General features: G+C 35.9%; 60 protein-coding genes (2 of these 60 only partly in view). 10 read left to right on the top strand and 50 right to left on the bottom strand.

The annotated features are described in order from the left end of the window. Positions 1–151 carry the 5' end (the start) of a flippase gene (locus QZ136_RS12935; RefSeq protein ID WP_291404273.1) on the bottom strand. 1,175 nt of this gene lie to the left of the window's left edge, so only the first 151 of its 1,326 coding nucleotides appear in the window; it begins with the start codon at positions 149–151; its stop codon lies beyond the left edge, outside the window. Between the two features lie 117 nt (positions 152–268). Then, a complete protein-coding gene (gene typA, locus QZ136_RS12930; RefSeq protein WP_291404271.1) occupies positions 269–2,080 on the bottom strand; it encodes a translational GTPase TypA in 1,812 nt (603 codons plus the stop codon). A 216-nt stretch (positions 2,081–2,296) separates the two neighbouring features. Between typA and QZ136_RS12925 the strand changes: the two genes are divergently transcribed. Beyond that, entirely contained in the window at positions 2,297–2,461 is a 165-nt protein-coding gene (locus tag QZ136_RS12925; protein WP_291404268.1) for a FeoB-associated Cys-rich membrane protein, read from the top strand. 3 nt (positions 2,462–2,464) lie between these two features. On the opposite strand, the gene ispF is transcribed toward QZ136_RS12925, so the two are convergent. Next, complete coding sequence (ispF, locus tag QZ136_RS12920; protein WP_291404266.1) at positions 2,465–2,947, bottom strand: 2-C-methyl-D-erythritol 2,4-cyclodiphosphate synthase; 483 nt, start codon at positions 2,945–2,947, stop codon at positions 2,465–2,467. 3 nt (positions 2,948–2,950) lie between these two features. Further along, on the bottom strand, positions 2,951–4,105 hold the full coding sequence (porV, locus tag QZ136_RS12915; RefSeq protein ID WP_291404263.1) for a type IX secretion system outer membrane channel protein PorV: 1,155 nt from the start codon (positions 4,103–4,105) through the stop codon (positions 2,951–2,953). Positions 4,106–4,519: 414 nt separating this feature from the next. On the opposite strand from porV, the gene QZ136_RS12910 reads away from it, so the two are divergent. Then, positions 4,520–6,118 (top strand): SUMF1/EgtB/PvdO family nonheme iron enzyme, encoded by a 1,599-nt coding sequence (locus QZ136_RS12910; protein WP_291404261.1) that lies wholly within the window; start codon positions 4,520–4,522, stop codon positions 6,116–6,118. A 79-nt stretch (positions 6,119–6,197) separates the two neighbouring features. Here QZ136_RS12910 and QZ136_RS12905 read toward each other — a convergent pair whose 3' ends face one another. The 32 genes from QZ136_RS12905 to QZ136_RS12750 form a co-directional block, all read right to left on the bottom strand. Continuing rightward, positions 6,198–6,875 carry a gluconate 2-dehydrogenase subunit 3 family protein gene (locus QZ136_RS12905; RefSeq protein ID WP_291404259.1) on the bottom strand — a complete coding sequence of 226 codons (678 nt, stop codon included), beginning with the start codon at positions 6,873–6,875 and terminating at the stop codon, positions 6,198–6,200. Positions 6,876–6,879: 4 nt separating this feature from the next. After that, the gene (locus tag QZ136_RS12900) at positions 6,880–8,619 is read right to left on the bottom strand and encodes a GMC family oxidoreductase (protein ID WP_291404257.1); all 1,740 of its coding nucleotides are present in this window, start codon (positions 8,617–8,619) and stop codon (positions 6,880–6,882) included. Positions 8,620–8,730: 111 nt separating this feature from the next. Beyond that, on the bottom strand, positions 8,731–9,231 hold the full coding sequence (locus QZ136_RS12895; RefSeq protein ID WP_291404255.1) for an acetyl-CoA carboxylase biotin carboxyl carrier protein subunit: 501 nt from the start codon (positions 9,229–9,231) through the stop codon (positions 8,731–8,733). 3 nt (positions 9,232–9,234) lie between these two features. Further along, complete coding sequence (locus QZ136_RS12890) at positions 9,235–9,900, bottom strand: DUF4159 domain-containing protein (protein WP_291404253.1); 666 nt, start codon at positions 9,898–9,900, stop codon at positions 9,235–9,237. Then, positions 9,897–10,598, bottom strand: a complete 702-nt coding sequence (locus tag QZ136_RS12885; protein WP_291404251.1) for a 16S rRNA (uracil(1498)-N(3))-methyltransferase — start codon at positions 10,596–10,598, stop codon at positions 9,897–9,899. Before QZ136_RS12885 ends, QZ136_RS12890 begins: the two co-directional genes overlap by 4 nt. A gap of 17 nt (positions 10,599–10,615) precedes the next feature. After that, positions 10,616–11,935, bottom strand: coding sequence for a hemolysin family protein (locus QZ136_RS12880; RefSeq protein WP_291404249.1), 1,320 nt, complete (start codon positions 11,933–11,935; stop codon positions 10,616–10,618). Between the two features lie 4 nt (positions 11,936–11,939). Continuing rightward, positions 11,940–12,482: an inorganic diphosphatase gene (locus QZ136_RS12875; protein WP_291404247.1), complete on the bottom strand. Its 543-nt coding sequence runs from the start codon at positions 12,480–12,482 to the stop codon at positions 11,940–11,942. 4 nt (positions 12,483–12,486) lie between these two features. Beyond that, positions 12,487–13,146, bottom strand: coding sequence for a DedA family protein (locus QZ136_RS12870; RefSeq protein WP_291404245.1), 660 nt, complete (start codon positions 13,144–13,146; stop codon positions 12,487–12,489). A 45-nt stretch (positions 13,147–13,191) separates the two neighbouring features. Then, positions 13,192–14,571: an NADH-quinone oxidoreductase subunit N gene (locus QZ136_RS12865; RefSeq protein WP_291404243.1), complete on the bottom strand. Its 1,380-nt coding sequence runs from the start codon at positions 14,569–14,571 to the stop codon at positions 13,192–13,194. 4 nt (positions 14,572–14,575) lie between these two features. Beyond that, positions 14,576–16,039, bottom strand: coding sequence for an NADH-quinone oxidoreductase subunit M (locus QZ136_RS12860; protein WP_291404241.1), 1,464 nt, complete (start codon positions 16,037–16,039; stop codon positions 14,576–14,578). A gap of 23 nt (positions 16,040–16,062) precedes the next feature. Then, positions 16,063–17,970: an NADH-quinone oxidoreductase subunit L gene (gene nuoL / locus QZ136_RS12855; RefSeq protein ID WP_291404239.1), complete on the bottom strand. Its 1,908-nt coding sequence runs from the start codon at positions 17,968–17,970 to the stop codon at positions 16,063–16,065. 46 nt (positions 17,971–18,016) lie between these two features. Further along, positions 18,017–18,346 carry an NADH-quinone oxidoreductase subunit NuoK gene (nuoK, locus tag QZ136_RS12850; RefSeq protein ID WP_291404237.1) on the bottom strand — a complete coding sequence of 110 codons (330 nt, stop codon included), beginning with the start codon at positions 18,344–18,346 and terminating at the stop codon, positions 18,017–18,019. A 2-nt stretch (positions 18,347–18,348) separates the two neighbouring features. Then, positions 18,349–18,852 carry an NADH-quinone oxidoreductase subunit J gene (locus QZ136_RS12845; RefSeq protein ID WP_291404235.1) on the bottom strand — a complete coding sequence of 168 codons (504 nt, stop codon included), beginning with the start codon at positions 18,850–18,852 and terminating at the stop codon, positions 18,349–18,351. 102 nt (positions 18,853–18,954) lie between these two features. After that, the gene (locus QZ136_RS12840) at positions 18,955–19,452 is read right to left on the bottom strand and encodes an NADH-quinone oxidoreductase subunit I (protein ID WP_291404233.1); all 498 of its coding nucleotides are present in this window, start codon (positions 19,450–19,452) and stop codon (positions 18,955–18,957) included. A 68-nt stretch (positions 19,453–19,520) separates the two neighbouring features. Beyond that, positions 19,521–20,558, bottom strand: coding sequence for an NADH-quinone oxidoreductase subunit NuoH (gene nuoH, locus QZ136_RS12835; protein WP_291404231.1), 1,038 nt, complete (start codon positions 20,556–20,558; stop codon positions 19,521–19,523). Beyond that, the gene (locus QZ136_RS12830) at positions 20,558–21,559 is read right to left on the bottom strand and encodes a 2Fe-2S iron-sulfur cluster-binding protein (RefSeq protein WP_291404229.1); all 1,002 of its coding nucleotides are present in this window, start codon (positions 21,557–21,559) and stop codon (positions 20,558–20,560) included. Before QZ136_RS12830 ends, nuoH begins: the two co-directional genes overlap by 1 nt. Before the next feature lie 14 nt (positions 21,560–21,573). Continuing rightward, the gene (nuoF, locus tag QZ136_RS12825) at positions 21,574–22,941 is read right to left on the bottom strand and encodes an NADH-quinone oxidoreductase subunit NuoF (RefSeq protein ID WP_291404226.1); all 1,368 of its coding nucleotides are present in this window, start codon (positions 22,939–22,941) and stop codon (positions 21,574–21,576) included. A gap of 83 nt (positions 22,942–23,024) precedes the next feature. Then, complete coding sequence (locus QZ136_RS12820) at positions 23,025–23,540, bottom strand: NAD(P)H-dependent oxidoreductase subunit E (RefSeq protein WP_291404224.1); 516 nt, start codon at positions 23,538–23,540, stop codon at positions 23,025–23,027. Next, positions 23,533–24,744 (bottom strand): NADH-quinone oxidoreductase subunit D, encoded by a 1,212-nt coding sequence (locus QZ136_RS12815; RefSeq protein WP_291404222.1) that lies wholly within the window; start codon positions 24,742–24,744, stop codon positions 23,533–23,535. The genes QZ136_RS12820 and QZ136_RS12815 overlap by 8 nt, the downstream gene beginning before the upstream one ends. After that, a complete protein-coding gene (locus tag QZ136_RS12810) occupies positions 24,741–25,244 on the bottom strand; it encodes an NADH-quinone oxidoreductase subunit C (RefSeq protein WP_291404220.1) in 504 nt (167 codons plus the stop codon). Before QZ136_RS12810 ends, QZ136_RS12815 begins: the two co-directional genes overlap by 4 nt. Continuing rightward, the gene (locus QZ136_RS12805; RefSeq protein WP_291404218.1) at positions 25,244–25,786 is read right to left on the bottom strand and encodes an NADH-quinone oxidoreductase subunit B; all 543 of its coding nucleotides are present in this window, start codon (positions 25,784–25,786) and stop codon (positions 25,244–25,246) included. The genes QZ136_RS12810 and QZ136_RS12805 overlap by 1 nt, the downstream gene beginning before the upstream one ends. 108 nt (positions 25,787–25,894) lie before the next feature. Continuing rightward, on the bottom strand, positions 25,895–26,266 hold the full coding sequence (locus tag QZ136_RS12800) for an NADH-quinone oxidoreductase subunit A (protein WP_291404216.1): 372 nt from the start codon (positions 26,264–26,266) through the stop codon (positions 25,895–25,897). Positions 26,267–26,347: 81 nt separating this feature from the next. Beyond that, the gene (locus tag QZ136_RS12795; RefSeq protein ID WP_291404214.1) at positions 26,348–28,027 is read right to left on the bottom strand and encodes a hypothetical protein; all 1,680 of its coding nucleotides are present in this window, start codon (positions 28,025–28,027) and stop codon (positions 26,348–26,350) included. Between the two features lie 11 nt (positions 28,028–28,038). Continuing rightward, positions 28,039–28,938 carry a substrate-binding domain-containing protein gene (locus QZ136_RS12790; RefSeq protein WP_291404212.1) on the bottom strand — a complete coding sequence of 300 codons (900 nt, stop codon included), beginning with the start codon at positions 28,936–28,938 and terminating at the stop codon, positions 28,039–28,041. Positions 28,939–28,949: 11 nt separating this feature from the next. Beyond that, the gene (locus tag QZ136_RS12785; RefSeq protein ID WP_291404211.1) at positions 28,950–29,171 is read right to left on the bottom strand and encodes a hypothetical protein; all 222 of its coding nucleotides are present in this window, start codon (positions 29,169–29,171) and stop codon (positions 28,950–28,952) included. A 6-nt stretch (positions 29,172–29,177) separates the two neighbouring features. After that, entirely contained in the window at positions 29,178–30,002 is an 825-nt protein-coding gene (locus QZ136_RS12780) for an energy transducer TonB (protein ID WP_291404209.1), read from the bottom strand. 39 nt (positions 30,003–30,041) lie between these two features. After that, positions 30,042–30,593, bottom strand: a complete 552-nt coding sequence (locus QZ136_RS12775; RefSeq protein WP_291404207.1) for a biopolymer transporter ExbD — start codon at positions 30,591–30,593, stop codon at positions 30,042–30,044. A gap of 23 nt (positions 30,594–30,616) precedes the next feature. Continuing rightward, positions 30,617–31,240, bottom strand: coding sequence for a biopolymer transporter ExbD (locus QZ136_RS12770; RefSeq protein ID WP_291404205.1), 624 nt, complete (start codon positions 31,238–31,240; stop codon positions 30,617–30,619). Positions 31,241–31,324: 84 nt separating this feature from the next. Beyond that, positions 31,325–32,152, bottom strand: coding sequence for a MotA/TolQ/ExbB proton channel family protein (locus tag QZ136_RS12765; protein WP_291404203.1), 828 nt, complete (start codon positions 32,150–32,152; stop codon positions 31,325–31,327). A gap of 378 nt (positions 32,153–32,530) precedes the next feature. Further along, positions 32,531–34,078 (bottom strand): phosphoenolpyruvate carboxykinase (ATP), encoded by a 1,548-nt coding sequence (gene pckA / locus QZ136_RS12760; protein ID WP_291404200.1) that lies wholly within the window; start codon positions 34,076–34,078, stop codon positions 32,531–32,533. A gap of 155 nt (positions 34,079–34,233) precedes the next feature. Beyond that, entirely contained in the window at positions 34,234–34,578 is a 345-nt protein-coding gene (locus tag QZ136_RS12755) for a translation initiation factor (RefSeq protein WP_291404198.1), read from the bottom strand. A gap of 4 nt (positions 34,579–34,582) precedes the next feature. After that, positions 34,583–35,455 carry a diacylglycerol kinase family protein gene (locus tag QZ136_RS12750; protein WP_291404196.1) on the bottom strand — a complete coding sequence of 291 codons (873 nt, stop codon included), beginning with the start codon at positions 35,453–35,455 and terminating at the stop codon, positions 34,583–34,585. A gap of 211 nt (positions 35,456–35,666) precedes the next feature. On the opposite strand from QZ136_RS12750, the gene metK reads away from it, so the two are divergent. The 3 genes from metK (at position 35,667) to QZ136_RS12735 (ending at position 38,322) form a co-directional block, all read left to right on the top strand. After that, a complete protein-coding gene (metK, locus tag QZ136_RS12745; protein WP_291404194.1) occupies positions 35,667–36,923 on the top strand; it encodes a methionine adenosyltransferase in 1,257 nt (418 codons plus the stop codon). Positions 36,924–36,989: 66 nt separating this feature from the next. Continuing rightward, positions 36,990–37,544 (top strand): NUDIX hydrolase, encoded by a 555-nt coding sequence (locus tag QZ136_RS12740; RefSeq protein ID WP_291404192.1) that lies wholly within the window; start codon positions 36,990–36,992, stop codon positions 37,542–37,544. A gap of 43 nt (positions 37,545–37,587) precedes the next feature. After that, on the top strand, positions 37,588–38,322 hold the full coding sequence (locus tag QZ136_RS12735) for a lysophospholipid acyltransferase family protein (protein ID WP_291404190.1): 735 nt from the start codon (positions 37,588–37,590) through the stop codon (positions 38,320–38,322). A gap of 2 nt (positions 38,323–38,324) precedes the next feature. Here QZ136_RS12735 and QZ136_RS12730 read toward each other — a convergent pair whose 3' ends face one another. Continuing rightward, complete coding sequence (locus QZ136_RS12730) at positions 38,325–39,044, bottom strand: LytTR family DNA-binding domain-containing protein (RefSeq protein ID WP_291404187.1); 720 nt, start codon at positions 39,042–39,044, stop codon at positions 38,325–38,327. A gap of 1 nt (position 39,045) precedes the next feature. Further along, a complete protein-coding gene (locus QZ136_RS12725) occupies positions 39,046–40,056 on the bottom strand; it encodes a sensor histidine kinase (protein WP_291404185.1) in 1,011 nt (336 codons plus the stop codon). Positions 40,057–40,255: 199 nt separating this feature from the next. Between QZ136_RS12725 and QZ136_RS12720 the strand changes: the two genes are divergently transcribed. The 3 genes from QZ136_RS12720 to QZ136_RS12710 are packed head-to-tail and all read left to right on the top strand — an operon-like array spanning position 40,256 to position 42,145. Next, positions 40,256–40,432, top strand: a complete 177-nt coding sequence (locus QZ136_RS12720) for a hypothetical protein (protein ID WP_291404183.1) — start codon at positions 40,256–40,258, stop codon at positions 40,430–40,432. Between the two features lie 6 nt (positions 40,433–40,438). Further along, positions 40,439–41,338 carry an ATP-binding cassette domain-containing protein gene (locus QZ136_RS12715; protein WP_291404180.1) on the top strand — a complete coding sequence of 300 codons (900 nt, stop codon included), beginning with the start codon at positions 40,439–40,441 and terminating at the stop codon, positions 41,336–41,338. 6 nt (positions 41,339–41,344) lie between these two features. Then, positions 41,345–42,145, top strand: a complete 801-nt coding sequence (locus tag QZ136_RS12710) for an ABC transporter permease (RefSeq protein ID WP_291404178.1) — start codon at positions 41,345–41,347, stop codon at positions 42,143–42,145. Here the strand turns inward: QZ136_RS12710 and QZ136_RS12705 are convergent, their stop codons facing one another. The 6 genes from QZ136_RS12705 to QZ136_RS12680 all read right to left on the bottom strand — a co-directional run bounded on the left by QZ136_RS12705 (position 42,146) and on the right by QZ136_RS12680 (position 50,447). Beyond that, complete coding sequence (locus QZ136_RS12705) at positions 42,146–43,495, bottom strand: M20/M25/M40 family metallo-hydrolase (RefSeq protein ID WP_291404176.1); 1,350 nt, start codon at positions 43,493–43,495, stop codon at positions 42,146–42,148. 52 nt (positions 43,496–43,547) lie between these two features. Then, a complete protein-coding gene (locus tag QZ136_RS12700) occupies positions 43,548–44,951 on the bottom strand; it encodes an MBL fold metallo-hydrolase (protein ID WP_291404174.1) in 1,404 nt (467 codons plus the stop codon). A 120-nt stretch (positions 44,952–45,071) separates the two neighbouring features. Then, positions 45,072–45,836 carry a succinate dehydrogenase/fumarate reductase iron-sulfur subunit gene (locus QZ136_RS12695; RefSeq protein ID WP_291404172.1) on the bottom strand — a complete coding sequence of 255 codons (765 nt, stop codon included), beginning with the start codon at positions 45,834–45,836 and terminating at the stop codon, positions 45,072–45,074. 94 nt (positions 45,837–45,930) lie between these two features. Then, positions 45,931–47,865, bottom strand: coding sequence for a fumarate reductase/succinate dehydrogenase flavoprotein subunit (locus tag QZ136_RS12690; protein ID WP_291404170.1), 1,935 nt, complete (start codon positions 47,863–47,865; stop codon positions 45,931–45,933). A 45-nt stretch (positions 47,866–47,910) separates the two neighbouring features. After that, a complete protein-coding gene (locus QZ136_RS12685) occupies positions 47,911–48,693 on the bottom strand; it encodes a succinate dehydrogenase cytochrome b subunit (RefSeq protein ID WP_291404168.1) in 783 nt (260 codons plus the stop codon). A 248-nt stretch (positions 48,694–48,941) separates the two neighbouring features. Next, positions 48,942–50,447, bottom strand: coding sequence for a Do family serine endopeptidase (locus tag QZ136_RS12680; RefSeq protein ID WP_291404166.1), 1,506 nt, complete (start codon positions 50,445–50,447; stop codon positions 48,942–48,944). A gap of 223 nt (positions 50,448–50,670) precedes the next feature. On the opposite strand from QZ136_RS12680, the gene dapF reads away from it, so the two are divergent. Next, the gene (gene dapF, locus QZ136_RS12675) at positions 50,671–51,459 is read left to right on the top strand and encodes a diaminopimelate epimerase (protein WP_291404164.1); all 789 of its coding nucleotides are present in this window, start codon (positions 50,671–50,673) and stop codon (positions 51,457–51,459) included. Between the two features lie 199 nt (positions 51,460–51,658). Then, positions 51,659–54,553 (top strand): DEAD/DEAH box helicase, encoded by a 2,895-nt coding sequence (locus QZ136_RS12670; protein WP_291404162.1) that lies wholly within the window; start codon positions 51,659–51,661, stop codon positions 54,551–54,553. A gap of 3 nt (positions 54,554–54,556) precedes the next feature. On the opposite strand, the gene QZ136_RS12665 is transcribed toward QZ136_RS12670, so the two are convergent. The 6 genes in view from QZ136_RS12665 to hflX are tightly spaced (at most 54 nt apart) and all read right to left on the bottom strand, a layout consistent with a single transcriptional unit that may run on beyond the window. Continuing rightward, positions 54,557–55,165, bottom strand: a complete 609-nt coding sequence (locus tag QZ136_RS12665; RefSeq protein ID WP_291404160.1) for a trimeric intracellular cation channel family protein — start codon at positions 55,163–55,165, stop codon at positions 54,557–54,559. 38 nt (positions 55,166–55,203) lie between these two features. Continuing rightward, entirely contained in the window at positions 55,204–55,851 is a 648-nt protein-coding gene (gene aat / locus QZ136_RS12660) for a leucyl/phenylalanyl-tRNA--protein transferase (RefSeq protein WP_291404158.1), read from the bottom strand. A gap of 54 nt (positions 55,852–55,905) precedes the next feature. Beyond that, positions 55,906–56,565: a TonB family protein gene (locus QZ136_RS12655; protein ID WP_291404156.1), complete on the bottom strand. Its 660-nt coding sequence runs from the start codon at positions 56,563–56,565 to the stop codon at positions 55,906–55,908. 33 nt (positions 56,566–56,598) lie between these two features. Then, complete coding sequence (locus QZ136_RS12650; RefSeq protein WP_291404154.1) at positions 56,599–57,234, bottom strand: hemolysin III family protein; 636 nt, start codon at positions 57,232–57,234, stop codon at positions 56,599–56,601. Then, on the bottom strand, positions 57,234–57,617 hold the full coding sequence (gene rbfA / locus QZ136_RS12645; RefSeq protein WP_291404152.1) for a 30S ribosome-binding factor RbfA: 384 nt from the start codon (positions 57,615–57,617) through the stop codon (positions 57,234–57,236). Before rbfA ends, QZ136_RS12650 begins: the two co-directional genes overlap by 1 nt. A 33-nt stretch (positions 57,618–57,650) precedes the next feature. Beyond that, positions 57,651–57,671 carry the end of a GTPase HflX gene (hflX, locus tag QZ136_RS12640; protein ID WP_291404150.1) on the bottom strand. Its footprint extends 1,176 nt past the window's final position, so 21 of the gene's 1,197 nt are visible here — the last part of the coding sequence; its start codon lies beyond the right edge, outside the window; its stop codon occupies positions 57,651–57,653.

The following is a 57,671-nucleotide window of genomic DNA, read 5'->3' as shown; positions in this document are numbered from 1 at the left end:
TATCTGCACGACCAAGATAATTAGCCACTGCAATTCCAGCAAGAATTTTAATAATTAAGCTACCCACACGGGCAAGAAATAGCCAGCCCGTATTTTTCAGGTATTTATTAAATGCTTGTTGGTCGAAGCCTGGTACCGCTGGAAACTTCATTAAAACAAAATAATTAATTTGTTTTTAAAGGTGGCAATTTTTTTCTTAGCTCACACCCTTAAATAAGAAAAGGCTCAGTTTACACCGAGCCTTTATTTTATTTGCTAAAGAATTCTGTTATTGATTTACAAACTTCTTAGCATTGATCTTACGTTCGTTTTCAGTTAAGTAAATCTTACGTAAACGCATGCTTTTAGGAGTAATCTCTATGTACTCATCGGCTTGGATATATTCCATTGCTTCTTCCAAAGAGAATTTAACAGCTGTTGCAATACGAGTATTGTCATCAGTACCAGATGCACGCATATTGGTTAAAGCTTTTCCTTTTACTACGTTTACAACTAAGTCATTATCACGAATATGCTCACCCATGATTTGTCCCTCATAAACCTCAACACCAGGTTCAACAAAGAAACGACCACGATCTTGTAATTTATCGATAGAGTAAGCGGTAGTTGAACCTTTTTCCATAGAAACAAGAACACCATTCAAACGACCAGGGATTGTACCCTTCCAAGGCTCATAAGCCTTAAAACGGTGCGCCATAATTGCTTCACCAGCAGTTGCTGTTAACACATTATTACGTAATCCAATGATACCACGAGCAGGAATCTCAAATTCTAAATGCTGAAGATCACCTTTTGGCTCCATAATTAATAATTCACCTTTACGTTGAGTTACAAGTTCAATTACTTTACCTGAAACCTCTGCCGGTACATCTACAATTAGCGTTTCGATAGGCTCACATTTAACCCCATCAATATGCTTAATGATAACTTGTGGTTGTCCCACTTGAAGCTCATAACCCTCGCGACGCATAGTCTCGATTAAAACTGATAAATGCAGAATACCACGACCATACACTAAGTATGAATCAGGCGATTCTGTTTCAACAACCTTAAGAGCTAAGTTCTTCTCCATCTCTTTGTAAAGACGCTCACGTAAACGCTGTGAGGTTACAAATTTTCCTTCCTTACCAAACATTGGTGAGTTATTGATGGTGAACAACATATTCATTGTTGGCTCATCAATCTTGATAACCTCTAGTTGTTCAGGCTTTTCAAAATCGGCGATAGTATCACCAATATCGAAGCCATCAATACCAACTACGGCACAGATATCTCCTGAAGAAACTTCCTGAACTCTAATTTTTCCTAAGCCTTCGAAAGTATATAATTCTTTAATTCTTGATTTTTGAATTGTTCCATCACGCTTCACTAAAGAAACCGGTTGGTTTTCCTTAATTACACCACGCGCTACACGACCAATTGCGATACGTCCAACGAAAGAAGAATAATCCAATGATGTGATTTGCATCTGAAGGGTACCATCAAAACTTGGTGCCGCAGGAATATGCTCTAAAATAGTATCCAATAATGGAGTGATATCTTCAGTTTGAACTTTCCAGTCGTGGTTCATCCATCCTTGCTTTGAAGAACCGTAAAGTACAGGGAAATCTAACTGATCTTCGGTAGCCTCAAGGTTGAAGAATAATTCAAAAACTGATTCGTAAACTTCTTCTGGGCGACAGTTTTCTTTATCAACTTTATTTACAATTACTACAGGCTTAAGACCTAGAGAAAGTGCTTTTTGAGTCACAAATCGAGTCTGAGGCATGGCACCTTCAAAAGCATCAACTAGTAATACTACCCCATCAGCCATTTTAAGTACTCGCTCTACCTCACCACCGAAATCGGCGTGACCAGGAGTATCAATAATATTAATCTTGACACCTTTGTAGCTAACAGAAACGTTCTTGGAGACAATGGTAATACCACGTTCGCGTTCAAGATCATTATTATCTAGTATCAAATCACCAGTTTCCTGATTGTCACGGAACAAATTAGTTTGGTGTAAAATTTTATCAACCAATGTAGTTTTACCGTGGTCAACGTGAGCGATGATCGCTATGTTTCTTATTTTTTGCATTAAAAAATTACCTTAAATTTTTTGCAAAGGTACGATTTATAAAGGAGAATTCCATAAGATGATAATTTAAGGAGATGGAAACAAAACCCAATCCAACAAATAAGGCTAAGCTTTAAATATCAAATGAGCAGATTCAAATCCTAATTGAATGTCATTTGAGGAATTGAATTTACATCCCCCTGACCAATAATTTGCCAAAAAACTGTATTTTTGAATATGGACATTCAATTAATAGCGGTTATTGTTTTATTTGCTCTGGCTCTACTTTATGTGGGTAATTTGGCTTATAAAGGCATGAAAAGCAAGGCAGGATGTGCGAGTAATTGTGGTAAATGCACTGCCGACTTTAGTCAGGTAATGCCACAAGAAAAAAATAAATAGTTTTTAAGCCGACTTCTCAATTAGGCAAACAGCATAAGCCACTAATCCCTCTTTTCTACCAATAAAGCCCATTGTTTCATTTGTTGTTGCTTTGATAGAGATATCATCCTCACTAATACCTGCAGCTTGAGCGATATTAACCTTCATTTCGGGGATATGTGGATTTATTTTAGGAGCTTCCAAGCAGAGCATAGCATCAATATTTCCCACATTCCAGCCCTTTTGATTTAATAAAGAAACACATTCTTTAAGAAGAATTAGACTACTTATTCCTTTCCAGCGATCGTCGGTATTTGAAAAATGGAAACCAATATCACGTAAATTAGCTGCTCCAAGCAATGCATCGCAAATTGCGTGTACCAAAACATCCGCATCCGAATGCCCAAAAGCTCCTGAAGGATGATCCAATTTTACACCGCCTAAAATAAATGGGTGATTATCAACCAATTGATGTACATCAAACCCAAAGCCAACTCTGATTTTCATTATTTATTTTCCGAAATTAAACACCAATGAGAAGCGCAGTGTTTGCGCTAAGGGACTGGTCTGTTGATTTGCCAAGAGGTAGGCAATATCAAGATTAAATACATTATATTTCAAGCCTGCACCTAAGGTGAAATACCTTCTATCGCCCTTTGTTGGGGTCTCATAAAAATATCCAGAACGAAGAGCGAATTGTTTATTATACCAATATTCCATTCCGAAGGAATAACTAATTTCACTCAATTCTTCAGAAAAACCACCAGGTGCATCATTAAAAGAGCCGAAAATAGCAGATGGAACCGACCGATCAGGATCTTTACCACTAATAATCCTACCATTTGCATCTCTAATTGGATTGGTAGGCACCAAAAGTTTATTCAAATCAAGAGCAAAGGTTAGGGTACTCAAATCATCTAACATAAAAGTTGAAGCACCTCCAATTTTCATATTAGTGGGAAGAAAAGATTTTGTGCCATTATCAGAGTAGCTCATCTTGGAGCCTATATTTGAAATATTTATTCCTAAAGCAAGCTCAGCATCGGTTCCAAAAATCACTGTTCCTTCTTTATAATATGCAGAAGCATCTGCAGCAAGTGCTGTGGCGGCTTGTATCTCCTGACCATTGAATTGACCATTACTCAAGCTTGACCTAATGTATCTAATTGATGAACCCATTGAGAAATTATCGCCAAATTTTCTTGCGTAGGTGCCTTCTATAGAAAACTCATTGGGACTGTACACACCAATATCATTCTGGCTATTATCAGTAAGTTGAATAGAGCCATAAGAAAAATAGCGCAAAGCACCGCCGATAGTATTTCGACTATCTAAGCGATGGTAAAGTGTTAGATATCCCAAATCAACATCTGGCACCAAATTTCTTAACCATGGTGTGTATGAAGCAGATATCCCAGTTGGCTTAGTTAGAAAAGCTAATTTAGCAGGATTCCAATGCAATGAATTTGCATCAGGCGAAATTGCAACTCCAGCATCACCCATTGCCCCAGATCTAGCGTCGGGAGTGATAAGTAAAAAAGGAGCAGCCGTTTTTATTGTATTTATACGTTTCCCATCGCTTTGCGTAGTTTGTGCCACAAGCAAAACAGGGAATCCGAGGGTAAATGCAAATAAAGAATTAAAAAACGAACGCTTTTTGATCATTATTGTAAAAAAATCAAGCAAATCTAAAATTCTTGTGTTTTAAATATAAGCAATAATAAGCATATATTTAATATGAAAACGATTAAAATGAACGCTTTGCTGTTTTAAATAATATATATTTTTAAAAAAAATGTCTTATTCAGAAATTTATTATAGTTAATTATCAAATATCCGACCATAAATATAAATATTAGCGTAAAATGCGGCGGATTTATTTTTGATGGAAAATTAATATAATAATGGTGAATTAGAGACGTTTATTGCAATAATTAAATAAAAGAAATAAATTTTTATCATATTAATAACCATTGTTAACTCGCCTAAAAGCCACCATAAAGCGATATGAAAAAAATCCATTGGTGGTATTAAGCAATTTTGTATTTTAGCAAATTATTGCTCCAATTACTGAAATCAATGAAAAGAATTACAATATACTTTACAGCGGGATTATTTCTACTCGGAATAGCAACATCCTGTAAAAAAACTACGAGTTCATCTTCCTCAAAAACTGGCATGGCTTATAACAATAAGTACAATGGAGGTTTTGAAGTTAATAACAAAGTTAAGGCTGGTCCCGGACCAGGATTAATTGCCATCGAAGGTGGAACTTTCGTTATGGGTGGTAGTCTAAACCAAGATTTAGGTTATGAATTTGACAATGTTCGCCGCAGGGTAACTGTTGCTTCATTCTACATGGATGAAACGGAGGTAGCTAATGTTGACTGGCTAGAATACTTACACTGGATTAAGCGTACTTATCCAACTGATGCAGAATATTATTATAATGCACTTCCAGATACACTTGTTTGGAGACAGCCTCTTTCTTATAATGAACCATACGTAAATAATTATCTAAGACATCCTGCATTTCAGGATTATCCAGTTGTTGGCGTAAGTTGGGAGCAAGCAAATGATTATTGTGTTTGGCGTACAGATCGTGTAAATGAAGAGATTTTAAGAAGAGGTGGTTATTTATTGGATTACAAAACTCTTGCAGGTGGTGGAAAAGGAGGAGCTCCAGCAGCAACTACTACTGCAAAGGATCCATTTAACACAGACATTTATTTAAATGGTCAATTCCGTGGTGAGGGTATCGACGGAAAAAAAATGAAAAAAGATCTAAATCCTAATTCGGCAGCAGCTGGAACTGCTACCACTGGAAAAGGTGGTCCTGTTAGACCTGTTCGTTTAGAAGATGGAATCTTAAAACAACCTTATCGCTTACCAACAGAAGCTGAATGGGAATATGCTGCATTATCTCTTGCAGGTAATACTGAATATGAAAATATTGCTGATGGTAAAATTTATCCTTGGAATGGTTTAGGTGTTCGTTCTCCAAAGAAACGTACTCAGGGTATGATCTACGCAAACTTTAAGCGTGGCGATGGTGATAATATGGGTACCGGTGGATACTTGAATGATAAGGCTGATATTACTGCTCCTGTAAGATATTATATTCCTAATGATTTCGGACTTTATAACATGGCTGGTAACGTAAGTGAGTGGACTGCCGATGTTTACAGAAAATTAAGCTTTGAAGATTTCGCTGATTTTAACCCTTACCGTGGAAATGAATTTGTTAACAAGCGTTTAACTGATAAGCAAAAAGGTCTTTATGCGAAAGATAAATATGGCCGTCCGATTAAAGATCCAGCACCATCTTCTAAGAAACAAACATGGGCTGAATTACAAGGCAAGGGTACCAAAGCTGATTCATCAGCCCTTTCAGGAAAACCATATAAGCCTGATTTTAGAGGATTTAAAGACACGGTTAACGCAAATCTTTATGGAATTACAAGCCTTGTAAACGATCGTTCACGTGTTTATAAAGGTGGTTCATGGAATGACAGAGCATACTGGTTAAATCCTGCAACAAGAAGATTCATGCAACAGGATGAAGGTAGTGCAGAAATTGGATTCCGCGCTGCAATGACATTGGTAGGATCTCCTGAAATTAACCCTCAAGGGAAACCTCAATTCCCTAAATATAAGTCGAAAGCTAAGGCTAAATAAAAAATTTAAAGACATAAAAAAACACCTTTATATTTGATATAAAGGTGTTTTTTGTTTTGTAGCAATTAGTCAAAATTGATTAACTATCCCAAGTCATAATTTTGCCACGATCTTCCATTTTTAGGCATTCATCTAAAGTCTTTTGATCGTATTCTAAACCAAACTGCTTTAAAACCTTGTCCGGAACACCGTCCCATGCATTGGGCTGATTTCCTTTGTAAGCCATATCTGCGATACCTTCCTTACTTGTAAAGAATCCAGTAGCAGTCAAATTACGCATAGTATTAAAGAAGCTTACCCCTGCAGAATTTTCAGGAGCGGCCTTTTCAGGAAATGCAATTAATTCTACTAATTCAATTTGCTGTTCTTTGCTTGCATCGGCAAAGGATTTCTTAAAAAGCTTAAGCGATTTAACATCAAGCCATTTTAATCCGCCACGCATTGGAAGCTGATACCTCGGTTGATCTTTAACAATAAATTCAATGAACTCAGGAACCTTTGCATCACTGGCACTCCCTGAATTTTCATCCTTAGGAATGATAATATCGGCCAAAATAGTGATTGTACTAAGCTCTGCCGCAGTGAAGAATGTCTCAGACATCAACTTCTCATCAATCAGTTTCTCTTCAGGCGTTCTACCATATACACCGGCTTTGCCTTTGCTCGCGTCATCTTTTTTATCACATGAAGTGGCTAAAATTGTACCTACACTAACCGTTCCTACAGCTAATGCTTTGAGTGAGTCTCTTCTATTCATCTGATTAAATATTTTGTTTTTTTAACTGATCAACGATGTATTCTGATGCGCGCATAGATAGGGCTAGGATGGTCCATGTAGGATTTTTATCCGCCTGAGAAACAAATGCACCACCATCAACCACAAATAGGTTTTTTACATCATGAGCTTGATTATACTTGTTTAATACTGAAGTATTACGATCATTTCCCATACGGGTAGTACCTACCTCATGTATGATTCTACCTGGTGTTTCTAGTCCGTATTTACGATCCTCACCAGGTTTATCACCACTTGCAACGCCACCCATAGCATGAATAAGTTCTTCGAAGGTATCTTGCATGTGCTTAGCTTGCTTGATCTCTTGATCAGTCCAGTTATAATTGAACTTTAAAACAGGAATACCATATTTATCAACTACTCCTGGATCAATTTCACAATAGTTTTCAATTCTAGGAATACTTTCACCTCTACCCGCAAAACCAACAGTTGAACCATAGTATCTACGGTAATCATCTTTAAGAGATGCTCCATAACCCCCCGCCGACTTCATTTTACCGTCTTTGCCTGGGAATTTACCATTTCTTTTCTCCATTCCGAAGCCGAAACCATAAGAAGGCATATCCATACCACCCCAGAACTCTATGTGATAACCTCTAGCAAAATCTAGTTTCTTGTTATCAAGCCACCAAGGGATATATAAATGTAATCCACCAACCCCATCTTCATTATAACGTTCTCTATCCATCAACTGCGGAATGAAAGCACCTCTAGAAGAACCAGTTGAGTCATGTAAGTATTTACCTACCATTCCACTTGAATTGGCCAAACCATTAGGATGGGCTGAAGATTTCGAATTCAACAGTAAACGTGCTGATTCACAAGCGCTTGCAGCTAAAACTACCACCTTTGCATTTACCTGATATTCTTGCATATCAGTTTTATCAACATAAGAAACACCTGTTGCAAGTCCTTCTTTATTCGTTAAAACCTCACGTGCCATGGCATTTACATAAACATCTGCATTGCCACTCTTACGTGCTGGTTTAACCAAACAGGTTGAAGAAGAAAAATCAGCATGTACTGAGCAACCACGATTACATTGATTACAGAAGAAACAAGTTCCACGATCTTTATTGATGGGTCTAGTTAATATGGATAAACGGGAAGGAATAACAGGAATATTGATACTAGTTGCTGCCTTTTTTACCATAAGCTCATGAAGCCTAGGTTTTGGAGGAGGAAGAAAATAACCATCTGGTTCATTATAAATTCCTTCTTTAGTCCCAAAAACACCTATCATTTTGTCTACACGGTCATAGTATGGCTTTACATCATCGTATCCAATTGGCCAATTATCGCCCAAGCCATCCATATCTTTACGCCTAAAGTCATTAGGTCCAAATCTTAGAGATATTCTTCCCCAATGGTTAGTACGACCTCCAAGCATTCTGGATCTAAACCAATCGAATTGTGAACCTTCATTTTGAGTATAAGGCTCACCTTCAATTTCCCAACCTCCATATGCTGCGTCAAAATCGCCAAAAGCACGGTTTGTGCTAGCACCTCTTCTAGGCGATTCATAAGGCCATTTGAGTTGTGTTTGTTGTTCTGGATTAGCAGGATCATAATCAGGACCTGCTTCAAGTAATGCGACTTTTAAACCTGCCTCTGTTAGGATTTTCGCCGCCATTCCCCCACCTGCACCTGAACCTACAATACAGACATCGTATAATTCGCCTTTAGTTTTAATTTCTATAGCCATTAGATATTATTGTTTATACTTATCACAAAAAGATTTATGAAAATAAACAATATTTATTTACCTAAAGAAATTATAGGAGAGGAATATCTAATTATTATTGAAAATTATTAATCAGGAAAACACCATCAGCAATTGGTTCTTTTCGACCTTATCACCAGCATTAACTTTTAAAGACTTTACAACAACATCTGCGGGGGCTTTGATAATGTTTTCCATTTTCATAGCCTCTAAAATTAATAGGTTTCCGCCCTTTTTTATTTCTTCTCCCTCAGCTGCCAGAACTTTCAAAACTAAACCAGGCATAGGTGCCTTTAATTCTGCAATTTTAGTGCTGTTTAAATTATCCATACCCAATTGATGCAACAGTTCATCAAATTGATCGCTCATTTGCATAGGATAAATATTAGTTCCTACTTTCACGCTACATGTTTTTGCAGCTTTATCATAATCGATAAGCTCAGCATAGTAGGATTTATCATTATAAATTACATGAAAAGATCGATCACTAACTTTCAAAATATCTCCTTGAAAAGAAAGGCCATTAATTAATGTCTGATTTTTTTCTGTTGAAATCTCAAAATTGAACTTATTATTAACCTTTACCTTAAGCATAATTTATTGAGTTAGTGCATACTGAATTAAATTGGATCCCATTTGAAGTGCCCTTTGTCTAGTTGCTTCAGAATCACTAGGATATGTACCTGCGTCTTCCCAACCATTCCCAAGATCACTTTCATAAGTATAGTAACATACGAGCCTTCCCTTATAAATTAATCCTAATCCTAAAGCTCGATTACCATCATGCTCATGTATTTTAGGAAGTCCCAATGGGAATTTAAACTTTTGATTATAAATAGGATGTTGTACAGGTAATTCTACGAAGTCGAGCTCAGGGAAAACTAATTTCATTTGAGGTCTTATAAATTTATCCAATCCATAGTTATCGTCAATATGTAGAAAGCCTCCTCCCATTAAATATTTACGTAAATTTTTGGCTTCCTGATCAGAAAATTTAATGTTTCCATGGCCTGTTAAGTACACAAATGGGTAGTTAAATATATCAGAACTCCCAGCCTCAACTATTGCTTCCTCTTGATCAAAATTTGTCCCGAGATTTTTATTGCAAAACCTAATCAAGTTTGTAAGTGCTGTCCGGTTAGCATACCAATCGCCCCCACCATTATACTTTAATTTAGCGATTTTATAGGAAGGCGCATTGATTGAGAATCCCACCAAGAGAAAAAATAGAAATACTAAGCCAGCGCTTAATAGATTTTTCATCTGTTTAAAAAATTAATTTCAAAACAGGCCTCTAAAGCTGCAGTTTCGGTTCTAAGCCTCGACTCTCCTAAACTAATGGGTATATAATTATTGTTTACGGCGGCTTCGAGCTCTTGGAAGGTAAAATCGCCTTCGGGACCGATTATAACTAGATAATTTCCATTGGGGATGAGTTGCTCTTTAATTGCAACTTTACCTTCATCCATACAATGAGCAATAAACTTTTGGGTATTTGTGTTTTTGCTTATAAAATCGCTGAAGCGAATGGCTTCATTTAATTTGGGATGAAAAGCCTTGATCGATTGCTTTACAGCAGAGGTAATTACTTTATTTAAACGTTCAGTCTTTAATTCTTTTCTTTCTGAGCGATCACAAATTATAGGGGTAATTTCATCAATTCCGATCTCGGTAGCTTTTTCTAGGAACCACTCTATGCGTTCAATATTTTTTGTTGGCGCAATGGCGATATGTAAATAATGATTTCGCTTAGCAAAGTTTTCAATCTTCTTAACAATTTTAAGCTTCGTTCTTTTTGGATGAGGATCTTCAATGATAGCATCATAAAAACCACCAATACCATCAACTAAATGGAGTAAACTTCCTGCATCAAGCCTTAAGACTTTTATACAATGCTTACTTTCTTCTTCACTAAGAATTAGGGTATTTGAATTGATATCGGGTGTATAGAAAATATGCATAATCCGATCTCCCTTTTTTAGCGTAAATCTACTGCATCCTCATTATTAATGACCAATTCAAGTTTAACAGATTCAACATTCTGATCTGCTTTTTTAAGAATCGTTAGCGTATAACCATTAAAATCACTCACTTCCCCAACTTCCGGAATTTTACCGAAAATTTCACTTACCAAGCCTGCAACGGTGTCATAATCACCATCTTCAGGTAAATCATGTGGTAGATATTCGTTTACATCATAAATTGAAGCGGTAGCATCAATGATGAATTCATTGTCTGATAATTTTTCAACAATTGGCTTTTCTTCATCGTATTCATCTTGAATCTCACCAACCAATTCTTCAACAATATCTTCCAAAGTAACCATACCGGCAGTCCCACCAAATTCGTCAAGCACAATAGCAATTTGAATTCGCTTTAGCTGAAGCTCGCTCAAAAGATCATTAATCTTTTTAGTTTCAGGAATAAAATAGGGTTTACGGATAATATCTTTAAGTATACATTCTTTATTATCTGCTAAAAGAGGAAGAATATCTTTAGCATGAACAATACCTACAATTTTATCAATAGTTTCATCATAAACAGGTATTCTAGAATAGCCCTCATGAATAATAACTTCTAACAATTCTTTATGAGGTGTATTTAATTCAATCCCAGATATTTTAGTCCGAGGCACCATAATATTTTTTACAACACGCTCATTAAAATCGAACACATTTTTAATAAGTTCATGCTCATTGGTTTCGAGCGCACCACTTTCTTTACCTTGATCAAGCAGATATTGTAATTCTTCAGAACTATGATGAGCTTCATGACCACCAACTGAACTGATTCCTAACATTTTCAAAATGAAATTTGCAAAGCCATTTAATAACCATATAAAAGGCCTGAAAAGCAAATAGAAAAAGTGCAAGGGAAGCGCAATACCCATGGTTGTACCAATCGGGCGTTGAATTGCCAAAGATTTAGGGGCAAGTTCACCAAAGACAATATGTAAAACTGTAATAATGGCAAATGCAAGCACATGGCCGATATTTGTAGCCACTGCCGACGACATGTCTACTTGAATAAAGTTAAAGAATCGACTTACTAAATCGGTCATTACTGCTTCACCTACCCAACCTAGACCTAGCGATGCCAAAGTTATACCTAATTGAGTAGCAGCCAGGTAACCATCAAGATGCTGAGTCATGTGCTTAGCAATTTTTGCTACACGACTACCTGTTTTAGCTTTAATTTCAATTTGAGATGCTCTAACTTTTACCAGAGCAAATTCGGCCGCAACGAAAAAACCGTTAAGAAAAACAAGAAAAAATGTTAAAAATAAAGAGAGACCCATAATTTTATAAATTTACGAAAGTGGTCTTATATAATTCTAAACTTTCTTTTATTACCTTATAAGCATAATTTTTGCCTAATAAATGCTCAATACTTACATTTTTACGCTCCAAAGCCTTATAATCTTGAAAAAAACGAACAATCTCAGTCATGGTGTGGGGAGGAAGTTCTTTTAAATCTTCAATATAATTGACTGACATATCATTTTTCGCAACAGCTATAATTTTATCATCTTGCTCACCATTATCAACCATGTGCATCACGCCAACTACTTTAGCTTCCACAATCGACATAGGGTAAACATCTACTGAGCATAGAACTAAAATATCTAATGGATCTTTATCATCACAATAAGTTTGTGGAATAAAGCCGTAATTAGCTGGATACATCACTGATGAAAATAACACACGATCAAGCTTAATAAGACCTGAATCTTTATCAATTTCATACTTTGCTTTTGATCCTTTAGGGATTTCAATAATTGCATTTACAGTGGAAGGGATATCTTCACCAGGAGAAACGCTATGCCAGGGGTGGTCTTTATTCATATTTTTAGAAATTGGATTCTTCTTCATTGCCTCTATTTCCTCCAATTTTCCTCTTTAAATAGGTAATAACAAGTGGAATAGTAGTAATCAATATGAAACCAACAATGATATATAACAAGTAATCATTGATTTCTTTTTCAAAACTTCTACCAAGAAAGAATCCCAGCAAAGTTAAGGATGTAATCCATAGAAATGCACCAGAAATATTATAAAATGCAAATTTTTTAAAATCGAGCTTAACAATACCTGCAATTATTGGAGCAAATGTTCGTACAATTGGAATAAATCGTCCCATTATCAAAGCAAAAGCACCTTGTTTCCTATAATACTCTTCAGCTGCTTTGAGATATTTCTTTTTAAAGAAAAAAGTATCTTCTCTTTGATACAGAACAGGCCCTGTTTTTTTACCAAACCAGTAACCTACAAAATTTCCAGCTATAGCCGCCCCCATTAAACCAACTAGCAACACATAAATAGAAACATCCAATTTGCCAGTTGCAACAAACATGCCAGCAAGAAATAAAAGATAATCACCAGGTAGGAAAAAACCGAAAAATAAACCGGTTTCAGCAAAAACAACAAAAAGAAGCAGATAAAATCCACCCTCTCTCAGTAATTTTACTGGATCAATAAGATGTTGTAAATAATCCCAAATCTCTTGCATAAGTTCGATATGCGTAAAGCTACAATATTTATAGAATATTTTAGCCTAGAAAAGGTTGGATATAATACTAGGATAAATTCCAACGATTATTGTTAGCAAGGCCGAAACACCTAATACAAAATTAAAGTAGGCTGAGGATTGAAGTTCTTTTGGCTCTGCCGGCTTAAAATACATGGCTACAATAACTTTTAGATAGTAGAAAATACCTATCACTGCATTTACCACTGCCAATACCACCATAATCATATGATATTCAGTAAGAGCGGTTGAAAACATCATGAACTTTCCAATAAATCCGGCAGTCAGAGGAATTCCTGCAAGAGAAAGCATAGCCACTGTAAGCGTAAAAGCAATAAAAGGATTAGTTCGTGCGAGTCCGTTGAAACTATCAAAATTATCAGATCCGGTTTGGCGTTTTACTAAGATCAATACTGCAAATGCAATAATTGAAGCCACAGAATAAGCACTCGCATAAACAAAAACCGAATTCTCTGAAAGTGGGCCTAATGCAACAATTGCAAAGAGCATATATCCTGCATGGGAAATACTTGAATAGGCAAGCATTCTTTTAAAGCTATGCTGATAAAGGGCAGTAACATTACCTATGAATAGTGTAAGAACAGAAATTACCATTAATACAGGCATCCAAAAATCATGCAATGGCGCAAAACAAACTATGAACAATCTTAAAAATGCTGCAAATCCTGCTGTTTTAACAACAGTGCTCATAAAGGCAGTAATTAGAGTTGGTGATCCTTCATACACATCTGGTGTCCAGAAATGGAACGGAGCAGCACCAATCTTAAAGCTTAAACCGATAATCATTAAAGTTAATCCACTATAAAAAAGAGGTGAAATACCTGAAGGATTAGTAATTACATATTCTTTAATTAAGCCTAAATCAAAAGTGGCACTTGCACCATAAATAAAGGCAATACCCAATAATAAAAATCCTGTAGAGAATGCTCCCATAAGGAAATATTTCAATGCGGCTTCATTGGATTTAAAATCTTGCTTACGGATACCTGCAAGGATATAAAGACTCACAGACATGATTTCAATTCCGATAAAAAGCATGGATAGATTATGGAAAGAAACCATAATCAAGATACCAATTAATGCAAACAGTATTATGGTGTAATATTCAGCAACATGCTCACTAATTTGTTCAAAATAATCTTTTGAAATCAGTAAGATAAGCATGGTTGAAACTATGCAAATCGATGAAAATGCAACTGCAAAATTATCGAATAGCATCATGCCGCTATAAATTGGCGATGCACCAGAATTCCATTCTAAAATACTCAAAACCAAGGCTCCTGCTAGTCCCAATAAAGTAACAGGCAATAAAGCATTTTTTGCCTTATACAAACCTAGGTAAAGAACCACAATGGCTAAAACAGATAGGGTTATTAATGCGTTCATGCTTTTATTTAACTAAAATCTTTTGATTAACCTGTTCAATCAGGTTGATTACTGCAGCTTCTGAAATATTCAGAATCGGTTGCGGATATACTCCTATTAAAATTATAAAGGCTGAAATAATCAGCAAAACAAACTTTTCAGTCCAGTCAATATCACCAAAGTTAGCTGTACTTGTATTTACCTCACCCAGCATCACTCTTTGATACATTCTTAGCATGTAAACCGCACCAAAAATGATGGTCAAACCAGCAATTGCGGCATACCAAATATTGTAATTATAGACTCCCATCAGGAGTAAAAACTCGCCCACAAATCCGTTTGTTAATGGAAGAGCGACAGTCCCGAGTAAAACAATTAAAAATCCAATAGCGAGCATAGGAGCAGGTTTTGCAATGCCACCCATTTGACCCAAATCGCGCGTATTTAATCTACGGATAATGATATCAGCAATAAAAAACATCCCAACAACATTAATACCGTGATTAAGCATTTGTATCATTGCGCCTTGCAAACCTTGCAAATTCCAAGCAAAAATACCCGCAGAGATTAGTCCTACGTGTGCAATAGACGAATAAGCGATTAATCGTTTGATATCGTTTTGGGTAAAAGCAATAATGGAAGCATAAACAACTCCTATTATGGATAGAATCATGGCAGTCTCACCCCAAGCATCAAAACCTAGCGGAGCAATTGGAATTAACCAACGAATTACTCCATAAATTCCCATTTTAAGCATGATCCCTGAAAGAAGCATCGTTCCAGCGGTTGGGGCTTCAGTATAGGTATCAGGCTGCCAAGTATGGAATGGGAACACTGGCATTTTAATAGCAAAAGCAATGAAAAAGGCCCAAAATATCCATCCCTGCGTAGTTGCATCCAGATTTAACTTATAAAACTCAGCAATATCATAGCTATTTCCAGGGGTCTGTAGATGCAGGTAAATAATAGCCAATAACATCAATAAACTACCCGCGATAGTATAGATAAAGAACTTTAAATTAACCTTAATACGATTTTCACCACCCCAAAGTGCACAGATAAAGTATACAGGAATCAAGGCAATTTCCCATCCCACATAGAAAAGGAACGCGTCAAGAGCTGTAAAAACAAGAAGCAAACCGCTTTGCATGAAGAATATCAATGCATAAAACGCATTTTGATTTTTAATATCCTGTTTGAAGCTTGATAAAACTATAATTGGTATTAAAAGATTGGTTAAAAGCAATAAAACCATGCTAATACCATCCACACCCGCCTTAAACTGTATTCCAAACTGAGGTATCCATGCCAAATTAACTAGGAATTGTGTTGTAGCATCTGACTTGAAATTCAATAGCATGTACACCGTAACTAGCAAGGATACCAAAGAGAATGCTCCCGAAAGACCTCTCACAATGCTTTTTCCTGACACAAGAACAATCAGTGCAGCAATTATTGGAATAAAAATCTGTAATAGTAAAATTTCCATTTATCTCGTTCTACTCCTTAATATTAAATTTTGTACATACTGTAAAACAATAATGCAAGTATGCCGGCAACCATCATGAAGATATAAAAACCTACCATACCTGTTTGAAGCAATCTAAATCCTTTACTTGATTCTATTGCACCTTTACCTAAACCATTAACAATACCATCAATTCCTAGCTTATCAATAGTTCTGAAGAAGAATCCTGATAATGCGTCGAGCGGACGAGTAATTAAAGAATTATAAAGTTCATCGATAAAGAATTTATTATAGGATAAACGGGCAAGCGTACCACGTTCAACACGATCTTCAGCTGGGATATGCGATTGCTTCACATAACGAGTATAGGCATAAATCATAGCGATTAATGCTCCACCAACTGAAACACCCATTAAAATATATTCTGTTGTATGATCTAAAGCAAGTGTAGCTGATTTAGATGCAGAGACCGCAAAAACAGGCGCAAGGAAGCTTTCAAGCCAATGACCACCTCCCAATACTGCCGGTATGCCGATAATGCCACCTAGAGCAGATAATACGGCTAGGACAATCAATGGAATCGTCATGCTTGCCGGAGATTCATGTAAATGATGCTCCTGATCGCTTGTCCCACGGAAATTACCACTAAAAGTAAGATACATCATTCGGAACATGTAGAATGAAGTAAACATGGCGCCAATTACGGCAATGCCCCAAAATATTTTATTATGCTCGTACACATGAGCTAAAATTTCGTCTTTAGAGAAAAACCCAGAAAATGGAGGTAATCCAGCAATTGCTATAGTACCTATCATCATGGTTAAGAAGGTAATAGGCAATTTCTTTTTCAATCCGCCCATATTCCTCATATCCTGCTCATTACTCATTGCATGAATTACTGATCCTGCACCCAAGAAAAGTAAGGCTTTAAAAAATGCATGGGTAATTACATGGAAAAATGCGCCAGTATAAGCTCCCACACCAAGTCCTAAAAACATATAACCTAGTTGAGATACTGTAGAATAAGCCAATACTTTCTTAATATCAGTTTGTGAAACTGCAATTGCCGCAGCCAAAAATAAGGTTGCAAGTCCTACGATTGACACCACAGCCAAAGTTTCAGGAGCCAGGGTAAATAGAATGTTTGATCTTGCAATCATGTAAATACCTGCAGTAACCATGGTTGCTGCGTGAATTAATGCAGAAACAGGGGTTGGCCCCGCCATTGCATCAGGTAACCAGGTAAATAGTGGAATTTGAGCCGATTTACCTATTGCACCTACAAATAATAGGGCAGTAATTAATATCAACATGGAATCGCCCGAAGCCATATTGGCTGCCAGTGGAAATACTTGAGCAAATTCAACACTATTAAAGGTTGTAAAGATCAAAAATACGGCTATTAGGAAACCTAAATCACCTATTCGATTCATGATAAATGCCTTTTTTGCTGCGCTAGCGTAAGATGGATTTGTAAACCAAAAACCGATGAGTAGGTAAGAACATAAACCAACACCTTCCCAGCCTATGAACATGACTACATAATTGGAGCCTAGGACTAATAAAAGCATGAAGAAGATGAACAAGTTTAAATAGGCAAAGAATTTACCAAAACCTGAATCATGGTGCATATATCCTACAGAATATAGGTGAATCAAAAAGCCAATACCTGTAATTATTAAGAGCATAAGTGCACTCAATGGATCGATAAGGAAAGAGAATGGAATTTTAACTGCCCCAGCACTTATCCAATCAAAAATTGGTATGATGAATGATTTTGTTTCGGATGCGCTGAGTTCAAAAAACACACCTAAGCTGACGGCAAAAGATGCCAGAACAGTCAGACACCCAACAAATGCCACTACAGACTTAGATAATGTATTACGACCTAAGCCATTAACAAGGAAACCTAAGAGTGGGAATAATGGAATTAACCAGACTAAATTTATCATTATTTTATTCTTTTTGACCTATTCGAAAACGATTGATCTTGCTTTATTACCACTTTAATTTATTCAAAATATTAACATCGGTAGAATTTGTATTTCGGTAGATCATAACAATGATTGCCAAACCAATTGCAACTTCGGCCGCGGCCAAAGCCATAATAAAAAATACAAATACTTGTCCCGAAGGATCATTATGATGCACAGAAAATGCTGTGAGCAATAAGTTTACTGCATTGAGCATTAATTCGACAGACATAAAAATCACAATTGCATTTCTTCGTATCATTACTCCAATCACCCCGATTGAGAAAATAATAATACTTAATAAGATATAATGATTTAGAGGTACACCCTGAAGTGCTTGTGTTACGTTTTCCATTCTTATACCTGTTTAATATCCCTTTTAGCCAATAGAACTGAGCCTACCATTGCAGATAACAATAAAATAGAGGAAAGCTCAAAAGGAAGTAAAAATTTACTGAAAAGCACCTTCCCAAGATTTTTAACTAAACCTAAATCCTGAGTTTGAAGTACCAATGGTTCAGATGCATTTAATACTCTGGCTGAACCTACTAATGTAATTATCAAACACATTCCTCCAATTACACCAATCATTTTTAACAAATTCGATTTTGAGCCAATAGAGCCCTCATTCAAATTAAGTAACATCAATACAAAAAGGAATAGCACCATAATTGCACCCATGTAAACTATAAAATTCACGATAGCCAAAAATTGTGCATTCAAAAGAATGTAATGAATAGTGAATGTAAAAAATGTGACAATGAGATAAAGCACACTATGTACCGGATTCTTCGCAAAAATCACTAGAAGTGCGAAGAATATGGACAGGAAAGCAACAAAATAAAATAGAGATATACTCATTAATAAGGTATTTTAATCTTTAACCCAATATGGGGCAAAGGTATAATTTCTGCCGAATTATTTACAGGATCCGGCTTGCCCAATTTTAAATTTATAGCGCTGTTAAACCTTCAATGGTTCTTCAACTAATTTATCTTTTCCGTAAATAAAATCTTTTCTTAAATAATCTGCGGGAACAATTGGTCCATCAAGATAAATTGCTTCTTTCGGGCAAGCTTCTTCACATAAACCGCAGAAAATACAACGCAACATATTTATTTCATACACGGCTGCATATTTCTCTTCACGATACAAAGCCTCTTCACCTTTTTGACGCTCAGCAGCAATCATGGTGATAGCTTCTGCAGGACAAGAAAGTGCGCACAATCCACAAGCCGTACAACGCTCGCGACCTTGCTCATCTCTTTTCAAAGAATGCATTCCTCTCCAATTCTCAGAGAACTCACGCTCAACTTCCGGATAGAAAATTGTTTCTTTCTTTTTGAACATGTGCTTGAAGGTAATTCCCATACCCTGAAAAATTGCCGGAAGATATAAACGCTCCCAGAAATTCATTGGCTTCTGCTCTAAGACTTTTTTTCTGTTACTTAATGGTTCCATAAACCCTAAATCCTCCTGAAAGGTTATTTTTTAATATTATTTATCTGCTTATTCAATAAACAGATGTATTATAATTTATCGTAAATCGTAATAACAATTCCTGTAATAACAATATTTGCTATTGCTAATGGGATTAAAACTTTCCATCCCAAATTCATCAACTGATCATATCTGAAACGCGGAACTGTCCAACGCACCCACATAAAAAAGAAAATAAATGCAAAGATTTTAAGTAGCAAAACACCCATGCCAATTAGTGGACCGAATAATGGTCCGGCCATGCCATTAACCCAATCCATTCCCGGATAATTATATCCACCAAAATAAAGGGTTGACATAACTGCTGAAGCAAGGAACATATTCAAATATTCAGCAAACATGAAAGCACCCATTTTAAAACCTGAATATTCGGTATGATAACCACCCACAAGTTCCGTCTCACATTCTGGTAGATCAAAAGGTGTTCTGTTTGTTTCGGCAAATGAGCACACTAAGAAAATTAAAAATCCTAATGGCTGATAAAATATATTCCAATTTATTCCATGCTGCTGCTCAGCAATTTCTTTCATGCTCAGCGTATTGGTAGTCATCAGTAAAGCAATGATTGACAATCCCATAGGAATTTCATAACTGATACTTTGAGATGCAGCTCTAATAGCCCCCATTAATGAAAACTTATTATTTGATGCCCAACCACCAATCATAATTCCATAAACTCCCAAAGAAACTACTCCGAAAATATATAGAATACCAACATTCACATCAGCAATTTGCAAACTTACCAAGCGATCGGCAATCTCAATACTTTGTCCCCATGGAATAACAGCACTCCCAATTAATGAAGTGAGTAATGCAAGCGATGGGCCCAAAATAAAGAGCGCTTTACTTGAGTCTGCAGGAATAATTTCCTCCTTAAAAAACATCTTCAATCCATCAGCTAAGGGCTGAAACATACCTCCGGGACCTGCTCTGTTTGGCCCAACTCTATCTTGAAGGTAGCCCGCAATTTTCCTTTCAGCAAGGGTTGAATAGGCTGCTATAGTTAAACTGATCAAAAATATGACCGTTACTACGATGAATTTCTCTATTATAAATGCTAGTTCCATTAAACCTTTGTTGCTCTATCAAATTCAATTTTATTCGCCTCAATCAATTTTGGATTCTCTATAATAACAGGCAAAGGAGTCATCTCATAATGATTAGACGAAATTACTGAAGTACGTGAAATATGACGCGGACCTTCAATAACCCAATCAGTGGTGTTTTTTGTATCAAAACGGCAGGTATTGCAGATGAAATCTTCTACTTCACCAAACTGATCTTTACGTCCAGTAACCCTTAATACCTCATCACCTTTATACCAAAGTGTTACCTTGCCCTTACATGTTGGGCAATCACGATGCGCATCAACCGGTTTAGTAAACCAAACTCTGTTTTTAAAACGGAAAGTTTTATCGGTTAGGGCACCTACGGGACAAACATCAATAACATTTCCTGAGAAATCATTTTCAATTGCCTTTTCTATGTAAGTTGAGATTTCAGAAGCATCACCACGCCCTAAAATACCATGAACACGATTTTCTGTTATCTGATCAGCCACATAAACACATCTGTAGCATAAAATACAGCGAGTCATATGCAATTGAATCTTGTCTCCAATGTCAATTTTCTCGAAAGTACGACGATCAAACTCATACCTAGTATCAGCAACACCATGCTCATAGGATAAATCTTGCAAATGGCACTCACCCGCTTGATCACAAACCGGGCAGTCTAGTGGATGATTGATCAGAAGTATTTCTACAACACCTTTACGTGCTTCAATCACCTCTGGAGAAGTAATATTTTCTACTTCCATTCCATCCATTACACCAGTACGGCATGAAGCTACCAGTTTGGGCATCGGACGAGGATCCTTTTCAGAACCTTTACTCACCTTTACCAAACAGGTACGGCATTTACCACCACTGCCTTCTAGTTTAGAATAATAGCACATAGCAGGCGGAACAATATCCCCTCCAATCTGACGTGCAGCATTGAGAATACTTGTACCCGGTTCAACTTCAACCGTTATCCCGTCTATAGTTACTTTAACTTTATCGCTCATTGTTAAAGAATCGTTTAATTTTGAATTTCCTCTTCCAACTTCGGCAAAGGATCAGCATAATGTGCTAAACCATAATTACCTTCCATCGCTGCCTTAGGATTTGTAACATGCCATTCAAATTCATCTCTGAAGTGACGAATTGCACTAGCAACAGGCCATGCGGCTGCGTCACCTAGGGGACAAATTGTATTTCCTTCTATTTTCTTTGAGACATCAACTAAAAGGTCGATATCACTCATTTTACCATGACCATTTTCTATACTATGGAGAACTTTTTCCATCCAGCCAGTCCCCTCACGACAAGGCGAACACTGTCCGCAACTCTCATGATGATAAAAACGTGAGAAATTCCAAGTATTTCTTACAATACATTGATCTTCGTCTAAGGCTATAAATCCACCAGAACCAAGCATAGATCCTGTTGGGAAGCCTCCATCTGAAAGTGACTCATAACTCATTAAACGTGGCTGACCATTAATAGTTTTCAGAATTAAGTTAGCAGGTAAAATTGGAACAGATGATCCTCCAGCAACAACCGCCTTCAATCTCTTTCCATTCGCTATTCCGCCACAATATTCCTCTGAGTATATAAATTCTTCTACCGGAAGTCCCAGTTCAATTTCATAAACCCCTGGCTTAGCCAAATTTCCAGAAGCAGAAATCAATTTTGTACCAGTACTTCTTCCAATTCCTACTTTGGCATATTCTTCACCACCTTCATTGATAATTGGAACAACAGCTGCTATAGTCTCCACGTTATTTACAACAGTTGGGCAACCCCAAACACCCGAAATAGCTGGGAATGGTGGTTTGATGCGAGGATTACCACGCTTACCTTCAAGTGATTCGATCAAAGCTGTTTCTTCACCACAAATATATGCTCCACCACCTGGCTGGACATATAATTCAAGATTATAACCTGATCCAAGGATATTTTTACCTAAAAAACCGGCATTTTTAGCTTCCGCGATTGCTCTTTCCAAAATCCTGATTTGGGGCATCATTTCGCCTCGCACATAGATATAAGAAGTTTTTGCACCTAAGGCAAAACTTGAAACAATCATTCCCTCAACTAATAAATGAGGAATATGAGTCATTAAATAGCGATCTTTAAATGTTCCTGGCTCAGACTCATCAGCATTACAAACTAAATAACGCTCACGTCCTTCAGGTTTAGCCAGAAAGCTCCACTTCATGCCTGTAGGAAAACCAGCACCACCTCTTCCACGTAAGCCAGAAGTTTTAACCTCCTCAACTACAGCATCAGGTGTCATCGACTTTAAAGCCTTTTCTACAGCACGGTATCCTCCATTCTGACGATAAACATCGAATGTGTGAATTCCTGGTACATTAATATTCTCTAATAATAACTTGCGAGCCATTCTTTTATAGATATGAGATGTGAGATAAGAGATGTGAGATCTGAGGTTTATAAATAAACTCAGTTGAACTCCAAATACCTATCTTATATCTTACTTTTTAAATTTTCTATCAATTTATCTACACTTTCTTCTGTTAAATTCTCATAAAAAGTATATTCAGGTCCGATTTGTAAAACAGGTGCCATTCCGCATGCTGCTAAACATTCTACCCCTCTCCAACTGAAATTGCCATCAGAAGTTACTTCACCCTCTTTCACACCCAAAGTTTTTTCAATGTGATTCATGATTTTTTCAGCACCTACTAGGCAACAAGGACCCGTACGACATACTTCCAAAACAAATTTGCCTTGTGGGCGAAGGAAAAACATGGTATAAAATGTGGCAACTTCATAAACCTCAATAGGCTTAATTTGAAGGAAGTTTGCTACTTTGTCCATAGCCTCCGGACTAACCCAGCCATATTCTGCTTGCACAAGGTGCAAGACTGGCAATAAAGCTGATTTCTGTTTTCCTTCCGGATAACGCTTTACAATTTCCTCAAACTTGCTGATCAAGTCTGCTGAAAATTCAATTTCTTTATGTTCAGTTACACTAAGCATCTAATTCTCCTGCAATTACGTTCAAGCTACTCATGTTTATTATGGCATCCGATAATAACATACCAGCGCTCATTGGGGCATACATTTGGTAATTAATGAAACTTGGTCTTCTAAAATGTAAACGATATGGTGAACGACCGCCATCATTAACTAAATAGAAACCTAATTCTCCATTACCACCTTCAACAGCGTGATAAACCTCAGTTTTTGGAGTTTCAATTTCTCCCATTACAATTTTGAAATGGTAAATCAAGGCCTCCATATTATTATAAACCTCTTCTTTTGGAGGAAGATAAAACTCAGGAACATCCGCATGGAATACACCTTTAGGTTCTTTTTCAATCTTTTGTAAAGCTTGCTCAATAATTCTCAAGCTTTGCCACATTTCTTCATTTCGAACAACATAACGATCATAAACATCGCCTGTGGTACCAACAGGAATATCAAAATCAAAATCCTGATAAGAAGAATATGGTTCGTTTACTCTAACGTCATAATCAACGCCAGTAGCTCTCAAAATTGGCCCACTCCAACTGTAATTTAAAGCTGTCTCTGGACTTACAGGAGCAACTCCTGAAGTACGCTCAATAAATATTCTGTTACGATTAAATAAACCTTCAAATTCTTTTAAAATTGGAGGGAACTTAACTAAAAACTTTTTGATTTTCGCAAACGCGATATCATTAAAATCACGCTCAAATCCACCAATTCGGCCGATATTTGTGGTCAATCGAGCACCACAAATTTCTTCATAAATTTCGTAAATATGCTCTCTCTCCTCCATCAAATAAAGGAAACCAGTAAAAGCACCAGTATCTACACCTAAAATTCCATTACAAATTAAATGATCTGAAATTCTAGCAAGCTCCATAACGATAACTCTCAGATAATCAACTCTTTTAGGAGTTTCAATACCTAATAGTTTTTCAACAGTCATGTGCCATCCCATATTGTTGATAGGAGATGAGCAATAGTTCATGCGGTCAGTTAATGGAGTTATCTGGTAAAATGGTCGGTGTTCAGCAATTTTCTCGAAGGCACGATGAATGTAGCCAATCGTTGAAACGCCGCTTACAATCCGCTCACCATCCATTTCTAAAACATTCTGGAATACACCATGGGTTGCAGGGTGTGTGGGACCAAGATTTAGGGTAATGGTTTCCTTTTGAGGGTCGTTATCTGTAAATATGGGGTGATTCATCATCTTCCGAAGAAATAATCCTTTTTATCAACACGATTTGGGTCTTCCAATGGATGCTCTCTGCGCATCGGGAAGACCGTCATATCATCAACATTTAAAATTCTAACAAGATTTGGATGTCCTTCAAAATCAATTCCGAAGAAATCAAAGGTCTCGCGTTCCATCCAATTTGCCCCTTCCCATAGGTTTGTTGCCGTAGGGATTTTGGGAGCTTTTCCATCAAGAAAAACCTTAATTCTAATACGAACATTATTTGAAAGACTATGCAAATGGTAAATAACACCAATTGAAAGTTCCTGCTCAGGGAAATGAATTCCAGTAATGTCCGTTAGATAATTAAATTTAAGTTCCTTATCTTCCTTTAGAAAGCGTAAAACTTCACTGATATTGTCGGCCGAAGTTTCAAAAGTTAAAAAGCCAAAAGGCTCCGTAGGAATAGTGATTTTATCCCCAAACTTTGAAGTTAAACTTTGTACGACTTGCTGGTTGCTTATTTTGCCCATTACTGGATTCCGTATCTAGCTAATAATTCTTTATACTCTGGTGATTCTCTTCTACGAAGCGACTCATTTTTAACCAGTTCTTGTATTTTATTGAAACCATCAATAATTGCTTCTGGACGTGGTGGACAACCCGGTACATATACATCTACCGGAATAATCTCATCGATTCCCTGCATTACTGAGTAGGTGTCAAATATTCCACCACTACTTGCACATGCTCCAACAGCGATTACCCAACGTGGTTCAGCCATTTGAAGATATACTTGCTTTAAAACCGGTCCCATTTTTTTTGCAATGGTTCCCATTACCATTAATAAATCTGCCTGTCGAGGTGAAAAACTCGGTCTCTCTGAACCAAAACGAGCAAAATCATAGTGTGAACCCATGGTAGCCATGAACTCAATACCACAACAAGATGTTGCAAATGGCAATGGCCACAAAGAATGTGAACGTGCCAAACCAACAACCTTATCCATTGATGTTGCAAAGAAACCAGATCCTTCAATACCTGGAGGCGCTTCAACTATTTTTACTTCACTCATAATCCTTTAAAAGAAAAAGCCCAATTCAGACAGGTCTGAATTGAGCCCAAATTTAAGAAATTAAATGCTTTCAATTTTTTAAACCAATATTTAGAACCAGTCTAAATACTACTCCCAATCCAGTGCCTTTTTCTTAATAATATAGATGAAGCCCAGCAAAAGAGTGCCCATAAATACGAACATCTCAATTAATCCATTAACTCCAAATTCTCTAAAATTTACAGCCCATGGATACATGAAAATCACCTCAATATCAAAAAGAACAAAAAGTATTGCTACTAAAAAATATTTAATAGAAAATGGCTGACGCGCATTCCCTACAGACTTAATCCCAGATTCGAAGGCTACTAACTTATCAGATGTTTTACGTTTTGGCCCAATTAAATGGGTAAGAGTCATAGTTAAACCTACAAAACCTAGCGCCACAATAATCTGAAAGATTATTGGTAGATAACTTAATGATGTGCTTTGTGCTTCCATAATGTATAATACGCTGCAAATATATAAAAAAAGAAGCCCCTAAACAATGTTCAGGAGCTTCTTCAAAAATATTTTTTACTATTAATTTAAGCTGGCAATAGCTGCTACAGACTCTTTAGCGGTGACGTTTGCGGGATCCAGCAATAAAACCTTATCGAAATAATCTTTTGCCTTCACTTTGTCTGAGTCCTTTCTTAGGGCTACAGAACCTAAATAGTTATAAGCTTCGATTAATCCTGGAGTACTCTTTGCCGCCAATTCAGGCTTGTCAATAGTTACAAGCTTAACATAAGTTTCATAATAAGGTACTGCTAAACCCTGAGTATCATTTTCATCTAAGAGACGATTAATTCTACCTCTATACTGCCAGCCAGCTTGTGTTGTTGGAGATCTCTTAACAAGGAAACTAAATGCGGTATCTGCTTTTACTAAAAGATCCTTTGGAGGATTTAATTTAGCCGCATTTTGTGCACCATAGGTAAAGTAGTAAGACATCCCTAAATAATAATAATCAAGTAATGCCCTTTCAGGGTTTTTAATTGCTATCTCATAGGCACGAGCAGCATCAACATACTTTTTACCCTTGTATAGCGCTTGTCCAATTTCACTCATTACTACTGCATTAGTAGAATCCATGGATACAGCCTTTTCAATATTTGCCAAACCTGCTTGGAACTGAGTGGTATCTTTCATTTGAGCTCTGCCTAAGTATAAGAAATCCTGAGAAATCAAACGAGTAGGTTCAACTTTAGCAATAAAGTCCTTAAGTGCTTGTGCACTTGAAGTGAAATTACCATTTTCAAAAGAAGAGTAAGCAAGATAACGTAATACCCTCGGATTTACTTTATCCAATTTAGCCATTTCGTTAGCTTCAGCTTCTAAAGCCTTAAAATCTTTTGCCAAGTATAGAAAATCTGCGTGGCGTAAGCGAGAATCCAATGAACGGTCTGTTAAATCCATGTATTTCTCATAAGACTGCAATGCCTGCTTTATACGTCCTTCATACTCCTTCTGAGAAGTCCATGCCCATTGATAATAAGTTTCAGCAAGTTCTCTGTAAGCCGGTCCATAATTAGCATCCAAAGCAATAACACTATTAAATTCAGCAATTGCCTCCTCAAATGCCTTAGACATTTTATTGATTTTACCTAACTCAATTTTTGATCTCAAAAAGGTCTTATCCAAATCAAAAGCAGTCCTGTATGCACTAAAAGCTTCACTATTTTTCATTTCTGAGCGATAAGCATCGCCTAAAACTAAAAATAGTTGAGCATCTTTCTCATTCAATAATTTAGCCTTATTAAGATGCACTAAAGCATCTGCGATCATTGGCTTGGGAGCATTTACATAAGCACGTCCAATATAAAGATCTGTTAAATGGTCTTTCTTCTTGGTAAGCGCAATAGCTTTATCAAAATTAGCCTTTGGATTTGCCTTTTTAGCAAGATCTACAGCACCTAAACCCACAAAATTCAATGCATATTCAGCATTAGCACTGATTCCCTTTTCAAAAACAGCTTTAGCAGAATCAATATAATCGGGACGAATATTAATTGTTGAGGTGGTTAGGTATAAATTACCTAAATAAAAAAAGTTCTCAGGATTAGTAGCTTGACTACTAGTCAATGTGTTTAACATTGCTTTACCCTTTTGATACTGCTCTGCATCAATAGCCTTTCTAGCATCAGTTAAACTCTGCGCAAAAACCAAAGAACCTAAAAAAACTAGACCCAGAGTCATCTTAACTGCCTTATTCATCATTTCAATATAATTTAATTTACAATATTAATCTCTCGTGAGGGAATGCTATCAGGTAAAAGTCCTGATTTTAATACAATCCTTTGACCACGATCTCCAGTAATAAAGGAGGCAAATCCTGTGCCTAAACCAGCACCACCTTCACAATTTATAACATACAATGATCTTGTAAGAGGATATTTCTCTAAAGCAATATCATTTTGATTAGGCTTATAATAAGCATCCGAACCAGGTTGGCCAGCTATATTTTTAACACCTAATATCTTTAAATCCGCTACAATGGGTTCTAGTTCTACTGGAGGTTGCACCATCCAATTAACTCCTACAACACCAATTGAACCAGGATTGTCATTTACATAATTAATAACATCAGCATTCGACTTTAACGCATATATGCCCGTTGCGGGAAGTTTGTCAATAGCAGCCAATTCTTTAAAATATCTGACTGTACTTGAATTAGCATTATCAAAAACTAGACTTTGAAGTGAAGATTGCTCACCCTTCAAGATTTTAATGATATCTGCCACATCCACATTAGCATATTTCGAAGAATTGTGCGTGATCAGCGCAATTCCATCAATCGCAAATCTGTTTAAGCGAATTTTAATATTTTTTGATTCAAAATGCTTTTTTTCATCATCTTTTAGCAAGCGCGAAAGAATAGCAACTTGAATACTATCAGCTAAAAACAAATTTAATAATTCATTTTCAGATTTTAGAACTAAATCAATTTTTGCATTGGGATAGGTGCTTTCAAAAAGAAAAGCCTGATCCTCAATAATTGGAGCAAAAGATTCATCGACTAATATTTGCTCTTTGCCACTGGTATATGACTGCTTTTCACTCGGTTTACTCTGACATGAGATAAGCAGAATAAAGCCAAAAACGTAAAGTACGGAAACTAACCTTTTCATGTCATTTATTATTAAGAACGAAGTAAACGAACAAATCTGATAAATGAATAAACTATAAGCAATATAGCAAAAGCTAGCCTATATTCAAAGGATAAACTTATCGGAAAATCTTCCCAAAAGATAATAGCAACACCTAAAGCGAAATAAAGGGCAAACATCCCTAGCCCTAAAATAAACAGAAATCGCTTTGCGGGCGATTTCTGTTTGAACTCTTCTTTTTTTAAAAAAGACATTTTATTCTATTGTGCTGCCAATTGGAAGAATATAGGCATAGTGTAGGCAACCCTTACTGGTCGACCATTTTGAATACCTGGTTTCCAAGCTGGTGCATTTTTCAATACACGAACCGCTTCTTCATCGCAACCACCACCGATACCACGCAATACTTTGACATCAGTTAATTGGCCATTTTTCTCCACTACGAAACTCATAATTACACGACCAGTGATATTATTTTCACGAGCAATAGGTGGATACTTTAAATTTTTTCGAAGATATTTTCCCCATCCCTCAGTACCACCAGCAAACTCGGGAAGTACCTCAACACTAGCGAAATCTTTAATGCTGTTATCTTCAGTTACTTCTGCTTGCTTCGGAGCTTCACCAACAGGTTCATCGATTACGATGTCTGCATTTGGATCACCCTCAATAGTCTTCTGACCAGGATCAGCCACTTTCAATTCTTCAACTGTTGGTGGTTCTTCATCTCTAACCTCTTCTGCCGGTACAACTACTGGAGGAGGAAATTTGATCTGATCGATCTTTGGTTTTGGAGGTTCAGGAGGTGGCGGAGGCAACTCTTCCTTATTTATTGGAGGAGGTGGCTGCAATACAACTTCTGTTACCTGGATTTGCTCATCCTCTGGCAATATTCCGGAGATATATTTAATAATTAATGGTAACGAAACCACAATTATAAATAACAATGAACCAATAATAACAGCACGGCTAGTAGTTTTGGAATTATCTTTCCTTAACTCATAAGCACCATAGCTCTTATTTCTCCCGGCAAAGATTACATCCAGCCATTGGTTATTGAATAAATCTATTTTAGACCCTAACATATAATTAATCTTTAAAGGGTAAATATTTGTTTAAAATAATTATTTGTAGAGACCATCACGTTTTAACAAAGCAATATCCGGGTCAGAAATTTCAACTATCGCATATCTTTCAATATTTGATACTTTCATTTCATCAAGGATGTCTACAAAATTTCTATAATTTGATTGTGCACTTGGTTTGATCAAAACGATTAAGCCCTTACTTGGATCACCAGTGGTAGCAATAACTTTTTTCGAATAATCGACTAAAGCCTTTCTTATGCCATTTCTGCCATAATTATCAACCTGAGGAGCAGTTAAAGGTTTGTCAACAAGCCCCATATACCACTCTAAACGATTATTAGCGCCTAAAAGTATGGTCATTGTTCTATTATCAGCAATGGTTAATTCCTGCTGATCGTTTTTTTCCTTATCAGGCATGGCTAAATCCATTGCCTGAGGTTTAGCCAGCGTAGTGGTAAGCATAAAGAAAGTGATAAGAAGGAAAGCTAAATCCACCATTGCAGTTAAATCCACACGTGTTGATTGCTTTTTACTTCTTACTTTCCCGCCTTTACCTTTACCCCCGCCGGAGGTATCTAATTCTGCCATCGCGTTTTATATTTATTTACGAGTTATTCTTCGCTTCCCCTCAATGAGGTTATCAAACTAAATTTGTTAATATTCTGATCCTGAAGGATATTCAATACTTTTTTGATTGAAGGATACTCTTCCCTTGAATCACCTTTGATACTGACACGCATATCAACATTATTGAGCTCTTTAGTTGCATAACGTGCTGACAAAAGCCAGTTGTGCAATTCGGATGGACGATCACCTACTGAATCAGTAGGAATTCCTGGCTGTAAGCCCTCTGCGTTACGCTCATCACCTTTCAACATAATGATTTGCTTAAGATTCCCAATAGGAACTCCAAAACTCTCCATTAGAGAAAAACGCATTTTTTCTTCATCGGTAAACGTAATCTGATACTTTTCGCCCATTAATTCTAATGTACGAATTCTAATCGGTTGTCCCGGAACTCCAAAAAATACTTTTTCTTGTCCAACAGTTAATGTAGCAATATCTACATCCGGCAACTTGAACTTAACTGTTGATGCCGGAGTATCAACTGGTAGCGGTTCTGGCTGACGTGCTGTTGCTGTAAGGATAAAAAACGTAAGCAACAAAAACGCCACATCACACATTGCTGTCATGTCGATAGCTGTACTTTTTCTGGCAACTTTAATTCTTGGCATTGCTTATTTTTAAATTAATAACTAATTAATATAGAGTTGAAATATTCCGGGTTAGTTAAAACCCGGAATAAAAATCAAATTCTATTATTTATGAGTACTTGCATACGTTTGAACGATAGAGAAACCAGCCTCATCAATAGCGTATGTCAATTTATCAATTTTTGAAGTAAACAAGTTGTACATGATAATAGCAACAGTTGAAGTAGCAATACCTGTAGCAGTGTTAATCAATGCCTCAGAAATACCATTTGCAAGTGCAGCTTGATCTGGAGAACCTGCAGTTGATAATGCCGCGAAGGCCTTAATCATACCTGTTACCGTACCCAATAGACCCATTAATGTACCAATAGAAACTAAAGTTGCAATAACTGTTAAGTTTTGCTCCAACATAGGCATCTCTAAAGCAGTTGCTTCTTCGATATCTTTCTGAATAGCAAGACATTTCTGCTCAGTATCCATTTTGGTTTCAGTTTCCATTTCCTTATATTTCTTTAATCCAGATTTGATTACGTTAGCAACAGAACCCTCTTGCTTATCACACTCAGAGATAGCTGAATCAATGTTTCCAGTGCTAATAAAACCTTGAATTTTCTTAACAAAAGCATCAATATTTCCTTTACCAGTAGCTTTACCAATAACGAAGAAACGCTCGATAGAAAATACAATAACCATTAAGAATAATCCCATTAACATTGGAACTACATAACCGCCTTTGTAAACCATACCAAAGTAGTTTCCAGGTAGTGGATGACCGTTTTCAGGATCTCCACCTTCAAAATTAGATGCATCACCCATTACGAATTTCCATAGAAGTACTCCGACAAGGATACACATCACGATAGACATACTTGCAAAAATGCTTGAACCAGAGCTTTCTTTCTTAGCTGTTGTTGGTTTTGGTGCGTTCGCCATTTTTTTAAAATTTAGTTTTAGTTGTTGATTAGATAATAGACTTGATTAATTTTTATTTAGTAATGTTTTTCTAACAATAATTTTTGATAAATATATAAAAATACTTTTGTCACCATCAAAGGTTAACAAAAATATAATTTTAGAATAAAAAAAAACTTTTTGAATATTTTTTAATCCTGTTAATTCAATCCTGTCAATGCCACTCCCTAGAACCTAGCAAGATATTGCTATTCTAAAAGAAGATCGCCCTTAATTACCAGCAATCGTTTTACAATAAAAACTATTTTTTATTGTAAATGCAAATTTACATTGCAATTTTTAATTGTAAATAAGGAAGAATTGATGAAATTAAACAATAACTTACACATAATCAATAGATTAAGAATATTGTTTAAAATTTGATACAAATGCCTCTGCTAAACTATTTGCGGTCTGATTATAAGCATTTTTGTCTTGCCAAGTATTTATAGGATTTAAAATATGGGATGGAACACCTGGGCAAATGGTAGGTATTGCCAATCCAAATAAAGGATGTTCCTCAAATTCAACATTTTTTAATCCGCCATTCAATGCTGATTTAATCATAGCTCTGGTATAAGAAAGCTTCATTCTTGAACCAGTACCATATCTACCACCTGTCCAACCAGTATTAATAAGCCAAACATTAACATTAAACTTCTCAATATTCTGCGCTAATAATTCGGCATATTTTGAAGGATGAAGTGGCAAAAAAGCTTTACCAAAGCAAGCAGAAAAGGTTAATTGAGGCTCTGTTACACCGGCTTCTGTTCCGGCTACTTTTGCGGTATAACCTGAAATGAAATGATATTTAGCCTGCTCAGAATTTAATTTAGATATTGGAGGTAAAACACCAAAGGCGTCTGCTGTTAGAAAAAATATGTTTTTAGGGGCAGAAGCAATTGAGGGGATTAAAGCATTTTCTATATAATGTATTGGATAAGCTACTCTCGTATTTTCAGTTTTATCAATATTCCCAAAATCAACGGTTCTACTATCTTTTTGAAAATTAACGTTCTCTAATAATGAACCAAATCTTATGGCATTGAAAATCTGAGGCTCCTTTTCAGGATCTAGGTCGACACATTTTGCATAACAACCCCCTTCAAAATTAAAAATACTTTCCTGACTCCATCCATGCTCATCATCGCCAATTAATTTGCGATCTGGATCCGCAGAAAGAGTTGTTTTACCAGTCCCCGACAATCCAAAAAACAATGCGGTATCCCCATCTTCCCCAATATTAGCAGAACAGTGCATTGAAAGTACTTGATGATAATGTGGCAAAATGAAATTTAGAACCGAAAAAATACTCTTTTTTATTTCACCTGTATATCCAGTACCGCCAATCAGAATTGTTTTCTTGCCAAAATTAATAATGCAGAAATTAGCTTGCCTAGTGCCGTCAATCTCAGGATTTGCCTTAAATCCCGGCGCAGCAATTATGGTCCACTCGGGAATAAACGCACTGTTTACGCCCTTAGGCCTTAGAAATAAATTATTTGCAAATAAATTTTGATAGGCAGTTTCTGTAACTACTCTTATGTTTAAACGGTACTCTTCGCTAGCACAAGCATAAGCATCTCTTACAAAAACTGCCCTTTCGGAGAGATAGCTTGTTACTTTATCAAATAAAACATCAAATTTTAATGCATCAAATTTAATATTTACTTCACCCCACCAAACTGATTGCTCAGTAATTTCATCACAAACTATGAATCGATCACGTGGCGAACGACCAGTAAACTCGCCAGTATCTGCCGCTAGTGCACCATTTTCAGCTAGTATGGCTTCACCATTAGCTATTGAGTTTTCAATTAATTCGGATGGAGATAGCTGATAATGAATAAATGATGCCTTCTCAAGCTTCAAATATTGTAGATCAGGGGGAGATTTTGTTAGCTTCATTCTAATCGTTAAATTATCATACAAGCTATTCAAAAACAATGCCCATTTTAGCAATTTTCCGAATAAATAATCGCTAATTTTTAAACTACTGTATTTTTTACACTAAGTATTAAAACACTGATTGACAATATTTTATAACAAAATATTGAAGCATTTTAGCCCCCAATTTTTTTGACTTTATATCCATCAGCTTGAAGCATTATCATCACTTTTTCACGAAAATCTCCCTGAATGATAATTTCTCCATCCTTGGCGCTACCACCTACCCCACATTTTTGTTTCAATTTTTTACCCAGAATTTCAAGATCATCCTTTGTTCCTATAAAACCTGTTATCAAGGTAACTGCCTTACCCCCTCTTTGCTTCCTATCCAATTGAACACGTAAATCTTGAAGCTGAGGTTTTAAAGTTTCTATAGCCTCCGATTGCTCAGAATCATATTCAAAATCAGGATTTGTAGAATAAACTACTCCCTGGAAGCCCGCATTTTTTTTTGACATAATATTAATTTAAAACAATTAGCGAAAGTGGTTTAATTGAGATATTTAATTCAAGTCCCATTTGAATAGGTTCTCCATCCAAATGCACTTCATCTGCATTTTCTCGAGTTATTTTAATGTTACGACCACTTAAAATTTCTACAAAATTACATTTATGGGTGCTTTTAGTAAACATTCTTATTCCCAAAAAGAAAGCTTTATAAATTGGGAATGGTTTAACGATACAAATATCCAAAAAACCATCTGTTAAAGAGGCAAATGGCGCAATATGTGCATTATTTCCAAATTGAGAAGAATTGGCCAAACTAATCATAAAAGCTTCTCTTTCAATTAATTGACCATCAATTTCAATTTTATAATTTTGAGCTTTATAAGCGGAAATCTCAAAAAATATTGTTTTTAAATAACCCCAAAAGCCACGTTTCACATTTTCGGCAAAACGAGCACTAATCAAGGCATCAAAGCCGACACCAGCTATATTGAAAAATTTCCGACCATTAAAAAGACCTGAATCAATGGCTTGATACTTTAAATCATTCAATCTTTTAATTGCTTTTATTTCGTTCATTGGGATGTTAAGCGACCTAGCCAAACCATTACCAGACCCAAAGGGGATAATACCCATCGCTAGTTTGGTGCCCTCAAGAACGGAAGCAATCTCATTAATGGTTCCATCGCCACCTACTGCCACAACTATGTCAAATCCATCATCAACTGCCTTTCTTGCGAGTTCAATTCCATGACCATGCCATTGTGTAAACTCAAAACTCGGATCAAAGAGATTCAAATTCAGATATTTCAAAACCTTTTCGGCAAAATTTAATTTGCTTTTGCCGCCCGAAATTGGGTTAATAACGAATAAAATATTTTTTTTCAAAAAATTTAAAATTAAAGCTCAAAAATAGTCTTAAATTTTTTTAGAACTTGAAAATTATCCTACTTTTGCAATGCAAAAAAGTGGATCGATTTGCGTTGATTGCAACCACGTAAAAAAAAGTGCTAAAACATACTGCAATTTTTAACCGTTCGGTAACATTTCCATTTTTCTGCATCGTTTTTTTCGAAATTTATAATTTAATCAAAAAACTATGCCTTATTTATTCACCTCAGAATCTGTATCAGAAGGACATCCAGACAAAGTAGCTGATCAGATATCAGACGCATTAATCGATAATTTTCTTGCTTGGGATGCAGATTCTAAAGTTGCTTGTGAGACCTTAGTAACAACTGGTCTGGTAGTTTTAGCCGGAGAAGTAAAATCGCAAGCCTACCTTGATGTTCAAGCAATTACTAGAGATGTAATTCGTAAAATCGGCTATACTAAGTCGGAATACATGTTTGAAGCAAACTCTTGCGGAATTATATCAGCTATTCACGAACAATCGGCAGATATAAACCAAGGTGTTGATCGTGTTAATAAACAAGATCAAGGTGCTGGCGACCAAGGAATGATGTTTGGTTATGCAAGCAATGAGACTGAAAACTACATGCCTTTAGCATTAGATTTAGCCCATAAAATTTTAACTGAATTAGCCGTTTTAAGAAGAGAAAATAAAGACATTACCTATTTACGCCCAGATGCTAAATCGCAGGTAACAATTGAATATAGCGATGATCATAAGCCTGTGCGCATCGATGCAATTGTAGTTTCTACACAGCATGATGACTTCGATAAGGAAGAGCTTATGCTAAAGAAAATTCAAGATGATATCGTTTCTATCTTGATTCCAAGAGTAAAAGCACAACTTAAACCTGAGCTTCAAGCATTATTTACTGATGGAATTAAATACCATATTAATCCTACTGGAAAATTTGTAATTGGTGGTCCTCATGGTGATACAGGATTAACGGGACGTAAAATTATTGTAGACACTTACGGTGGAAAAGGTGCTCATGGTGGTGGTGCATTCTCTGGTAAAGATCCTTCAAAAGTGGATCGCTCAGCAGCTTATGCTACTCGTCATATCGCAAAAAACCTAGTTGCAGCTGGTGTTTGTAATGAAATTCTAGTTCAAGTGTCTTATGCTATCGGTGTTAAAGATCCAATGGGGATTTTTGTAGATACTTACGGGACTGCAAATGTAGATTTAACAGATGGAGAAATCGCACAAAAAATCTCTACGATTTTTGACATGACTCCTTACGGAATTGAAACTAGACTAAAGCTTCGTAATCCAATGTATTCTGAAACGGCTGCATACGGACATATGGGTCGTAAAAATGAAGTCGTAACTAAAAGCTTCAAAGGTTCAAACGGCGATTCAAAAACTTTAGAAGTAGAATTATTTACTTGGGAAAAACTTGATTTTACAACTGAAATTAAGAAAGCCTTCAATTTAGCTTAATATTTCTCAAGCGATAAAAAGCCTTCTTTCTTTGCAGAAAGAAGGCTTTTTTTTAATATTGTATAGATGGAAAAGGAAAATATAAACCCTTGGAAAACCCTTTCAAGTAAAAAAATTTATGATAATCCTTGGATAAGTTTGACAGAACATCAAGTTATAAATCCAAGTGGTGGACAAGGCATTTATGGCGAAGTAAATTTTAAAAATTTGGCCATCGGGATAATTGTACTCGATGAAAATAACTATACATGGTTAGTTGGACAATATCGTTTCCCTTTAAAATCTTATAGTTGGGAGATTCCGGAGGGTGGCGGACCAATACAAATTGAACCATTAATTTCTGCAAAAAGAGAATTATTTGAGGAGACAGGAATTAGTGCCAATTCTTGGACAGAAATACAAAGAATTCACCTTTCAAACTCGGTAAGTGATGAAATTGGCATCATTTTTCTTGCTCAAGACCTAAGCTATGGTACATCAGAACCTGAAGAAACCGAAGAATTAGTTCTTAGAAAATTACCCTTCCTAGAGGCTTATCAAATGGTATTAGATGGCGAAATAACAGATTCTTTGAGCGTAGCCGCTATTTTAAAGCTTAAAATCACACATTTTAATTCATAAGAATTAAAATTGATTGTAATTTTACCCTATCAAAAAAACATACATGAATAAAATTTTTGGCTATCTTCTTACACCAATACATTATTTATTTTTCGGTATTTTACTTTTAATTTTTCATCCCATTCAATGGATTTGCCTAAAAATTGGAGGACAAGAGGCACATAAACACTCTGTTGACATTTTAAATTTCTTTTTGTTGGGGAGCTATACTTTATTGGGAAGTAGGATTATCTTCAAAAATCCTCATCATTTACCCATTAATAGGCCAATTATCTTTATTGCTAACCATCAGAGTATGTATGATATTCCAGCTCTCATCTGGTTTTTAAGAAAATATCATGCTAAATTCATTTCAAAAATAGAGCTCACCAAAGGAATCCCAAGTATCTCATTCAATTTGAAATATGGAGGGGGAGCCAACATCGACAGAAAAGATAGTAAACAAGCTGTGGCTGAGATTTTAAAATTAGCTGAACGCATGAAAAAATATAATTGGTCGACCGTAATTTTTCCAGAAGGAACAAGAGCTAAGAATGGCCAAATGAAAGCATTTAATGCCGGAGGAATAGCAACCTTACTTAAGAAAGTACCAGACTCCTTAATTGTTCCCATAGCTATCGATGGATCTTGGAAACTCGTTCAATATGGAAAATTTCCTTTAAGTGCTTTTGAAAAAATAAGTTGGAAGGTTTTAGATCCAATTGAACCCGCAAATAAAACAATTGATGAAATTGTTGCCGAATCGGAAGAAGCGATAAAAAAAGCTCTATATTTTTAAGATTAACCTATATTTTTATCTTCAATTTGCTTGAAAAAATAATCACGATAGGTATCGCCAATTGGAATAATCTTATCGCCAATTTGAATACGGCTACGTTCTATACTTTCAATCTTAGCTAAAGCAATTATATAGGATTTATGTACTCTCACAAATGATTTCGATGGAAGAGACTCTTCCATTCTCTTCATATTTTGCAAGGTTATTATGCGCTCTGTTTTCGTAAAAATTGAAATATAGTCTTTGAGTCCCTCAATATAAAGTATATCATCTAGATAGATCTTTTGAATTTTATGCTCCGTTTTAACAAAGATAAAATCATGTGTTTTCTGCGCGACGGGGGCATCAGAGCTCACTGAATTAGAATGATTTGAATTGGGAAGTACTTTCTGTGCAGCCTTATAAAAACGGTCAAATGCAATGGGTTTAAGCAAATAATCTACTACATCCAGCTCATATCCATCAAGAGCGTACTGAGAATATGCAGTAGTAAGGATTACATCGCATTTCCCATTGATAATTTTGAGAAATTGAATTCCTGTAAGTTCAGGCATTTGAACATCTAAAAAAACCAGGTCGATAGCATCACTTTGAACAAGCGAGAGTCCCTCAATAGCACTTGTAGTGGTTTTAACAAGCGTTAAAAATGGAACCTTACTAATATAATCTTCCAAAATATCCAGAGCTAATGGCTCATCGTCAACAACCAAACAGCGTATCATTTTATAAATTTAGATTTAATTCACAAGAATAAATATCGTTCTTATCATCAATATTTAAGCTATATCGATTCTTATATAGAAGATCAAGGCGTCTTTTTACATTAGGTAATCCTATTCCGCCAGTAATATCCTTATTCAATTCACTCTTTTTATTAACTACTTGAAAGAAAAGTTTGTCTTGCGAGAGGTTTAATGTAATACTAATTGGCACATCCATATCGGTGGCAATACCATGCTTAAAGGCATTTTCCACAAAAGAGATTAAAATAAGTGGTGTAATTTTATGTCCCGAAGGATTCCCAATAATTTCAAATTTAATGTGTATATTATCTTTAAACCTTAGTTTTTGGAGTTCAATATAATTTTCAAGATATCTAATTTCATCCGATAAGCTTACTTTATCTACGTTGCTTTCATACAACATATATCTCATAATTTCAGAGAGTTTAAGGATAGCTTCAGGAGTTTTTTCTGCTTTTTGATAAGCCAATGAATAAATATTATTGAGTGAATTAAATAGAAAATGGGGGTTAATTTGAGATTTCAAAAATGCTAACTCAGCAATAAGTTTTTCATTTTCCAAACGACTCTTCACTTTCTCATTTAAAAACCAGTCTGAAATGAATTTCAAAACCGTTCCTAATGTAATAAAGACTGCACTTACAAAAGCTGCCCCAGAATAATAATCCCAAAAATCAATAATTTGTTTAGCACCATATCTTTTAATGACAATATCATAAAAATAATAGGCAAGCCCGCATTTAATAAATGCTGATGCAATAATGAGAAGGATCATTGCAAATGCACACCAAAAATATTTCTTCTGATTTAAGAAACTGGGAAGAATGAAAAGATAATTGATGTAAAAAACAGAAATATTTATGATGCCGAAATAAACAAAAAGCACAATAGTAGAGTGAACAATCTTCCCATCGCTGGCCAAATACATGAAAAAGAGCAATATTGCTGCCCAAATACATGCATGTAGAATTAACTGCTTCAACTTATTCATAAATAAAAGTATTATTTCCTCTTTCTAGAGTATATCAGATTCGACCAAAAGGCAAAATCTATCTGCAAACAGCCCAATTTACACTATTAAATTTAAGCATAAGAAAAGTACTGTTGGTCTTGTAAAAAAGCAGCTTGGTCTAATACATTTCTTGATGAGATAAAATAGTATTTACTTAGATTATCAAATTTAAGATGATATGAAAAAGTTTAGAAATTGTACTTCTCCATTTATTACGCTACTTATTCCGGTATTTTTGTTAATTGGTTTATTTGCTTTTAATTATAAGAACGAAGTCTCCATTGAAAAGCATCATGCCATTTTAAAATTACAAGTCCCAAGCCTAAAAATGATTGTTAAATCGGTAATTGAATAATAAACAGTGACTAATAAAATTATTGAAACCAGAAACCTATCTTATCACTTTGGTGTAAGTAAGGTCTTAGATCAGGTATCTTTACGCGTTGAGGCAGGGAGTATTTATGGTTTTATAGGACCGAATGGTGCTGGTAAAACTACATGTATTAAAATCTTACTTAATTTATTACAAACAGACAATAACCAAGTTTTTCTGTTCGGTAAAGAATTCAAAAATAACCGGACAAACATCCTATCTAGGATAGGCTCTCTCATAGAGCAACCTGCCTTATATCACCATTTAACAGGAAGAGAAAATTTAAAAAACAGGGCCCAACTTCTTGAAATTCCGACTAGCAGAATAAATGACATATTAACTCTTGTTGACCTAAGCGAACATGCCGATAAGAAAGCTGGTAAATATTCTTTAGGAATGAAACAACGTTTGGGTATTGGGCTTGCACTATTACCGGATCCCGAATTATTAATTTTGGATGAACCCACCAATGGCTTAGATCCTAACGGAATTATTGAAATAAGAAATCTACTTCGTAAACTGGTTTATGAAATGGGAAAAACTGTTTTTATTTCTAGTCATATGCTATCTGAAGTAGAAAAAATGGTTAGCCACTTAGGAATAATAAATCAGGGTAAACTAGTATTTCAAGGAAGTTTAGAAGAATTACATCAAATTAGTAAAAAACAAATAGTCATTAAAGCAAGTAGGCCCATTGATGCTAAGGAGCTTTTATCTAAGATGGGCTATATTGCAGAATTAGTGGACGAAACTATTTTTTTACCTTTCCAAACCAATGAGCAAGTTGCCAAGATTAATCAGCTTCTTTTATCGAACAATCACAGTGTCTATAGTCTAAGCCAAAGCCAGGAAAACCTAGAAAATTTATATCTTACTATCACACAATAGATAATTATGCATAGCTTCTTACTTTCATTATCATCTGAATTTTATAAAACAAGGAAAACGCTTGCCTTCTTTTCCGCAATTTTGATACCTCTTATACTTTGTACCTTTTTTTTCATATTATTTTTTAATCCAACTAGAATGGATGATTATAATAGTCCGTTAGGTCATTGGCTAAAGTATAGCAGCGTAATTTTGGGAGTTAACTGTATCTTTCTTTTGCCACTAGTAATTATTTTTCAATGCTTTTCTATCAACAATATTGAACATCGTGATGATATGTGGAAAAGTCTTTTTTCATTACCAATACCTAGATGGAGTACTTATTCGGCTAAATTCTTTTATTTGCTTCTCCTAAACGGATTATACCTTTCTTTATTGGCCATTTTCATAATAATCTCTGCAACAATACTAGATTTACTAAAACCAGAATATAAATTTAACGAATTCAATTTTTCGGCAATACTTTTCAAACTACATTTGAAGCTTTTCCTAGTCTCAACAAGCATTTTATCAATTCAATTTTTACTCAGTTTAGTTTGGTCAGATTTTTTAAAACCAATGGGTATCGGACTATTATTAACTGTTTTCGGAGTAATTGCAGCGAATTTAAGTTGGGAGTATGCCTTCATAATACCATATAGCCATCCTATGATAACCCTTAATGATTTTAGTTCTAATACTTCATACTTAGGAGTTAATTTATCCGCCGTTGATTTGATGAGCAAAGAAATTTGGTTTAGCCTTGCTGTTGCAGGCTCAACCTATATTATTGGCTATTTTGTAATTCGAAACAGAAGCGTTAAATAACTATCTCACAGATCTAGGAATCACTACCAAACTTTCATGTCCCTCACTGTCAACAGATTGAACTCCGAAATAATAGTTATCTTTTGAATAATTAAGCAAGGCTTTTGTATCAGTTACAAAGAATTTTTTCTCCCAAATAGGGCTTGTAGTTTCTCTGATCACAACATAATAACCAATAGGTTTTTCACCTACAGGGCTTTCCCATTTCAATTCAGTTTTATTGGTTAATCCACTAGTAACAATACCTACTTTTTGAGGCTCTCTTGGAGCGAGTGCTACATTGGCTAAAGATGCCAAATTCATTTGGGTAACTTTGCGAGTATATTCATAATCTACAAAATCAGGCAAATCTCCATAATCAACGCCATTTTCTTTACGCACCGTTTGATGTTGGCGCTCAAAATTCTCATTCATTTCAGTTACGCGGATACCAGCATATCCCAATTGAGAAAATGGAGTATGATCGCCCCCTCGTAAATATCTATCACGACGATAAATGAGTTTTACATCTAATTGATCAACATATCGCTCACCTACCTCTTTTAAATATCGTGCAAACTGACGAGCAGATCCATCATTTTCTGTCCCAGTGCTAGCTCTACGAGTAGCTTCTTCAGGTGTTTCAACAACAGATACTCCTTCACTAAAAATCCGAACACTTCTATTGTCTTTAATCCCTGTTTCCATTCCATAAGTATTACCAACAATGTCGTTAGTAATCATTCCTGCAAGATTCCAACCTTCAGCTTTGGCGCGTTTTGCTAAATTAGCGGCACCGTATAAGCCCTGCTCCTCGGCAACCATAGCCACAAAAATTAGGGTACAGTTAAACTTATATTTACTCATTACTCTTGCTAATTCCATCGCAGCAGCAGTCCCAGATGCATCATCATTAGCACCAGGAGCAAAAATTTTAGCATCATTCACATCAGAAGCCCTTGAATCATAATGACCTGAGACAATAAATACTCTATCATCCAATGGATCTGTCCCAGGAAGTATTGCCAACACATTCTTCATAACAGTTGGAGTAGCTACTCTTCTACCATCAGCAGCCTGCGTAAAAGTATCAAACTCGACTTTTAATCTTCCGCCAGATGCCTTAGAATAACGTTCCAATTCCGCTTTTATCCAATTACGAGCTGCACCAATACCCGTAGTCTTGCTTGTTGTATCGCTCATACTATGACGAGTTTCAAAACTCACTAGTTTTCTAACAACTGCCTCTATGTTTTGAGAAGAAACCTCATCAACCATAGTTTTTATTTGCTGATCTTGCTTCACAATTGCAGTTTGTGCCCAACTAATAAATCCTGAGGCAATTAGAATAATAGAAAAGATGTATCTCATAATGTATTTGTTATATTTTATATAAATATAGAAAAGATGGGATTAAAAAATTTTAATCAAGCATAAATTCTTGATGCCTATCTGGAATTTCAACATTTGCAAAACCTTTTTGCTCAATTTTTAGCTTAAAGGCTTGTTGTACTTTTTCTTCACCGTGGACTAAAAAAAGCTTTTTAACTTTTTGCGGATCTTGGCAGGAAATAAATTTCAATAAATCTTCATAATCACCATGTGCACTCATCGAACGAATAGATCTTACTTCTGCCTTTACATCAAAATCCTCCCCGAAGATTGAAACTGTATTATAACCTGCCATTAAACGGCCACCCAAAGAATTAGGTTCACAATATCCTACCATTAAAATGGTATTATTTTCATTAGAGATATTGTTTTTAATATGATGTTTAACCCGGCCTGCCTCTGCCATGCCTGAAGCAGAAATAATCACACATGGCTCATGGTTTGAATTTAATGCCTTTGATTCTGCGGTATCTTGAATAAAAGTAAGTTTATTAAAATTGAATGGATCATCATCATGTAACATCACATCCTGCACATGTTTATTAAAATTTTCAGGGTGACTTTTAACAATGTTGGTTGCTTTTATTGAAAGGGGACTATCTACATAATAATTTACATCTGGAAGAATTCCTCTTTCTTCCAAATGGTTTAAGGAATAAAGTAGTTCCTGTGTACGCCCTACACTAAATGCAGGAATAATGACTTTTCCTCTTCGGAGAATACATGTTTGATAAATAATCTCTCTAATTAATTCTTCAGCAGGTTCAACCTTTTCATGTAAGCTATCTCCATAAGTAGATTCCAGAATGATATAATCAGATTGCTCAAAACTTTGCGGCGATTTTAAGATTAAATCACCATAACGACCCACATCTCCACTAAATGTTATACGGCTTGTTTTACCATTTTCAAAAAGAGTTAAATGTACCGCTGCACTTCCAATAATATGCCCAACATCACTGAGTTCGAGCTTAATATCATCCGAAATTTGTATTTCTTCATTGTATTTAATAATTCGAAATTGACGTAAACAAGCCATTGCATCGTCTTCACTATATAATGGTTTGAGCAAAGGAAGTCCCTTGCGAGCCCTATGCTTATTACTATACTCCGAATCTTGTTCCTGAATTTTTGCTGAATCCATGAGTAGGATACGAACCAGATCCATGGTTGCGGCAGTACAATAAATTTCGCCTTTAAAACCTTGAGCTACCAAACGTGGAATTAATCCGCTATGGTCGATGTGCGCATGACTTAATACTAAATAATCAACATCTATTGGGTTAAAACCGAAGTGTTCATTAAGTGCATCCGTTTCCTCACCCATACCCTGAAACATGCCACAATCCAATAAGATTTTGGTACCATTATCGAGCCTAATTAAATGTTTACTTCCTGTAACGTTTTTTGCAGCACCATGAAAACTTATACGCATATCAAATCCCCTTATTTAGGGCCTCCTCCAGATTAATTGAAAAAAATATCAAAAGATAATATACAAAAAAACCCAGACATTTTTACAATATCTGGGTTTTTATATATTTAAGAGAAATAATTATTCTTCAGACTTAAATAATTTAGCTGAAAAGTAATCTCTGTTCATTCTAGCGATATTTGTGATTGAGATTTCCTTAGGGCATTCAGCTTCACAAGCACCTGTATTAGTACAGCTACCAAAGCCTTCTGCATCCATTTGCGCAACCATAGCCTGCACACGACGAGAGCGCTCTGGTTGACCTTGAGGTAATAAAGCTAGCTGAGAAACCTTTGCTGATACGAAAAGCATAGCTGAAGCATTTTTACATGCCGCAACACAAGCACCGCATCCAATACATGTTGCCGAGTTAAATGCTTCATCTGCAATAACCTTTGGAATTGGAATTACGTTTGCATCAGGAGCGCCACCAGTATTCACAGAAATAAAACCACCTGCTCTTTGAATGCGATCAAACGATGAACGATCAGTTGCAAGATCTTTAATCACAGGGAATCCTTCTGCACGCCAAGGTTCAATTACGATGGTATCCTTATCATTAAAGCTACGCATGTGTAATTGGCAGGTAGTGATACCTTGCTTTGGTCCGTGAGGCCTACCATTAATGTGCAAAGAACAAGAACCGCAAATACCTTCACGGCAGTCATGATCAAAATGAATTGGATCATCACCCTTTTTAATAAGCCCTTCGTTTACAACATCAAGCATTTCCAGAAATGACATATCCGGAGAAACATGGTCAGCCTGATATGAAACTAATTCACCTTTTGCTTCAGCGTTTTTTTGACGCCAAACCTTTAATGTCAAATTCATATTGTTGCTCATTGTATTAGTATTTAGTATTTAGTATTTAGTACATAGAATCAAAACCCATTCGAAGTAATTAGTTTTCTTAATACTAATTACTATGTACTTTGTACTATTTATAACTTCTTTGTGTTAATTTAACATTTTCAAAAACTAATTCTTCTTTGTGAAGGCCTTCTGGCTGATTTTCACCCTTGAATTCCCAAGCAGCGGTATAAGCATAGTTTTCATCATCACGTAATGCCTCACCTTCAGGAGTTTGGCTTTCTAAACGGAAGTGACCACCACAAGATTCTTTTCTATCTAGTGCATCATCAATCATTAATTCACCAAGTTCAAGGAAATCAGCAACACGGCCTGCATTTTCAAGATTCTGATTGAATTCTTCATTTACGCCTGTAACAATTGCATTCTTCCAAAAGTCTGATTTCAGCTCCTGAATTAAACCCTTTGCCTTTTTTAAACCTTCTTCAGTTCTTGCCATTCCACAATATTCCCACATGATATGGCCTAATTCGCGGTGGTATTCACTTACTGTTTTGTTACCTTTCAAACTTAAAAGTTTGTTGATTCTCTCAACAACCACTTTTTTAGTCTCTTCAAATGCCGGGTGACTTGTATCTACAGGCTTTGGAGCAACAGTAGCTAGATAATCTCCAACAGTATAAGGAATTACAAAATAACCATCTGCTAGTCCCTGCATCAAAGCAGAAGCTCCTAAACGATTAGCTCCATGATCAGAGAAATTAGCTTCACCAAGAGCATAAAGTCCTTTTACGGTAGTTTGCAAGTTATAATCAACCCATAAACCACCCATAGTATAGTGTACTGCTGGGTAAATACGCATTGGTTGTTTGTATGGATTTTCATCTGTGATTTGTTGGTACATATCAAAGAGATTACCATATTTAGCACGTACAGCATCTTCACCTAGGCGGGCAATTGACTCCGCAAAATCAAGGTAAACAGCGATACCAGAAGTACCTACACCGCGACCTTCATCAACGATTTCTTTTGCATTACGTGAAGCCACATCACGAGGTACAAGGTTTCCGAATGCTGGATATTTTCTTTCAAGGAAATAATCGCGATCATCTTCCTTAAGATCAGTCACTTTTATTTCACCTTTACGCAGTTTTTCTGCTAATTCTTTAGTTTTAGGAGCCCATACACGTCCGTCATTTCTCAATGATTCAGACATCAATGTCAATTTAGATTGATGATCGCCGGTTACTGGGATACAAGTTGGGTGTATCTGAGTGAAACATGGGTTAGCGAAATAAGCACCACGCTTATGCGCCTTCCAAGCTGCAGTAACATTACATCCCATTGCATTTGTAGAAAGGTAAAACACGTTACCATAACCACCAGTACATAAAAGTACGGCATGTGCTGCATGAGTTTCAATCGCGCCATTGATAAGATCACGAGTAACGATACCTTTTGCTTCACCATCAACAGTAACCACATCCATCATTTCATGACGAGTGTACATGGTAACCTTACCTAGATTGATTTGACGGTTAAGAGCAGAATAAGCACCTAAAAGTAATTGCTGTCCTGTTTGACCACGAGCATAAAAGGTACGGGAAACTTGTGAACCACCGAATGAACGGTTATCCAATAAGCCACCATATTCGCGAGCAAATGGAACACCCTGAGCAACACATTGGTCGATAATATTTACCGAAACTTCAGCTAAGCGGTAAACGTTAGCCTCACGTGCGCGGTAATCTCCACCCTTAATTGTATCATAAAATAAACGGTAAATACTATCCCCATCATTTTGATAGTTCTTAGCACCATTTATACCGCCCTGAGCAGCAATGGAATGTGCTCGTCTGGGGCTATCTTGAAAGCAGAAAGCTTTTACATTATAACCTAATTCTGCCAGAGAAGCTGCTGCAGAAGCTCCAGCCAAACCTGTACCCACTACAATAACCGTGTATTTACGCTTATTTGCAGGGTTAACCAGCTTAAGGTTAAATTTGTGTTTGGACCATTTCTCGGCTAAAGGGCCTTGTGGAATTTTAGCATCTAATTTCATCTCAGAAATTTATTTTAAACCCGAGTTACCGGGTATTGTGTAATCTTATTTAAAGAAAAAGTAAATAGGCATTGCGGCAAAAGCCAATGGAATTAACACTCCAAAAACCCAAACACCTAAAAAGCGAATAATTGGAACTAATTTACTGTTATCCCAACCAATAGTTTGAAATGCACTCTTGAAACCATGTATCAAGTGAAAGGATAAAGCAGCCATAGCAACTACATACAAAAGAACATACCACCATGTTTGGAAAGCATTATTCACCACTTTGTATAAATCTTTTGATACTACAATTCTTTTTCCTGCCTGAACATCAACAACTTCTGAGTGAACTAATAGTTTATCGCTATAAGCTACTTCAGAAACATTAATAATTGATGGATCTTCAAGACTAATTTCATATTTAGCATAAGGAAGCTCAGCATTATGGTATTTCCACCAGAAATCACCCATGTGAACCACGATGAAAACTAGTAAAATAGTTCCAAGAATACCCATATTTCTGGATGTCCACGGACTATTTTGGCTACCCTTTTGTACCGCGTATGCCACTGGCCTTGCTTTTTTATTCCCCGCAGTTAGCAATAAAGCATAAACAGCATGAATAATTATTGAAGCATACAACAAATAGGAAACGATCTTTATCGGACCGAAATTCGTCATGAAATAGGCATAGGCGTTAAATGCCTGCCCACCATCATCCTTAAACAACTGTAAGTTTCCTACTAAATGTACCACAAGAAATGTACATAGGAAAATGCCTGTAAGGGCCATTACGAGTTTTTTTCCTAAAGAAGATGAGAACGTTTTTGTGAAATTGCTCATTACCTTTTATTATTTTATTATTCAGGAAGCAAATTTATCATTATATGAGAAAAATCGTGCAGTTATATAGCTTGCTTATCAAGAATTTATCAATTTAGAAACATTCTAATTTAAATAGCAAATATTAAACTTATAATTCTTTAGATTTTATAGTCCAATATTCTAGTTAACTCAAGATTTTGAATTGCTTAAAATAAAAAATGCCTCTCTTGATTATTAGAGAGGCATTTATAAAACCAAATTTGGGTTTACTTAACTTGGAATTGATATCTTATTTGCATGCCATCGGGACTTATTGCATTGATAGTAGCCATATTATTCCTACCGGAAGAAATTGCAGTTTCAATATCTTCAACTTTAGCAATTTGTTGACCATTGATAGAAGTGATAACAGTTCCTTGCGCAACATCTAGTTGGTCGAAGAAACCACCAGGTTTAACACTACTTACAACAACACCTGCATTAATTTTATATTTCTTTTTAAGAACATCACTTATTGGTGCGAAGTTAGCTCCGAGATTTTTAACAGCAGCCCCATTTGAACTATTATTAGCTGTTTTAACAGATTCTTCACCTTTTAAAGTTACAGTAGTAACTAAAGTCTTAGCATCCCTTAAATAAGTTAATTGGACTTTATCACCAGGGCCAAGTCGGCCGATACGTTCTTGTAAATCAGATGGAGAAAGTATCTGTGTACCGTCAACCTTGGTGATGATATCACCTTCTTTAATACCTCCCTTTTCTGCGCCACTTCCCGGAATAACTTCATTCACATACAGTCCGTTGATTTCAGAAACACCCAATCTCTTAGCCTGCTCGGCATCCAAACCAGTAAAATTAATTCCGATATAACCTCTACGAACGGATCCAAATTCCTTGAAATCATTCAATACTTTTTTGGCTAAATTAATAGGAATAGCAAAGCCATATCCCTCGTAACTACCACTTTGAGAGGCAATTGCAGCATTTACACCTATTAATTCACCTTTAGTATTTACCAAAGCGCCACCACTATTTCCACGATTAATTGCCGCATCGGTTTGAATAAATGATTCAATTGCAGTTCTTGTCTGCGGTTCGCCATTAAAATCCCGGTTATTACCTTGATCCAAAATACCAATTTGCCTTCCCTTTGCACTAACAATTCCAGCGGTAACGGTAGTATTCAAAGCAAAAGGATATCCAACTGCCAATACCCACTCGCCAACACGAACATTGTCAGAATTACCTAATTTTACTATTGGGAAGCCAGATCCTTCAATTTTTATTAATGCAAGGTCAGTATTCGCATCCCTACCAATGATTTTAGCTTCAAAAGAGCGTTTATCTGGAAGAATCACATCAATTTTATCTGCATCATCAACAACGTGATTATTGGTTACAATGTATCCATCATCAGATATAATTACACCTGAACCTGAGCCTTGTGCAGGCCCTTGAGGACGTCTTCTACCTCCAAAAAAATCTTCAAAAAGATCCTGCATTTGATCACGACCAGAATAGCCTTGAGAAGAATTACTATAGGTAGTTTTAATGTGCACCACAGCAGGCGTTACCGTAGCAGCAGCCTGTGTAAAATCGAGCTCACCAGTAGAGGAATTGATTGATGGCGAAGGATTATTAGTAAAATAAACCTTTTGCTTATCCTCAAAAGTTCCCCCATCTTGAAAGTGTGTTTCAATTAATTTATAAGAGCCGATAGCAACCGCCCCACCAAGGCAGGCTGTTAAAAAAGTTAAACCAATCTTATTCATATTTTCGATTTTTCTATTTTAATTATTTTCAATGCTATTTCAAAATTAATACCAAGAAACGCATTCCAAATAATTTCAATCTCCTTTTTTGTGTTAAAAAATGTTAAATATCTTTTCAGGAAAACTAGCAATGTCAATCTTCATGAAGGCTAATTGAAATTTAATACCGAAATTTAACAAATGTTTTGGCAAAGCTTGAGCTGAGACATGAATTATTCTGAATATGAAATTGAATTTTTTAAAATACGAAGGTGCGGGAAATGACTTTATCTTGATAGATAATAGAGATAAGGCTTTTTCTGATAATCTAAGCACTGCAAGCATCAAGAAACTTTGTGACCGACATTTTGGAATTGGTGCCGATGGATTAATGGTTTTAGAGTTAATTAAAGATTTCGATTTTGAAATGCGTTATTTCAATGCCGACGGTAGAGAAGGAAGTATGTGTGGTAATGGAGGAAGATGTATTGTAGCCTTTGCTAAGCACCTAAATCTCATACAGAAAGAAACTAACTTTTTGGCAGTTGACGGTCCGCATTATGCCAGAATTTCAGAAAATGGCAATTGGGTGAGTTTACAGATGATTGATGTTCAAGAGATTAACAGAGATGGAGAAGCATTCATTCTAAATACTGGATCACCTCATTACGTTTTGGAAGTAAAAAACCTCGCTTCAAAAGATGTGTTTCTAGACGGAAAAAATATTCGCAATAATTCAACCTATTCTAAGGAAGGTATAAATGTGAACTTTGTTGAAGATTTTGGCGATCATTATTTCGTTAGAACTTTTGAACGTGGTGTTGAAGATGAAACATTTGCCTGCGGAACGGGAGTAACAGCGGTAAGTATGGCTATGGCCAAGAAAAAAAATCTCAAAGGTGGAATAAAAAACGCTATTAAAGTCCCAGGTGGCGACCTTTCAGTCAGTTTCAATTATGATGGATCAAGATTCCAAGATGTATTTTTAGAAGGTCCAGCAACCTTTGTATTTGAAGGCTCCATTGAAATTTAGAGATTTTTAAAAGATTTGCCCTCCATTTTAAATTCGCTAAAAAGATTTGATTCAGGCCATTTAAATTGATAAATTGTTAACGTAACTGCCCTTTCAATCAAAATATACTATTTTTTCAATTTACTCTTAAAACAGGAAAATTCTCGCTAATTTTAGGGTTTTTTATTGGTGTAATTGCCGATAAGTTTACGAGATACCTATGTTAAGAGTCAATAGCGAGAAGCCCTGTAAGATTGTATATTCTGTTTGTAAACATGATTATTTAGGCTTTTTAATAGAACCTCATATTGTACAATTAAACACAGATGGGGATTTCTCGCTTACCTACCAACGACTTTTTAGCACCACTGCTAAAGAATTTTCATCCATTTTAGATGAACAAGATTTTAAACTAATCAAGCTTCTAGAAGAAATTGAACAAGGCCATATTATTAAGAAATTTTATAAGAAAGCTATTCGTCCTGTAGAGTATTTCAGGACAATTTTTGACGATAAAATTTATGAAGCAATAAGACCAAAGATTGAAAAGAAAATTATTGAAGCTTTAGGACTTATTGGTAATAAAGATCTTTACCTCATGAGTAAAGAAGGGTGGCCAGTTGAACGAAAACTAGGTATTGCGAGCGAAGCAGCTTCTGTTTTATTTCATTTCAGGCGAAATCCTACAGAAACACGATATTTTCCAACCATAAAATATCAAGGACAAAGAATTGAATTTATGTTTAAGGAGGCCCAAGTTATTTGCAACCAACCTGCTTGGCTACTCTTGGAGGATGTTCTCTACTATTTTGAAGAAGATGTAGAAGGTAAAAAACTTCAACCCTTCCTTAATAAACGCTTTATTTCCATTCCACAATCTTCTGAAAAAACATATTTCGAAAAATTTGTCGCACCCCTCATAGAAAAGCATGCAGTTTATGCTGAAGGATTTGAAATTAAAACAGAAAAATACGATGCTATTCCAATTTTAAAATTGATTCATTCGAATAGTGAAGGCCCTCAACTTCAATTATATTTTAAATACGGTAATTATGTTTTCCCATCGGGAAGTGATCGAAAAGTTACTGTTCGGATGGAAAAACAAGGCAACGACTATATTTTCCATAGAATTAAACGCTCTCTTTCATGGGAAAAAGAAAAAATAAGTACATTAAATCAGCTTGGGATAAGTTCTGAAGGGACCATTTTTTCACATGTTTATAAACCAATTCAGCAAGATTCTGAAATTTCAGAATTCGGGGTCATAAATTGGCTAAATGAACGACACGACGAGCTTGAGGCATTAGGCTTTAGCTTTGAACAAACCGAAGGAAATAAGCAATATGTAATTGGTAGGAGCAAAATTGACCTAGAAATTAAAGAAAATAACGACTGGTTTGATATCCATGCCATTGTGTACTTTGGCCCCTATCAAATTCCATTTATTGATTTAAAAAATCATATCCTGAATAAAATTCGGGAGTTTAAACTTCCTTCTGGTGAAATAGCAATTATCCCAGAACAGTGGTTTGCTCAATATAGTAACCTGCTTCAATTTACTGAAGGCAGTAAAGAGCTTAAATTAAAAAAGCATCACATAGGCATTGTGAACGATTTCAGCAATAGCGAATTGGCCACGATTACGATGGATAGAAAACTCCAAAGATTAGCTGATTTTGAAGAAATTGAAGATATCGATGTCCCAAAGGAATTTTCAGGAATCCTAAGACCTTATCAAAAAGCAGGTTATAACTGGTTTCATTTCCTCAGAAAGTATAATTTCGGGGGTTGTTTAGCCGACGACATGGGGTTAGGTAAAACCGTTCAAACCCTAGCCCTATTGCAAAAAATCAAAGAGGAAAATCATGAAGTTGGCGTGCATACCACCTCACTGTTAATCATGCCTACTTCCTTGGTTTACAATTGGTTAAATGAGGCCAAAAAGTTTGCCCCTAAGCTGAAAATACACGCTCATACAGGAACTTTTCGCAATAAAGATGTTGAGATATTTAGCAAGTATGATGTGGTTATTACTACCTATGGCATCAGCAGAGTGGATATTGAGCTTTTAAAGACACTTTTCTATGAATACATCATTCTGGATGAAAGTCAGAATATCAAGAATCCAGCGTCAAAATCTTTTAAAGCCGTAAAAGCACTTAAATCAAAATTCAAGTTGATTTTAAGTGGTACACCCGTTGAAAACACGGTAAATGACCTCTGGACTCAGATGTCGTTCATCAATCCAGGTTTATTAGGTAGTCAATCATTATTTTACTCTGAGTTTGTAATCCCAATTGAAAAGAAAAAAGATGAAGAGAAGGCAAACAAGCTTCAGGCATTAATAAAACCATTTGTTTTAAGAAGGACAAAAACTCAAGTTGCTACAGAACTACCACCTAAGACAGAGAATTTATTCTACTGCCAAATGAGTGAGGTGCAAAAAGAGTATTATGAAGAGATTAAATCTGAGTACCGAAATGAACTGCTTTTAAATTTAGAGGATGGCTCATTTAAGAAATCTCAGATTCAGGTTTTACAAGGATTAACCAAATTACGCCAAATTGCAAACCATCCGGGTATGCTGAATAAAGATTACGAGGGCGATTCAGGAAAATTCGAAAATGTGATACATACCCTTGAAAATGTGCTTTCTAGGGGCCATAAAGTCCTTGTTTTTTCACAATTTGTGAAACATCTGGATATTTATAGAAAATATTTTGATGCCGAAAATACACCTTATGCCTATTTAGATGGGTCAACTACGCAACGTGGCGAGGTAGTTAATGAGTTTCAAACCAATTCGGAGATAAAACTTTTTCTCATTTCAATTAAGGCTGGTGGCGTAGGACTAAACCTAACAGAGGCCGATTACGTTTTTATTCTCGACCCTTGGTGGAATCCTGCTGTAGAGCAACAGGCTATTGACCGTACTCACCGCATCGGGCAAACGAAAAACGTATTTATTTACAAATTTATCACCAAAGATTCGGTTGAGGAAAAAATCTTAGCACTTCAAAATAGGAAGCGTAAAGTTGCCGAATCATTGATAACTACAGAAGATAGCTTCGTTAAATCGTTGAGCGCTAAAGATATTGAGGAAATTTTAAGCTAATGATTAAGAATTAACTTTGGGAAGTGCTAGTTTATATTTTACGGCAATGGTCCGAATTAATATAATCAGAAGTACACTAACAAATGAGTTGATATTATCATCAACTTCCATATATTTCAGCAAGACAAATACTGCGGCACCTGAAAGACAGGCTGTAGCGTAGATTTCTTTTCTGAAAATCAAAGGTATTTCATTGATTAAGGTATCCCGAATTACACCACCCATCACTGCCGAAAACATTCCCATTATAATTGCAGCTAAAGGAGAAACGCCGAATTCGAGCGATTTTTGTACTCCTACAACCGTGTAAAGTGCAATTCCGAAGGTGTCAAATAAGAAAAAAGTGCGTCTATATTTAAGAATATAATATTTGAAGAAAATAGCCACTAAAACCCCAATAGTCATTGCTAAGAGATAATTACCATCAGTAACCCATGCAGGGCGAGTTCCCAAAATCATATCTCGAAGTGTTCCTCCACCTACGGCAGTCACAAAGCCAGTAAAAGTAACCCCAAAAATGTCTTTATAAACATTTTTATCAGAAGCTGCTAAAGCTCCTGAAATAGCAAATACCAAAGTGCCCAATAAATCAATATAATAAGGTAATTGCATCTTGAATTTGGAAATATGAGTCTAATTTAGTATATTATTTAATGTGTTTTAGTCTTTTCCTGAAGAAAATTGAGAAATTGTTTCGCTTCCATAAATTCAGCACCCAAGCTCTCTAAATGTTCTGAGTGTATCTGACAATCAATTAATTCATAATTTTTACCCTGACAAAGCTTAATTAATGCGAGTTTGGAGGCATTGCTAACCTTACTAAACATACTTTCCCCGCAAAAAACTGAATTAATTCCAATCCCATATAAGCCTCCAACTAGCTCTTCATTTTGCCAAATTTCAACTGAGTGAGCAAATCCCAATTCAAAGAGTTTGATATATGCATTTTGCATATCATTCGTTATCCAAGTACCAAATTGATCCTCACGTATTATCGTGGCACATGCCCGAATAACCTCTGGAAATGCAGTGTCGAATGTAACTTGAAATTGATCTGATTTTAAAAGCTTGCCCATGCTTTTAGAAACCTTCAGCTTTTCTGGGAATAGTACAAAACGCTCATGGGGGGCATACCACATGATGGGCGTATCTTCAGAAAACCATGGAAAAATACCATTTTGATAAGCCAGAATAAGTCTTTCAGGGGAAAGATCTCCACCTAGAGCTAAAAGTCCATCTTCATCGGCTAATTCAGGTTTTGGAAACCAAATGGTATCTTCCGATAATTGAAAAATCATGCAAATTGATCTTTATTAAAATAGAAATATTAGCTCTTAGCTAAAGGCAAATAATTATTGGCAGTATTGTTTCAGAAACTGATCTGATTTATCACTTCCTATCAGTCTGATGGTTTGAAAATCTTCACAAGCACCCTGCCTATCTCCTTGTTTAATTTTGTATTGTGCTTGCTTTAGCAAACGATCTACGTATTTAGTGTTAAAGCCTAACTGCATTTTAATGGCTTCAATACGAGCCTCATCTGCAGGATTATTTTTGCCTTTTATTTTTAAATCATAATAGTTAAAAACCACCTTTTTTAGTCCCTCACGACCATTATAAGCACTTATTGCAGCTTTGATTTCATCTTTTGATCGCTCTTCGCATTTATAATCTTTTAAGGAAAAATTAACGGGTAAAACCATTGAAATACTAGTATCATGATTTGCTGGCATTGTCCACTTTCCACTTGTTAAACGCACAATGCGCAAGGCTTCTTGATCTAAATCGATTCCAAAGCCCTTTGTAACTTCAGAATGATAGATTTTACCCTCCTGATTTAATTTAAAACTAACTTGAATAGTGCCCTGAATACAATTATCACGAGAATATTCGGGATAAATCAGATTATTATAGATAAAAACAGTGAGTTTATTTTGTCCGCCTTTAAAAACAGGTTGCTCATCCACGAAAAGTGATGAAACGAGAAAAAATAAGGCGATTAATAGGTTCATATTCTAATTTACGAAAAAAATAGCAGATTTATCTTAAGCAAACAGATAAAGATAATTATAAACATAGTGGGATAATGCACCTGCCACCACAAATAGATGCCAAATTTCATGACTATGAAAAGTCTTGCCCATGGGTTTATCTTTATAATAGAAGAGGGTTCCAACGATATAAAAAATGCCTCCTAAAACCATCCAAGCAATAGCTGCCACAGGTAATTTTTGGGACATTTCTTCCATCAAGGGCACAATCAAAGCTCCCATAGAAATATAGATAGCAAGTGATAAACCAGTATGCTTTAATCGGTTAAAAATCTTCAATAAACAGCCCGCAAAAGCGATGGTCCAAATCATCCCAAATAAAGTCCAGCGAATCCAACCATCAAACACTAAAAGGGCGGTAGGCGTGTAAGATCCTGCAATCATCAGATAAATGCAGCAATGGTCAAACTTCTGCCAAAAGCGAATTTCTTTTTCTGTATTGGGATAACTATGATAAGTTGAACTTATTCCGAATAAAACGAAAGTGCAAATACCATAAACCCATGCCGCAGTGTATTCTACCTCAACATTGGCCCTATTTAGCAATAAAAATGTACCAGGAATAGCAAAAATTGCAGGAAATAAATGGGTATAAAAATTTATAGGCTCCCTGATTGTCCGCTTAGCCATTAATCCTCGCTTTCTGAATCATCTGCTTGACGTGGCTCCTTGCTAATTTGATCAAATATTTTATCCATGTGTTCAACATAAGCACTTGTATCATCTAAGAAAAATTCTAGATGAGGTACAATGCGGACTTGATCTTTGATACGATTGCCCAATTTATACCTAATTTCACTCGCATGAGATTTAATGGTACTAATGGCTAATGCATTGTTAGAACTATTGAAAAAGCTTAAATATACACGAGCTATGGCTAAATCTGGCGACACCCTTACCTTGGTAATGGTCACCATAATATTAGGCAGAAAATTCATGCCTTCACGCTGAAATATCTCAGCAAGGTCTTTTTGAATAACTCCTGCAAACTTTTGTTGACGTTTTGATTCCATAAAATGGTGGATAAAGGGATGTAATTTACAAATTTAATAATCTTCGTATAAGAG

The sequence above is a fragment of the Daejeonella sp. genome (assembly GCF_017495225.1).
In the GTDB taxonomy this organism is placed as follows: domain Bacteria; phylum Bacteroidota; class Bacteroidia; order Sphingobacteriales; family Sphingobacteriaceae; genus Daejeonella.
Note: the sequence above shows the minus strand (reverse complement) of the source record. Positions and strands in the feature narration are given on the sequence as shown.

Excerpts from the sequence above, each read along its gene's own strand:
- QZ136_RS12725 (WP_291404185.1), bottom strand. The coding sequence starts at position 40,056 with ATGAATAAGTTGAAGCAGTTAATTCTACATGCATGTATTTGGGCAGCA.
- QZ136_RS12890 (WP_291404253.1), bottom strand. The coding sequence starts at position 9,900 with ATGAAAAATCTATTAAGCGCTGGCTTAGTATTTCTATTTTTTCTCTTG.
- QZ136_RS12685 (WP_291404168.1), bottom strand. The coding sequence starts at position 48,693 with ATGAGCAATTTCACAAAAACGTTCTCATCTTCTTTAGGAAAAAAACTC.
- QZ136_RS12910 (WP_291404261.1), top strand. The coding sequence starts at position 4,520 with ATGAAAAGAATTACAATATACTTTACAGCGGGATTATTTCTACTCGGA.
- QZ136_RS12925 (WP_291404268.1), top strand. The coding sequence starts at position 2,297 with ATGGACATTCAATTAATAGCGGTTATTGTTTTATTTGCTCTGGCTCTA.
- QZ136_RS12790 (WP_291404212.1), bottom strand. The coding sequence starts at position 28,938 with ATGAAAAGGTTAGTTTCCGTACTTTACGTTTTTGGCTTTATTCTGCTT.
- QZ136_RS12770 (WP_291404205.1), bottom strand. The coding sequence starts at position 31,240 with ATGCCAAGAATTAAAGTTGCCAGAAAAAGTACAGCTATCGACATGACA.
- QZ136_RS12720 (WP_291404183.1), top strand. The coding sequence starts at position 40,256 with ATGAAAAAGTTTAGAAATTGTACTTCTCCATTTATTACGCTACTTATT.
- QZ136_RS12665 (WP_291404160.1), bottom strand. The coding sequence starts at position 55,165 with ATGCAATTACCTTATTATATTGATTTATTGGGCACTTTGGTATTTGCT.
- QZ136_RS12670 (WP_291404162.1), top strand. The coding sequence starts at position 51,659 with ATGTTAAGAGTCAATAGCGAGAAGCCCTGTAAGATTGTATATTCTGTT.
- QZ136_RS12775 (WP_291404207.1), bottom strand. The coding sequence starts at position 30,593 with ATGGCAGAATTAGATACCTCCGGCGGGGGTAAAGGTAAAGGCGGGAAA.
- nuoH (WP_291404231.1), bottom strand. The coding sequence starts at position 20,558 with ATGGAACTAGCATTTATAATAGAGAAATTCATCGTAGTAACGGTCATA.
- QZ136_RS12740 (WP_291404192.1), top strand. The coding sequence starts at position 36,990 with ATGGAAAAGGAAAATATAAACCCTTGGAAAACCCTTTCAAGTAAAAAA.
- QZ136_RS12755 (WP_291404198.1), bottom strand. The coding sequence starts at position 34,578 with ATGTCAAAAAAAAATGCGGGCTTCCAGGGAGTAGTTTATTCTACAAAT.
- typA (WP_291404271.1), bottom strand. The coding sequence starts at position 2,080 with ATGCAAAAAATAAGAAACATAGCGATCATCGCTCACGTTGACCACGGT.
- QZ136_RS12765 (WP_291404203.1), bottom strand. The coding sequence starts at position 32,152 with ATGGCGAACGCACCAAAACCAACAACAGCTAAGAAAGAAAGCTCTGGT.
- QZ136_RS12655 (WP_291404156.1), bottom strand. The coding sequence starts at position 56,565 with ATGAACCTATTAATCGCCTTATTTTTTCTCGTTTCATCACTTTTCGTG.
- QZ136_RS12705 (WP_291404176.1), bottom strand. The coding sequence starts at position 43,495 with ATGAGATACATCTTTTCTATTATTCTAATTGCCTCAGGATTTATTAGT.
- QZ136_RS12815 (WP_291404222.1), bottom strand. The coding sequence starts at position 24,744 with ATGATGAATCACCCCATATTTACAGATAACGACCCTCAAAAGGAAACC.
- QZ136_RS12860 (WP_291404241.1), bottom strand. The coding sequence starts at position 16,039 with ATGGAAATTTTACTATTACAGATTTTTATTCCAATAATTGCTGCACTG.
- QZ136_RS12900 (WP_291404257.1), bottom strand. The coding sequence starts at position 8,619 with ATGGCTATAGAAATTAAAACTAAAGGCGAATTATACGATGTCTGTATT.
- QZ136_RS12865 (WP_291404243.1), bottom strand. The coding sequence starts at position 14,571 with ATGAACGCATTAATAACCCTATCTGTTTTAGCCATTGTGGTTCTTTAC.
- QZ136_RS12845 (WP_291404235.1), bottom strand. The coding sequence starts at position 18,852 with ATGAGTATATCTCTATTTTATTTTGTTGCTTTCCTGTCCATATTCTTC.
- nuoK (WP_291404237.1), bottom strand. The coding sequence starts at position 18,346 with ATGGAAAACGTAACACAAGCACTTCAGGGTGTACCTCTAAATCATTAT.
- QZ136_RS12780 (WP_291404209.1), bottom strand. The coding sequence starts at position 30,002 with ATGTTAGGGTCTAAAATAGATTTATTCAATAACCAATGGCTGGATGTA.
- QZ136_RS12730 (WP_291404187.1), bottom strand. The coding sequence starts at position 39,044 with ATGATACGCTGTTTGGTTGTTGACGATGAGCCATTAGCTCTGGATATT.
- QZ136_RS12805 (WP_291404218.1), bottom strand. The coding sequence starts at position 25,786 with ATGAGTGAAGTAAAAATAGTTGAAGCGCCTCCAGGTATTGAAGGATCT.
- QZ136_RS12800 (WP_291404216.1), bottom strand. The coding sequence starts at position 26,266 with ATGGAAGCACAAAGCACATCATTAAGTTATCTACCAATAATCTTTCAG.
- metK (WP_291404194.1), top strand. The coding sequence starts at position 35,667 with ATGCCTTATTTATTCACCTCAGAATCTGTATCAGAAGGACATCCAGAC.
- QZ136_RS12680 (WP_291404166.1), bottom strand. The coding sequence starts at position 50,447 with ATGAATAAGATTGGTTTAACTTTTTTAACAGCCTGCCTTGGTGGGGCG.
- QZ136_RS12875 (WP_291404247.1), bottom strand. The coding sequence starts at position 12,482 with ATGAATAAAGACCACCCCTGGCATAGCGTTTCTCCTGGTGAAGATATC.
- nuoF (WP_291404226.1), bottom strand. The coding sequence starts at position 22,941 with ATGGCTCGCAAGTTATTATTAGAGAATATTAATGTACCAGGAATTCAC.
- pckA (WP_291404200.1), bottom strand. The coding sequence starts at position 34,078 with ATGAAGCTAACAAAATCTCCCCCTGATCTACAATATTTGAAGCTTGAG.
- porV (WP_291404263.1), bottom strand. The coding sequence starts at position 4,105 with ATGATCAAAAAGCGTTCGTTTTTTAATTCTTTATTTGCATTTACCCTC.
- QZ136_RS12820 (WP_291404224.1), bottom strand. The coding sequence starts at position 23,540 with ATGCTTAGTGTAACTGAACATAAAGAAATTGAATTTTCAGCAGACTTG.
- QZ136_RS12830 (WP_291404229.1), bottom strand. The coding sequence starts at position 21,559 with ATGAGCGATAAAGTTAAAGTAACTATAGACGGGATAACGGTTGAAGTT.
- QZ136_RS12690 (WP_291404170.1), bottom strand. The coding sequence starts at position 47,865 with ATGAAATTAGATGCTAAAATTCCACAAGGCCCTTTAGCCGAGAAATGG.
- QZ136_RS12710 (WP_291404178.1), top strand. The coding sequence starts at position 41,345 with ATGCATAGCTTCTTACTTTCATTATCATCTGAATTTTATAAAACAAGG.
- aat (WP_291404158.1), bottom strand. The coding sequence starts at position 55,851 with ATGATTTTTCAATTATCGGAAGATACCATTTGGTTTCCAAAACCTGAA.
- nuoL (WP_291404239.1), bottom strand. The coding sequence starts at position 17,970 with ATGATAAATTTAGTCTGGTTAATTCCATTATTCCCACTCTTAGGTTTC.
- ispF (WP_291404266.1), bottom strand. The coding sequence starts at position 2,947 with ATGAAAATCAGAGTTGGCTTTGGGTTTGATGTACATCAATTGGTTGAT.
- QZ136_RS12695 (WP_291404172.1), bottom strand. The coding sequence starts at position 45,836 with ATGAGCAACAATATGAATTTGACATTAAAGGTTTGGCGTCAAAAAAAC.
- QZ136_RS12905 (WP_291404259.1), bottom strand. The coding sequence starts at position 6,875 with ATGAATAGAAGAGACTCACTCAAAGCATTAGCTGTAGGAACGGTTAGT.
- QZ136_RS12895 (WP_291404255.1), bottom strand. The coding sequence starts at position 9,231 with ATGCTTAAGGTAAAGGTTAATAATAAGTTCAATTTTGAGATTTCAACA.
- rbfA (WP_291404152.1), bottom strand. The coding sequence starts at position 57,617 with ATGGAATCAAAACGTCAACAAAAGTTTGCAGGAGTTATTCAAAAAGAC.
- QZ136_RS12700 (WP_291404174.1), bottom strand. The coding sequence starts at position 44,951 with ATGCGTATAAGTTTTCATGGTGCTGCAAAAAACGTTACAGGAAGTAAA.
- QZ136_RS12880 (WP_291404249.1), bottom strand. The coding sequence starts at position 11,935 with ATGGGTCTCTCTTTATTTTTAACATTTTTTCTTGTTTTTCTTAACGGT.
- QZ136_RS12735 (WP_291404190.1), top strand. The coding sequence starts at position 37,588 with ATGAATAAAATTTTTGGCTATCTTCTTACACCAATACATTATTTATTT.
- QZ136_RS12870 (WP_291404245.1), bottom strand. The coding sequence starts at position 13,146 with ATGCAAGAGATTTGGGATTATTTACAACATCTTATTGATCCAGTAAAA.
- QZ136_RS12840 (WP_291404233.1), bottom strand. The coding sequence starts at position 19,452 with ATGGAACCATTAAGTAACAGAAAAAAAGTCTTAGAGCAGAAGCCAATG.
- QZ136_RS12785 (WP_291404211.1), bottom strand. The coding sequence starts at position 29,171 with ATGTCTTTTTTAAAAAAAGAAGAGTTCAAACAGAAATCGCCCGCAAAG.
- QZ136_RS12650 (WP_291404154.1), bottom strand. The coding sequence starts at position 57,234 with ATGGCTAAGCGGACAATCAGGGAGCCTATAAATTTTTATACCCATTTA.
- QZ136_RS12885 (WP_291404251.1), bottom strand. The coding sequence starts at position 10,598 with ATGCATATTTTCTATACACCCGATATCAATTCAAATACCCTAATTCTT.
- dapF (WP_291404164.1), top strand. The coding sequence starts at position 50,671 with ATGAAATTGAATTTTTTAAAATACGAAGGTGCGGGAAATGACTTTATC.
- QZ136_RS12795 (WP_291404214.1), bottom strand. The coding sequence starts at position 28,027 with ATGATGAATAAGGCAGTTAAGATGACTCTGGGTCTAGTTTTTTTAGGT.
- QZ136_RS12810 (WP_291404220.1), bottom strand. The coding sequence starts at position 25,244 with ATGGGCAAAATAAGCAACCAGCAAGTCGTACAAAGTTTAACTTCAAAG.